Origin of the sequence: Kordiimonas aestuarii (assembly GCF_025574465.1) — a bacterium.
Classification (GTDB): Bacteria; Pseudomonadota; Alphaproteobacteria; order Sphingomonadales; family Kordiimonadaceae; genus Kordiimonas; species Kordiimonas aestuarii.
On sequence record NZ_JAOBPP010000020.1, the window covers coordinates 225,946 to 282,865 of the forward strand.

The following is a 56,920-nucleotide window of genomic DNA, read 5'->3' on the forward strand; positions in this document are numbered from 1 at the left end:
GGCGAAGCCAAAAGGAGGTGTCAGGAAACTTGTTTGCAGGTTTACGGCCATCAGGATAGCGAACCACGTCGTAGTCATCGCCGGGTCCGGCAGGTGTGAGCCAAAGTCAAGCTGAGTGATAATGGGTGCAAATACAGGCAGTATGATGAGGGTTATTTCGATCCAGTCAAAAAAGAAACCCAGTATAAATACGGCCAGCATCAGCATGGCAAGAACCGCCCAAGGGGAGATGCCGGTCGCTGACATCAGTTCGAGGATCAGATGATGGCCACCCAAAAGCGCAAACACATAAGAAAAAGCGGTTGCGCCGACGAAAAGTCCAAACAGCATGGTTGTCGTGAGGGCGGAACGCTCGACCACATCTTGCAGCGTGCGAAAATTTAACTTGCCGTTCAGGGCGGCAAGGATAACCGCGCCAATTGCGCCGACACCGCTGGCCTCTGTCGGCGTGGCGATGCCGCCAAAAATCGACCCAAGTACGGCAACAATCAATAAAACCGGTGGGACAAAACTGCGCAGGACCCTGCCGACACTCAGGTCGTCCGCCTTTGCGACCTCGGCAAGTGGCGGTGCCAAGCCCGGGTTGAGAGCGGTTCGGGTAAAGATGTATAGCATATATAGAAGGGCAAGAAACAAACTGGGCCCGATTGCTGCGAGGAATAAGCCGCCGGCGGAAGTGGACAGGAGGTCCGCCATGACGACCAGCATAATGGACGGCGGCAGGAGGATGCCAAGTGTGCCCGACGCAGCAATGGTGCCGGTTGCCAGTGCCTTGTCATAGCCGCGCTCCAGCATGACGGGCAGGGCGAGCAGGGTCATCATTACGACGCTTGCTCCGATGATCCCCGTTGTCGCCGCCAATATAACGCCGAGCACCGTTACAGAAAGTGCCAGTCCACCGGGGATACGCCTCGTCATCAATTGGAGCGTATAAAGTAATTCCTTCGCCACGCCGCTGCGTTCCAGCATGGTGCCCATGAATATGAACATGGGGATGGCGACAAGCACCAGCTTGCTGACGACACCGCCAAATATGCGGCTGACAACCAGGAAAAAGCTGTTGGGGTTTTCAATGCCAGTACCAACTGCCAGGAGCCAGAAGGCAAGCCCCACACCGCCGAGCACAAAGGCAACAGGATAGCCGGTGAACAGAAGCGGGGTAAGCACCAGAAACATCAGGAAAGGCAACAGATCGACGATCAGTTCCATCAACTTTCCCCTTCGTGCGCATGAGTGCGGCTGAAACTGCTCATGCGGGCGGCCTCTTCGTCACCAAACAAGAAAGCAATGGCGTTGATGCACCGGCTGACCGCTGTAATGCCAAGCAGCGCAAAGCCAATCGGGATAAATGCCTTGATGATCCAGCGGTTTGATAGGCCGGTAGGCGAGGCTGATGCCTCATTGTAGGCAAAACTGTAGGAGACATAGTCTGCGCCAAATATCAGGATAGCAGCGACATAAGGGGTCAGGAATAACAGGCAGCCAAGTAGTTCAATCCACGCTCGAGTGCGGTCAGACAGGCGTTCACTCACAAGTTCGATACGCACATGCGCATTTCGACCATAGGCCCAGCCGAGGCACAGTAGGAAGAGGGCCCCGTGCAGATGCCACTCTAGTTCCTGCAGCTTGGTGGAACCAATGACAAACCAGCGCCGCAGGGCGACATCGGTGATGATTACAAGCATCAGCGCGATGATCGCCCAGGCTCCAATGCGGCCCATGATGCTGGATAGCCGTTCAATCTGCTGCGAGAAGGACAGAAGGGTTCGCATCATGCTATTCCTTCAGGTAGCCGCGGTCGGCCCAGGCTTTGTATTTCCCCCTGAAGGCCTGAAGTGATGTCCATACGCGGGCAAACTCCGGGTCCTTCGCCACAAGGTCACGCGCAACTTCGTTCCAAGCGGTGCGCAGTTCCGCCAGCACCTCGGGCGACCATGTGTGGATCTGCACGCCCTTGGCTTCCAGTGCTACCATCGCGTCTGCCTGCAGGGCTTCTCCTTCCGATATGCCATACCGCACATTCGAAGAACATGCGGCCTCAACCTGCACCTTCTGCGTGTCGGTCAGTGCGTTCCAGGCGTCAAGGTTGATCATCAGTTCAAAGAAGGTGGATTGCTGGTGCCAGCCGGGGAAGTAGTAATGTTTGGCCACCTCATAAAAACCCATGCGGTAGTCGACGGCAGGCATGGCGTATTCGGTTGCGTCAATGGTGCCCAGTTCCAGCGCCTGGTATATCTCTCCACCTGCAATCAGTTGCGGTGCTGCACCAACTTTTTCCATTACTTTGGCGCCAAGGCCAAAGAAGCGAATTTTGAGACCTTTGAGGTCCTCGACCGAGTTGATTTCTTGTTTGAACCAGCCAGAAGCTTCGGGTGGGGTCATGCCGCAGATGATGCTGTGAATATTGTGTTTGTGATAAACCTCTTCAAACAATTCCTTGCCACCACCATAATCGAACCACGCAAGGTATTCGGGCGCAGAGGGGCCAAATGGCACACTGGAGAAAAGCTGGAGCGCTGCGTCCTTGCCAGCCCAATAACCCGGTGTCGACCAGCCTGCCTCAACGGCACCGTAGCTGACGGCGTCAAAGGTCTCGAAAGGGGGGGCCAGCACACCTGGCTCGTAGAATGTCAGGTTGATGGTGCCTGCGGATATTTTGCTGACCTCGGTCTCCAGTCGTTTACCCAAGGTACCAAGCTGGATCAGCGTTGAGGGGTAGGTACTTGTCAGCCGCCATTCTACCGGTTCGGCAATGGCGGCCGCATCGCTGCGCTCTTTGGTTTTCTCAGAAGAACATGCCGCCAGCAAACAGGATGTCGCCAGCATGGCAAATGTAAACGGTCGCATAGCTTCCCCCTCGCGTCCCTGATAATAGGAGCCTATTCTCAAAGGCTATATATTTTATAAGGTTAGCTGAATTTCTTCAGCGCTTGACCCAACAGGATATATAGTTTGCCCATGTCGGACGAAACAAGGGTCACTGAAAGCGCACTGCCGCGATCCCCCATCATTGCGCGTTCCATCATGCCTTCAAAGTCACGGCAGTAGCGGGTGACAGCTTCGCGGAATTCGCTGTCGGTCTGGAATTTATCGGCAATCGCCTTCCGGGTTTTCCTGTCAGCAATCTTGACTGTACGGCGCATGAAAACGGAGCGATCGCCCGACAGATAGGCTTCCCAAACATCATCAGGCAGATCTTGTGACAACGCCTTGTTGATATCAATCGAGGTGGATTGCAGGCTTTCCATCAGAAGTTGGGACGTGCGGGCAAAGTCGTTTTTTGTTGCCGCGGCAATGCGTGTTTCTATCTCGGCGGTCTTGTCGATAAACTGTGCCGCACGCTGCGCTACCTTGTCGGCTTCCGTGCCAATACGCATGGCGAGGAGGGCGCTCTCTTTTTCTGCCTGATCTGCGGTTTCCTGATACTCGGTCAGGACACGGGCAAGGGTCGCTTGCATTTCTTCGCGCAGATACGTAATTCGCTCGGCCGCCCGATCGGAGATTTGTTCCATGCTGGCGGCCAGTTCTGTGCGGGTTTCGTCGACGGTGCGCTTCATATCTTCCTGCACCCGGCCGGTCTGGTCCATCAGGGACTGACTAGCGGCATCAAGACGTGTCGCGGCCTCCATGGACCCAAGTGCGAAGCTTTCGACCTCCTTGGCCATGCTGTCAGAGGCTTGGTTCAGTTTTTTGATTACACCTTCAGTTTCCTCGCGGATACGGTCTCGTTCACCGGCAAAGGCGTCAGCTGCGGCCCCGAGCGATTCACGCGATTCCTTGATCTCATCCCGCATGGCAGTTGAGCGACCGGACAGCGTATCGGCAGCGCTTAAAAGTTCGCCGCTGGCATCTCTGCTTTTCGCCTGCATGTCTCCCATAATGCTGACAAGCTCTCCCGACTTTCCGGAAAGGTCGTCATGGGCGAGGGACGCCGTGTTTTGAAGCTCGCGGCTATGCTCACGAAAGCGCTCTGCGGCCTCAATAACGCGGTCCGCCGCTTCGCTTGATGCGTTATTTAGGGCGTCGCGCTGTGCTGTCAGGTCTTCCTCAAGGCTGGCCAGCTTCATGCGGGTTTCATTCAATACGCCGGAGAGGACGCCGCTCTGCATGCTCATTTGCTCGCGCACGTTTGTGAGCTCTGCGTTTGCGGCGGTGGCTTTTTCGTTGAGGGAGTCAGCCTGGGCGCCCATGTCGCTTGTCAGTTCGCTTGCTTTGGCTGACAATTTGTCAGCACTTTCACTAAGCGTGGTTGTGCTGGTTTCGCCTGCACGTGCAAGCTCTTCCATCTGTTCTTCGACGCTGGCTCGCAACTGGCGGATGTGTTGCAGGGTCCGTTCAGCGGCGTTTTCTGCCTTGCTAACGGCTTCGTCACTGTGGCCGGTAATCGCTGCCATGGTTTCCTCAAGGGCGCTACGGGCCCGGTTGAGGCCCTCCTCAAGCACTTTGTCTACATGCTCGGCCTGTTCCAGCACTGCCTTGCCTGTGGCTTCCGTTGTCTCAAGCGTGCGTTTGTTGACCTGTTCGCTGGTGGACAAGGCGGACGCACAGTGTTCTTCGAGCGATTGGCCAGCTTCGTCCAGCAGGGTTTTTGCCTTGTCGACGGTCTCGATCACCTGCTCAGACATGGCTTTGGCCCGGTCGGAGAACAGGTTGGAAACTTCGTTTGTGCGTTCCAGTGCTTCGGTCGCAGTGGTGCGTACTTCGCCAACATGGCTCCTGAGCGTTTCTTCAATCTTGGCTGACTCTTGAGCCGCAAGTTGTGCCAGTTCACCGAGCACGGTGGCTTGTGTTTTCATGTGTTCAGAAAGCTCGGCAGAACGCCCTTCAAGTCCCTCGACATCGTGGCGGAAGCGGTCCATGCCAGAAAGTACGTTATCCGTGACCGACTGAAGACGTAGTTCAACATCGACCACCATATCCTGCACTTCGGTAGCCTTCAGGCCCACATGTTTGCTGGCTTTGCCCAGACGGGCCTCCATGGCTTCGGTAGCGCCCGCAAGTGCATCAAGGCTGGTGTCAATCTTCTCTTTGGCGGCGCCAGCTGTGCCTGCGGCATGCTCCCCGGCACCTTCAAGGCGGGCAGCGATTGTGCTGACAATGGTTTCAAGCGAGTTGAACCGTCCCTCTATCTCTGTGGTGAGCTCGGTCATTGAAGAGCGTTCGCGCTCCAGAATGTCGCGGATAGACGACGTGCGTGCCTCGGTGTCGGCAGTGGCGGAAAAGAGATTGCTGATCTGCTCCTGAAAGCGTTTTTCAAGATTGCCGATGCGGTCACCCGCGAGGTCAGCCACGGCTTCGATATTCTGCAATTCTTTGGTCAGTGACTTGTTAAGCTGGTTCAGGCGCTGTTCCGCGACCTCGACGGGCGCAACCGCTTTGTGCAGGCTTTGTGCCATGGCAAGGCGACGTTCCAGCAGGGGGTCGGTGCGCTGAAATGCAAGGGCAATGAGCCAGAAAATGGCGACCGGCGTGGTAAGGCCGCCAACAAGGCTCGATAACGCCATATTACTTGCCAGAAATTCCGTAAGTGCATCAGTGGTATACAGATAATAAGCCGCACCCCCAAACCACAGCAGCGTGGAAGCCAAAGCAAGGATGAATGGTAACATGCGTCGGGTATTGCGCGCGGTAACCGCCTTCTTCTCAGCATCGTCTGCCGCAATAATATGTGCAGGCCCATCATCTGCCCGCTTTTCTTCAGTTTCCGGGAAATCCATTTCCGCCTTCGACATTCTGCCCCTCAACTTCCTCACCAGTGCCCGTCTTACAGTTTATGATTAAGCCCCGCCCGTCAATGCCTTGGGTGGCTCTTTTCTGATCGACGCTGGTATTTTGTTACGAACTTATGGCATCATTGCGGAAGGGGAAAGGTTTCTGGCTCAACGGAAGGGGCTGATATGGCCGAGCAGGCAACCATAGGGGCAACAAGGCCAAGTGCGGCGCAAAGACGGTATCTTGAGCGTGGCCTGAAGCAGCCGGGAGGCAAGCTACCGCTGTTTGACCATAATGGCCAGCGCATCAAGGACCAGACAATTAAATCTTGCCTGTCGCATGGTTGGTGTGAACCGTGGCACCGGAACCCGATCAAGCCAGATTGGCTGGTGTGCAAGCTGACAGAAGAAGGCCGGGCAGTGCTTGGCAAGCGTGCAGTATGCTGACAAGCGACTGGGACGAAAGCGTCATCCTCGACCCGCGGCACCTGACCGGTTTTACCGGTGGTGATACCGACCTTGAAATACAGGTGCTGGAGGTCTTTCAGGCCAGCGCCGCGAGTTACCTGACGGCCCTTGACGAGGCGACGGACGAGAACTGGAAGGGGTGTGCCCATAAGATAAAGGGCGCAGCGCGGGGCATTGGTGCATGGTCACTGGCGTGCGCGGCAGAACGCGCCGAACAGAGCATGCCTGCCGTGGCCGCAGGCACTGCTCGACAAGAATGCCTATCCGAGCTTCACAAGCGCTTGCAACAACTTAACACAGCGATAGTGTCGCGAATAAAAGCGATCAACGACGCTGAAATGATTGACCATGAATAAAAACAGGCGTTACAAAAGTGAAAAAGGTTTATAACCCAATATGGTACAGCTGTTTTTGTGCATGGGCGGGGGAATGTAAGGCGACTGTATGACCGATTATGATTTTGACCGGGTCAATATTCTACTAGCGGAAGATAGCCCGTTTATCCGCTCGTTGCTTGTAAACTCACTGAAGGTTCTGGGTGTTGGTAACGTATTTGCCGTCGAACATGGCGGTGATGCGATCCATTTTCTGCAACGCGTCAAAAACGAGCCCATGCGGGTTGGTGTACAGCAGATCGATATTGTTATCTCCAACTGGGATATGCATCCCATCGACGGGATGATGTTTCTGCGCTGGGTCAGGCGCCACAAGGACAGCCCGGACCGTTTTGTGCCGTTTATGCTGATCACCTCCTATACCGAGCCCGAGCGAGTGTTGCAGGCGCGTGAGATGGGGGTGACAGACATGCTTGCAAAGCCGTTTACCATTAAAAACATTGGTGAAAAGTTGATCTCGATCATCGAGCGGCCCCGCCAGTTTGTGCACACGAAGGACTTCTTTGGCCCCGACCGCAGGCGCCAGAAACTTGAACATGGTGGACCGGAACGTCGTGTGCTGACCGACAAGAGCGAAGGCGTGGAGATTATCCGTGGATAAAAAACCGGTCATCGTTCGTTTTTATCGGTTCAAAAACCGGTTGAAGGAAAAAACAGCAGGGCTTGCGCCTGGCAAGGTTGGCATATCTCAGGAAGCATTGGACGCTGCGGAACAAGCCCTGACCAAGATGGCAGAAGATTACCCCGATTGGGTATCCGGGCTGATTGTGAAGCTGCAGGAACAACACGGACGTTGTGTTGACACGCCAGAAAAGCGCAGAGATTGCTTTGAGGAAATTCACCATATTGCGCATGACATGAAGGGGCAGGGTGGCACCTTCGGCTACCCGCTTATCACCGTGTTTGCAGATTCACTATATGGCTTTACCTACCCGCGTGATGAAATTACCGATCATCAGGTGGAACTGGTCAAGTCACATCTTGACGCCATGCGCGCGGTCATCCGCGGCCGCGTAAGCGGCAATGGCGGCGAGATTGGTGAGAAGCTGACGGAAACCCTGAATAACGCGATTACCAAATACACGGCTTGAACTTGCCGCGCCGACGTCAATGAACGCGCCGACGCCAATAAAAAAGGGGCCGATCGGCCCCTTTATGTTTTGTTGCATACCGCCTTTTATTTGACGCCCGCGCGTTTCCGCAGGTCCAGAGCGTGGTCCATAATGTGAAACACGACATTCTGTTCCATCGTGCCGCGCACCAGATAGGAGCGCGGGCCGATAGCGAACAGGCCGACATCCTCACCGCCATGCGTTTCCGAATTTCGGGGAATGAGCGACTGTTGCAGGTGCGTGGGGGCGAGCACTTCCTCTTGGGTCAGCGCAGGGCGTTCCCCGGGCACTGCGCCCGGACCGTTGTGATAGCCAAGAGTGGTATAGGGTTTACCGTCGCCAGCCAGGGCAGGGGTATCGCTGTGCGCCTCAACCACAAGCCCGAGGATAGGGTTTCCGCGTTTGGCATAGCCGGCCATGGTGAAGACGTGGCTGTGGTCGGCGGTGACGAGGATGAGAGTTTCATCAAGGTCAACCATTTCGACCGCCTTTTTGACAGCAGCCGATAGTGCAACGGCGTCATTCAAAGCGTTATAGGCGCTTCCCGCATGGTGGCCGTGGTCGATGCGGCCCCCTTCAACCATCAGATAATAACCCTTTTTGTTTTGGGAAAGCATGTTGATGGCTGTTTCTGTCATCACGGAGAGGTCAGGCTGTTCCGCGCTGTGGCCTGCTGAAAACTGCATGTGCGAATTGTCGAAAAGGCCAAGCAGCTTGGAGGTCGTCGTGAGGTCGACAGCTTTCAGTTCGTCTGTGGTTTCAACATAGGCCGCGCCTTTGCCCTTTTCCATCCACTCTTTGGTGATGTCCCGGCCGTCCTCGCGTTTGCCTTTGCCGGTACCGGTTGGCTGGAAGTTGCGGCGGCCACCACCGAGCGCCACTTCAAGGCCGTCTCCCATCATTGGATCAAGGATTTGCTGTGCGATATCTCGGCATCCTGCGGCCTTGGCCTCGGCAGGTACGTCGCTATCTGCTTCCCAGTCACGCAGTGGCGCATGGGCATAGACAGCAGCAGGCGTGGCGTGTGTCAGGCGTGCAGTGCTGACGATGCCGGTGCCCATGCCGATTTTTTCGGCGTAATAGGCCAAAGGAGTAACTGCTGTCTCTGTATCGGCTGTACACTGCCCCTGCATCTGGGTGGGTGGCGTGTTGATGACCCCGATACGGGTTTTTGTGCCTGTATTCAGTGCTGAGGCGGTGCCAGCTGAATCTGCCACCTGTGAATCTACGTTGTAGGTTTTTACAAGCGCGGTATTGGGGAACTCTTCAAAGCTGAGATAGTTCTCTTCGCCACTTTCGCCGCGTAGTTGACCCTCCAGAATGCGCGCAGCGGTCAGTGTGGAGATGCCCATGCCATCACCTACAAAGAGTATGACGTTTTTGGCGCGCTTTTTATTGATCTTGTAGGCCAGCCGCTCAGCGATGGCTGCCTCACCATCTTTGGTCCAGCTTTCAGTGGTGCCCAAGATGTCTTCATTTGTATCGGCAGCCAGAGTGGCGGCGCTCATGGTTGCGGCTAGAATGAAGCCGCGAATGACCCCTCTTGTCATCATTTGTCCCCTTCGATGCAGTTGCGGGTTTATATTGGGCGCCTGTGCGCAATAGCTGTAGCAAAGATTAGCTTCTTAATAAAAGGCCAATTTGACGGATTGGAGTCGGTGCTGTTTTTTTTTGGCGCTTCTGCTGCGTAGTCGTTTGTCAGAGACGCGTAAACTTTTGTCGTAAGAGTTTATCAATAAAACGTATTTTTCCCTCACTTCGCCGCTTTGGGGGTGTAATTTTGCCCTTATTCCCCACATATACATACGTCAGCGGCAAAAAGTCGCGGCTTAAATAAGAACTGAACGACAGACGACACAAGCGAGGAGAAGTTTCATGAAAAAAGGTTTTTTCAAATCAGTAGCCATGGCAGCAACCCTGGGTGCTGCCACATTTATGGCGCCAGCGAATGCAGGCCAGGAAGACGGACTGGATGCGTGGGCCAAGTCGGCAGGCGTTTCTGTTGACGATGTTATGGTTTACCCGGCAATGGCGCTGCGTCGCGGTGAACAAGGTTTCACCAGCATTCGTGTCACGGTGAACCGGAACGGTGACATCGTCGCACAGGAAAACGTTTTGCGTGCGGACAGCTCGTCCATCAATTCAGCAGCCAAGCGGCTTCTGAAAAAGGTCGACTTTCCGGCGCTTCCCGCAGACTACCGGGCGGAAGAGCTGAGCTTTGCGCTTACGCTTAACTATGCGATTGCGAACTCGGGTGCTGAAGAAGCATCGCTCAAGCGTGAAGGTATGGTGTCGAGCCGTGAAATTGCGCGTGCTCGCGGGCCCGTTAGCGCCAGCATTCGTATCCTCGATGCTGACTAGGCGTTGCTGAAATGATCATGGAAAAGGGAGCCTTTTGGCTCCCTTTTTTACCTGAGCGCCTTGATCGCGTCCTCAAGCCCGGCGAGGGTGAGGGGAAACATGCGGTCTTCCATGATCGTTTTCATGATCTGGATAGAATGTGAATACTCCCAGTGTGTGTCCGGGATAGGATTGAGCCATACAGCCTTCTGGTAGATATCGGTCATGCGCTTCATCCAGACTTCCCCGGCTTCTTCATTCCAGTGTTCGACCGAACCACCGGGGTAGGTGATCTCATAAGGGCTCATGGAAGCGTCCCCGACAAAGATGACCTTATAGTCGTGCGGGAAGGTATGAAGTACATCCATCGTGGATGTCACATCATTGAAACGTCGCACGTTATCTTTCCAGACCCGTTCGTAGAGGCAATTGTGGAAATAGAAAAATTCCAGATGTTTGAATTCTGTTCGCGCGGCTGAAAATAGCTCCTCGCACACCTTTATGTGCGGGTCCATCGAGCCGCCAACATCCAGGAACAACAGTATTTTCACGGCGTTATGGCGTTCCGGCACCATTTTGATGTCAAGAAAGCCATTGTGGGCTGTGGCCTTGATTGTGCCGTCAAGGTCCAGCTCCGTGGCTTCGCCCTTGCGCGCGAACTGGCGCAATTTCCTGAGCGCTATCTTGATATTACGGGTGCCAAGCTCAATAGTGTCATCAAGGTTCTTGTATTCGCGCTTGTCCCACACCTTGACGGCACGGCCATGGCGTCCTTCCTTCTGGCCGATGCGCACACCTTCAGGGTTGTAACCGTAGGCGCCGAAAGGGCTTGTCCCTGCTGTGCCCACCCATTTGTTGCCCCCCTGGTGGCGTTCGTCTTGTTCTTCGAGGCGTTTTTTCAGCGTTTCCATGATCTCATCCCATGAACCAAGGGCCTCGATCTTCTCCATTTCTTCCTTGCTTAGATACAGCTCTGCCATCTTGCGCAGCCATTCTTCAGGGACCTCCACTTCTTCGTCGCCGATAAACTCGATGCCCTCGAACACCTTGCCAAAGATGCGATCAAACTTGTCGAGGTTCTTTTCGTCTTTGACAAAGGCGGAGCGAGAGAGGAAATAGAAGTCATCCACGCTATAGTTGGCGCAGCCGGCCTGCATGGCCTCCATCAACATCAGGTATTCCTTGATGCTGACGGGAACGCCGCCGTCCTTGAGGTCATAAAAGAAGTTGGTGAGCATTGTGGCTTCAACCCGACTGGCGCCGGCTCATGAAGGCGAGGCGTTCAAAGAGGTGAACATCCTGTTCGTTTTTGAGCAATGCACCGTGAAGCGGCGGAATGAGCTTGCTCGGGTCTTTCGACTTGAGCACATCAAGTGGCAGGTCCTCCGCCATCAACAGCTTGAGCCAGTCAAGCAGTTCACTGGTTGAAGGCTTTTTCTTCAGTCCGGGCACTTCGCGCATATCGAAGAAGATATTAAGGGCTTCACGCACCAGCATTTGCTGAATATCGGGGTAGTGGACAGCGATGATCTCTTTCATTGTCTCCTTGTCGGGGAACTTGATGAAATGGAAGAAGCAGCGCCGCAGGAAGGCGTCGGGCAGTTCTTTTTCATTGTTGGAGGTGATGATCACGATGGGGCGGTTCTTCGCCTTGATCGTTTCACCGGTCTCATAAACGTGAAATTCCATCCGGTCCAGCTCAAGAAGCAGATCGTTCGGGAACTCAATGTCTGCTTTGTCGATCTCATCAATTAGCAGCACCGGCGTCTTGTCACTCTCAAATGCGTCCCAAAGCTTGCCGCGTTTGATGTAATTCTTGATATCCTTGACTTTTTCGTCGCCTAACTGGCTATCACGCAGGCGGGAGACCGCGTCATACTCATACAGGCCCTGTTGTGCCTTGGTGGTGGACTTGATGTGCCATTCAATCAGTTCCATGCCAAACGCGTCGGCTACTTCCTGTGCCAGAACGGTTTTGCCTGTGCCAGGCTCCCCTTTGATAAGGAGCGGGCGACGGAGTGTTGCTGCGGCGTTGACGGCAACCTTCAGATCATCGGTTGCCACATAATTTTCAGTGCCGGCAAATTTCATAACTATAGTCTCCAACGTTACAAGCGGGCAGGGTTGTCCGGTAAATCAAGTTACCTGATAGCTAGCGCGCACAGGCGCATTGTCCAGTGTTATTTTTGTCAAGAGCGAGGTCCGGAAAGGCAAAAAGCCCGTTCCACACATCCCATGGGGAAGGCAGATACAGGGGCAAGGTAAGGCGCAGAGTTTGGTGCCGCGCGCCAGAGGCTACAGCAGCACCAAACTACGCTTCATCATCTACCGTCAGTCCTGCCACCTCGCGGTAATAGGACAGGAATTCGAGAATGCTTTCCGGCGGAAACTGTTTGATAATTTCGCCTGATTCATTGTCGATATTCAGATAAACGAAACGACCTGTTTCGTCATCACGGTCAATTCTCAACCGGGTATTGGGCGGCGTTTCGTTCTCGGGAATAAACTTCTCGAGCGCTTTTGCTGCTTTTTCAAGCGGCGAGTTCGACGGAGCCTCTTCCACCTGTCCTGGTTGTTGGTTCGAGATCACTGCGGGTTCTACGCCGCTTTTCTCTGATGAAACAGAGGATGAAAAGCGGTCGACCCCGGCTGACCCGGAACTACTGGCACGCGCAGGGCGCAGGTCCACGACCTGGGTACTGCCGTTTGTATTTCCAATCTCAGTCATCGGTCCACTCCGAGTGAAACGGTTGTGCTTCACTTCTCATCGTCCTAGCTGTTCTCTTCCAAGAGGATGGGTGAGCCAAGAAGGCTCACCCACATACCTATTAACGGAAGAGGCCAAGTACTGTCGAAGGCGCCTGGTTGGCGATCGACAAGGCCTGAAGGCCAAGCTGCTGCTTAACTTGCAGTGCTTGCAAGTTCGCAGATTCTTTGGCCAGATCAGCGTCAACGAGGTTACCGATACCGACTTCGATCGAGTCAGACAGCTTGTCAACGAAGCCACGCTGCAGTTCGATCCGTTTTGCGCCGGAACCGAGAGCAGACAGAGCGTCGTTCACATTCGCGATCGAGGATTCAATTGCGGTAACAACCGAACCCGCTGCCGTTGACGTGCCGATGGACTGCGAAGACGTCAGCGTTACATTTGTACCGCTTACAGACAGATCCTGAGCAGCGATCGAGATCACGTTTGTACCAGTGTCGTTCGTGATGGCGACAACCGAAGAACCGCCGGAATTCACAACGTTGGTGCCGTTGAATTCAGCGTTCTGTACGATCGACGTAATCTGCGAACGAAGCTGTGTGAAGTCGTTGTTGAGGGAAGTACGGCTCGCGGTGTCAAGACCGGAGTCTTTCGCAGCCACTGCCTTTTCTTTCAGCTCAACGAGAAGGTCAGACACAGCTTCACCAGCTGCGATAGCAACGTCTACTGTGGACGAAGCACGGTCAAGCGAAGACTTAACAGCGTTCAAACCAGCAACGTCACCACGCAGTTTTTGCGCGATAGCGAAGGTAGCAGCATCATCTTTTGCTGAGGAGACTTTCTCACCGGTGTTAATCCGGCTTTGAACAGTCTGGAGAGAGTTACTTGTTTTATTCAAGTTTTGCAGGGCAGCAAACGCGCCTGCATTAGTGTTTACCGAAAAAGCCATTTTGCTTCTCCTTTTTGGAGTTTTTATAGGGCATTTTGCCCACGGGACCTTTTGTCCCGAACAGTCACATGCAAATCACGGGCCATGTTTCAAGATAGTTCACTATTTATTAACTATTTGAAAAATATATGAAATTCATATTTCTTTGCCTGGCGACCTTGAAGATTAGCTAGGCAGAATATGCCGATGCGGCAAAATGTGTCGTGTTTTCATGGTGGGGGTAGGTAAAAAATACCGACCGAGCCGTAGCTCGATCGGTATGGTTTATTGAAACAGACTGGTAACCGCCTGAGGTGCCTGGTTTGCAATTGAAAGCGCTTGCAGGCCGAGCTGTTGCTTGACTTGAAGCGATTGCAAATTGGCGGAGGCTTTCGCCATGTCAGCGTCCACCAGATTACCAATACCCACTTCCACGGTGTCCTTGAGTTTGTTTACAAACTCCTTTTGAAGTTCCAGGCGACGCGCCCCTGCGCCAAGTGACGACAGGGAATCGTTTACGTTTGCGATCGAGGATTCGATTGCAGTGACGACGGAACCCGCAGCCGTGGCAGAGCCGATGGACTGCGAAGAAGTCAGTGTAACAACCGTGCCGGACAGCGACAGGTTTTGGGCTTGAATGGTAAAGGTGCTGGAGCCGGTGTCGTTGGTGATGGCGACAATGTCGTCACCGCCGGCGGCAACAGCGTTGGTGCCGTTGAACTCTGCATTGTCTACAATGGAGGAAATTTGTGAACGCAATTGCGTGAAGTCGTTGTTCAGTGAACTCCGGCTTGCAGTATCAAGGCCAGAATCCTTGGCGGCAACGGCTTTTTCCTTCATCTCGATGAGGAGATCAGACACAGCTTCACCCGCGGCAATGGCAACATCAATGGTCGACAACGCCCGGTCGATAGAACCGGTCGCAGCGCGAAACCCTGCAACATCCGCTCTGAGCGACTGTGCAATGGCAAAGACTGCAGCATTGTCTTTAGATGAAGCCACCTTGTACCCCGTGTTGATTTCAGTCTGCACTCTTTCCAGACCGGTAGCTGTTTTGTTCAGGTTTTGAAGTGCTGACAAAGCAGCAGCGTTAGTGTTTACGGAAAAAGTCATCGTTGTCTCCTTTTGAGATGTCTTTGAGCCCTTCTGCTCTTGATCTCATAAGGGCAAGCGCTGTGCCATTTGCATCCCTATGTTTTTAAATGACTTTTTCTGTCTGTGACGATTTCTCGCGGCGGAGGGGGGAAAGAAAGGTCGGCAGCTTTTTCCAACGTGGTCGGAATTGCCGGTAAAAAGGAGGGGGTTGCAATAAAAATGGGGCCCCAAAGGGCCCCAAAAGTCGTGATCCTCTAGGGAACCACTTACCGGAAGAGTGAAAGTACCGTACCGGGTGCCTGGTTGGCAATTGACAGAGCCTGAAGACCGAGCTGCTGTTTAACTTGCAGGCTTTGCAGGTTAGCGCTCGTCTTGGCGAGGTCGGCATCAACGAGGTTACCAACACCGACTTCGATCGAGTCAGACAGCTTGTCAACGAAGTTGCGCTGCAGTTCGATCCGTTTTGCACCGGAACCGAGGGCAGACAGGGCGTCGTTCACGTTGGCGATCGAGGATTCGATGGCGGTCACAACCGAACCGGCAGCGGTTGCCGTGCCGATGGACTGCGAAGACGTCAGCGTTACATTCGTGCCGCTTACCGACAGGTCTTGCGCTGCGATCGAGATCACGTTCGCACCAGTGTCGTTAGTGATCGCAACGATTGCCGTACCGCCGGAAGTCACAGCATTGGTGCCGTTGAATTCAGCGTTCTGAACGATCGAAGTGATCTGCGAACGAAGTTGGGTGAAGTCGTTGTTGAGGGACGCGCGGCTTGCAGTGTCAAGGCCGGAGTCTTTCGCCGCAACGGCTTTCTCTTTCAGCTCAATGAGAAGGTCGGATACAGCTTCACCAGCCGCAATAGCAACGTCGATGGTGGACGTGGCGCGGTCAAGAGAGCCCTTGACAGCGTTCAGACCAGCAACATCGGAACGCAGCTTTTGTGCGATAGCGAATGTTGCAGCATCGTCTTTTGCAGAGGAAACCTTCAGGCCCGTATTAATTTGGGTCTGAGTGGTTGAGAGTGCGGCAGTGGTTTTGTTGAGGTTTTGCAGGGCAGCGAACGCACCTGCGTTGGTGTTTACAGAAAACGCCATTTTGTTTCTCCATTCTGAGAGTCTATTTGAGCCTTTTGCTCATGAAAGCTTTTTGCTTTCGAAACCCATATTGCAGGGGGCGTGCCAATTGCTAAAAATTTACCGATTTCGGACTATGATTTTGAAATATAACGTATATTTTCGCATGGATTGCGACAAGGGCGCTCTGGGGCGCTGGGCAGAAAGTGCCGGGTGGGAAGTTTTTTCTCACCGGTGGGGAAGTTTTTTCCCCACTGGTAGGCAAAAATTACAGGCTTGAGTTCACGGAACCGGGCGAGACAGGGGCGCCGGTTGTCTCCGACGCTTTGCTCTGCAGTCGGGCCTGGTCTGCAAGGCCTTCCATGATCGTGCGGTTGATGCTGATGAGATCGTCTATCTTTTCGGCGCCGCGCACGACCGCCGAAGAATGTTTGGACACCCAAATGGACAGGGAGATGATGCCTGCCCGCAGGTTTTGCGGCAGGGAGTTTCCCTCGGTGCCGCAATCCGACGATAGCACGGACCACATGCGCCTGTTCCAGTCGAGGGCTTTTACCAGGTCTGCGCCGCGCATGTTTTTGTCTCGTGCCTCAATAAGGGCGTTGGTGACCTGCGCGAACAGGCGGTATTCAACCTGGCTGGGGCTTTCGGAAGATTGTTGGGCCTTTTGATACGCTTGGTATGACATACTCTTTCCCGGTTAGGTTCCTAAACTCTTATCCCCCAAGACGTTCTTCTTCAAATGCGATCAGCTTCTTGCAGGTTATCAGGGCACGGTAATAATTTTTGTCCATGACATCCCGGCTGATTTTAACGCAGTTTTCAACCGCCGCCGGTGTACTGATGACACCCATAAATTCTGTCATGCGCAGAACAAACTCTTCATAATATTTATTCGTATCGCCCTGATCCATGTACATGAGCATGATCGGGAAATAGATACGCTTGGCTGGCGTATCGATATTTTCCTCCTGCATGATGTCTTTTTCTCGCAGGATAGATGCCTTGTTATGTACGATCAAAGTCGTACGCCTGTCGGCATTTGCAATAACTGCGCCATTTATTACCAGCTTCTCATCCGGCTTCAGTGAAAGCTTGAGCGCCATACAGTCCTCCCTCAAAAGTCAGTTCTTTCCGCCCATCGCGACTGACTTTATATCTGAATCCTTTATATATCATAAGGACATCCCGGCGGATAGAACAAGATTAGGCGTTTGGCACCCCCCTTGCAAGCTTGTGTGTGTAGGTGCACACTCGCTTCATGCGGAGTGTGTCAATAGTTTATGAAGCTAGGAGAGGCTCGTGGCGGCGACAAAACGTCAAAACAGGAAAAAAGAGCCAACTGCTCGGAAAAGTAAAAAAGAGACCCTGGGGCTGGCGAAAACCAACCTGACCATCGGGGAAATCAAGCGCGCTTTGAAAAAAGGTCAGGAGCATGCCGAACGTGGGGAATGGGCGGAAGCCGTTACCCACCTGCTGAAGGCGTGGGAAGCCTTCCCTGAGGATCTCAATATCCTGACGGTGCTTGCGCATGCGCTGACCCAGCTCGGTGTGCGGGAACATGCGATATATGTGCTGGAGCGGGCGCTACAGTACCATGAGCCGACGCCGGACGTTTGTTCTGTGATCCAGCAGTTGGCTCTCGAGATGGGTTTTAACGAGATTGCTGAAAAGCTGGGGCACCAGCTGGTCGCGATGGAGCCGACCGTAGCCAAGCACTATATTAACCTGCTGACGGCGCTGAATCGCCAGGACAAATACACAGAATCAATCGACATAGCCCAGCAAATCCTCCCGATGTTTTCCGAAAACTCGGATCTATGGAACGTGTTGGCATCGGCTGTACGCTACCGTGATGGTAATGAGGCCTCTGTCGTCTTCTATGAAGAAGCGCTCCGGCTCGACCCGAAAAACTATAAGGTGCTTTCGAACCTGGCGAGCGCCATGCCCGGGACGGACCGGGCGTTTGAGCTGACAGCTACAGCGCTGCAACAACAGCCCGGAAACCCTGAGCTTCATATTAATATGGCGCTGGAAATGTTCCGCAAGGGACAGCTCAAGGAAGCGTGGGAGCATTACAGCCACCGCTTAAGCTCGCGCCGGATACAGGCGCAGAATATTACTTACACACACAAATTGCAGGAATGGGATGGCAGTTCGCTTGCAGGTAAGTCATTGTTCGTGACTGCTGAGCAGGGTATTGGTGATGAAGTGATGTTTGGCAATTACCTGCCCTATCTCTATGAGCAGGCCGAAAAGCTGTATATCGGTGTTGACAGGCGCCTTGTCTCCCTCGTGCAGCGCCGCTTCCCTGATGCTGTGGTCGATGGTTATACCGACCGTATGAGCGAGGGATATCGGTACAGGGTATTTTTGCAAATCCAGAGAGCGCTGGAGGACGGCGCCATAGATATCGACTATGCTATTCCACTTGGCTCCTGCGCACGGTACGCCTGGCATACGCCGGAGGACATCGTGGCGCACCCCGACGGATTCCTGACGCCAAACCCCGAAAGTGAAGCCGAGTTTGGCGAAAAAATCGCGCATCTGAAAGACAAGCCGATCATCGGGCTGGCTTGGCGTAGTGGGCTGTCTGGCGGTGTTCGGCGACACCGGTATTCCACTGTGGAGGACCTTGCGCCGCTCGCAGCCCTCAAGGACAAAGTGCATTTTGTCAATCTGATGTATACTGACGTCACTGATGACCTGAAGGCAATCAAGGATCAGCACGGAATTGATGTCATCCGCATTGGGGAGGTCGACCTGAAGCAGGATATCGAGGCAAATGTCGCGATTATGGCGCACTGTGACCTTGTTGTTGCGGCCTGTACGGCGCCCGGCATGTTTGCATTGTCGAGTGGGCGACCGACAATTCTCTTTGAATCAGACGCGGTATGGTGGGGTTTCGGGCATGATGACCATGTTGCTTTCGCCAAGGACGCAGATTTTATTTGCGGGCGCGGCCAGCAGACATTCAAACAGTTGATTGAACGCGTCGCACTACGCGCCGAAGAAAAGCTGGGCTTGTAGATGGCGTCCCGTACCTTTTTTATATCAGAAGCTTCCAGTAACCATGCGCGCAGCCTTGAGCGCTGCCTGAGCTTTGTCGACGTGTCTGCCGATATTGGCTGTGACGCCGTCAAGTTCCAGCTGTTTCGTGTTGCCGACCTGTTCGCACCCGAAATTCTGGAAAGAAGTGAGACGCACCGCGAGCGCGCGAAATGGGAGTTGCCCGAGGAATTTCTGGCCCCGATTGCGGCCCGGTGCCGTGAACGTGAGATCAAATTTTCCTGCACCCCGTTTTTCCTCGAAGCAGTGGATATACTCAATCCCCACGTCGATTTCTTTAAAATCGCGTCCTATGAACTGCCGTGGGCCGGGCTGATTGAAGCATGTGCAAAAACCGGTAAGCCGCTGGTGTTGTCAACTGGCATGGCGACATTGGCCGAAGTGATCCATGCCGCCGAGGTATTCAGGAAGGCTGGGGGACGGGAGCTGACCTTGCTGCACTGTGTCTCAGGTTACCCGGTGGCACCCGAGTTTTGTAATCTTGGCGCGATCGAGGCCATCCGCAATGCCACCGGCTATCCTGTCGGTTGGTCGGATCATTCACGTGACCCAGCCGTTGTTGGCCGCGCCATTGACCGCTGGCGCGCATCGACGGTGGAATTTCATCTCGACCTCGATGCCGAAGGTGCCGAATACCAGACTGGCCACTGCTGGCTGCCGGACGAAATTGCTCCGTTGATCGCAGGTCGCCGTCGCCTTGAGGTTGGCGTGGACGGCACCGGCATCAAGGAACCGACCGAGGCAGAGCGCGCGGACAGACCGTGGCGGGCAGACCCAAGCGATGGCCTGAGACCGACCCTGCAGGTGAGGGAAGAATGGCGGAAAAAATAGTCGCTATCGTCGGGGCTCGCCTGAACTCAAGCCGTTTGCCGGGCAAGCAGTTGTTGCCGCTTGCGGGCAAGCCGATGATCGCGCGAATCGTTGATCGTTTGCGGACAGTCCCGGAACTTGACCAGATTATCCTTGCCACGACCGCCGACGATTATAATCGCCCCCTGCGGGATTGGGCTGCATCCTACGGTGTTGAATGCCTGGCCTATGACGGTGACGTAAATGACCTCGTGGGGCGTGTGGATAAAGCGGCAGGCATGTCAGGTGCGTCACAGATTCTTTATATATGTGGTGATTGTCCGCTCATTGAGCCAGCAACCCTCAGCCGGATGATCGCTGCCATGGCGGCGACGCCCGGCGCAGGCCTGGTGAAGCTGCGTCCGCCGCAGGCTGGCAAACGTTTTATCCATGAAGGCTTTGACCTTTACGCACGCGCGTTCTGGCAAGCCATGGAACAGGTAGCCTTTGAACCTTTCGAGCGCGAGCACATCGGGGCTGTTTATCATCACCTCAACAAAGTGCAGCCAGCGGCGATCGCATGGGTTGATGAACCGGAAAAATACACCGAGGTTGACCACCGTATTTCTGTGGATACACCATCCGATTACCGCTTCATGCGTCGCTTGTATACCGAGTGGTACCACGATAATCCGGCTGACAGTTTGCTCAGCCTGGATTGGGTAATGGACCGGCTCATGCGCGAGCCGGAGCTTGCAAGCATGAATAAGCATGTGCACCAGAAGATGGTGGGCGAGAATTCGGCGTTGGTTGCCATCATCACGGAAGCAGGGCCGAGTGTGGGCATGGGGCACCTATCGCGCTGCCTCGCGGTGGCCGCCGCGTTGCAGGACTATCTTGGGGCCAGGGCTGAACTTTTTATTATGGGGGAACCGGTTGAGCGGGAGGAGCTCAAACTGATCCCGCATCAGTGGCTCAGTGCCGATGACCTTGTTGATGCGCTGGACAACAGGGTCCTGGACGGGTGTGTCGTTGACGTACAGGCCGTGATGCCTGAACTCGCGACGTTCCTGGGGGCGGCAAAAAATGATTTTCCCTGCGTCGGGATCGATACAGCGCGGGAGGATGAGGCACTCTTCGATCATATCTGGGTGCCTTCTTTTTATGGGTGCCCCGCGCGACAAAGCCGGCTGGGCGGGAAACTGTCGTTTGGCTGGGATCACTTTTTGCTGCCATCCGCGGTGGGTGCCAGTGGCCACGCTGACAATGGTCTGATCGTGTTGACAGGCGGCGGCGACGTCGCGGGACTCGGGCAGGTATGGCCCCCCCTAATTGAGGCGCGGGTCACCAAGCAGACACCTGTCAGTTGGGTGCAAGGCCCCTATGCAGCCGCGCCGGATATCGGGGATGTTAATGGGCGGTGGCATGTGCTCAAGGCACCTTCTGATCTTCCGGACCGTTTGTCATCCTACCGTGCGGCCTTGTGTGTGTTCGGCGTCTCGTTTTTCGAATGCCTGCAGGCGGATATCCCTGTTGTCACTTTCGACCCGGTCGGGGCGGCCAACCCTGACGAATGGCAGGAATTAAAGAGAGTGCTGCCTGACTTTATCGCCACTAACGCAGCGGAAGCGGTCAACATGGCGGCCTCTGTGCTGGCGAAGGGTAGCGATGAAAACATGGGGCAACCCTATTCCAGGGAAATGCGACAGGGGCCGAGAAATTTTGCGTTGTGCCTGGCTGACCTCATGCAGGGAAGGACCGGGTGACAATGTCTGATCGTGCAAGGATGGTCCATGAAGGCCCCACGTTGGGTAGCCGTGAGGGGTATTCGGTGATCGAATGCTCATCCTGCGGATACCGTCACTTGATGCCCATGCCGACGGACAAGGAAATAGAAAACTTCTACAAGGAAGAATTCTACCAGAACGAACGGGCCGATTACCTGAAAGAGGCTGATGAGGACTACCGCTGGAAGCGGGTGGAGATGATCCGCCGTCTGGCGAAGGCCGAGGAACTTCTGCCGGCGGTTTCGCGGTCCGCCCTTGATGTAGGGTGCGGCCCCGGTGATTTCCTCGCAGTTGCAAAGGAGCGCGGGTGGCTCGTAAAGGGTATCGAACCATCCGATATGGCGGCCGAGCATGCGCGCGGGCGCGGGCTTGACGTCGATACGGGTTTTTTCTCGGCGCAAACGGCTGACGCGCTCGGACAGTATGACCTCGTACATATGGGCGAGGTGCTGGAGCATGTGGCCCGCCCACGGGAAGTCTTGTCACTCGCACATAAATGTCTGAAGCCTGGGGGCATTCTTTGTGTCTCAACACCCAATGATTTCAATGGCTTCCAGAAAGTTGTCGCGAACGCGCTCGAGCGGCCCAAATGGTGGATATTGCCGCATCATCATTTGAACTATTTTTCCTGCACCAGCCTGGAGAAGCTGTTTGGCGAAGAGGGGTTTGAGCCCGTTCACCGCACAACAAACTTCCCCATGGAGCTGTTCCTGCTGATGGGGCAAAACTATGTTGGCAACGCGCCGCTGGGTCGCGAAATGCATGGATGGCGCAAAAATCTTGATATTACCCTCTATGAGGACGCGCCGGAACTTCTTGAAACCTTCTATGAGTGCCTTGCAAATGCTGACCTTGGTCGCCTTGCTATCGTTTTTGCCCGTAAGTCTGCATAGTTGGCGTGGCATTTGCTTTTGTTTTTCAATAAGCTGAGAGAAACGGAAGGGCGAACAGGTGCCGGATAAGGCTCAACCATTGTTCATTGTTGGATGCGGACGTTCGGGCACGCAGGCGCTTGGGCGGCTTTTTGATTCCTACGGCAATGTCACCATGCACCATGAATATATGGTCCACCATGTGCAGCCCCTTGGCGTAGAATATTGGCATGGTCGGGTTGGCCGCGATGAGGTAATGGCATCGCTTCGGTCGCTATATGGTGCGGCTATCAGTTTTTCTGAAACGCCGGTCTGGGGGGACTGTTCCAACAAGCTGTCGTGGTTTGTTGATATTCTCGCCGGGGCGTTCCCCGAAGCACGTTTTATCCATCTTGTGCGCGATGGCCGCAAGGCCGTGTCATCGCTTTATCACAAGCTGGGGCATGAATGCCTTGATGACCGCTCGGTAAACGCTCTACGTGCCTATCTTGAGGCGGATGGCCCAAAACCACCGCCTGAGAAGAAATACTGGTGGCCCATGGCGCGGAGATCAGACGAAATTTATCAGGACTATCAATCGTTTGATCATTTTTCACGCATTGCGTACCATTGGGCGCAGATCAATCGGGAAGTTCGGCAAAAGCTCGGGTTACTCGAGCAGTCCCGGTATATCCGAGTCCGGCTTGAAGACATCACGGCCAGCCGGGAAAACCTGGAAGACATGCTGTCGTTTGCCGGTTTACCACTCGGCGAAGAACAGGTTGAACTGATGGTCAGGCCCCATAATGTCATCAAACCGGTAAACTTCATGCTGGAAGACGACCAGCTTGAGACTTTCTGGACGTTGGCGGGAGCTGAGATGAAAGCCCTTGGCTATGACACGCAGGACGAATATGTGCTGGAATATAATCCGACGAGGGGGAATGCCTGAATGAGTGGCGTAACAGAGACAGAGCGTTGTGACCTGTGCGGCAGTTCTGGCCTTGCCATGGCCTATGATGTGCCGGGTACGGCGCGGGGCTTGAAAGCCTATGTGTGTGATGATTGCGGCCTGGTGCAAAGTTTGCCGCGTATTGACCATGTTGCCCGCCGGTCTGCCTTTCCAGACAGTGGCGCGGGTTTTGGCAATATTCGCTATGGCAAAGGCTTCCGCACGCAGTTCGCGCTGGATACCATTGCAAAATATCGCCCGCTTGAACGTTTCAAATACTGCATGGATGTTGGGGCCAACCGGGGCAGTTTCATCCTGGCCCTGCAAAAACAGGCGCCCGATATAAAGATTGATGCCGTTGAGCCTGATGAACGAGTGTTGGCTGAGTATCAGGGCCGCGAAAATATAGCGGTTATCAACAAGCGTATCGAAGCTGTCGCGTTGCCTAAAGCCAAATATGATCTGGTTTACCACTGCCACACACTGGAACACGAAGCCCACCCGCTCAGTTCACTGCGCGCCGTGTGTGAGGCCATGACGCCGGACGGTATCCTGTTTCTGGAAGTGCCGAATATTGCCTTTCTGGCGGGCACTGACCTCGTGGAAGAATGGTTTATCGATAAACATCTCTATCACTATAGCGCGCCAACCTTGTGCGCTACGCTGGAGGCTGCCGGGTTCAAGATATTGCAAGCGCCAAACCCCGATGATGTCACCAATCTGACGGTTATTGCCACGCCGGGGCAGGTCAAGCAGGCTGGCGCAATTGCGGGCGAAACCGTCGAGAAGAAAGCGCTGCTGGCGGCATATGCCAAAAACCTGCAGGAAAACCAGCAGAAGCTGAAAGCGGGCGCCCAGAACCTGATGACATTTGCGGGGCACCGCCGTGTTGTCATCTGGGGTGCCGGGCGTATTTTCACCAGCCTTGTTGATATTGGTGGCTTTGACGCCAGACGCCTGGCGGGTGTTGTTGATAAAAATATCCACAAATATGTGTCTGAAATGTTTGGCGTAGCCATCAAGGCGCCGGAGGCCATCACTGAAATGAAGCCGGACGTGGTGCTTGTCGCGTCCCGGCTTTACCTTGATGAGATCAAGGTCGAGTTGGACGCGCTGATGCCGGGAACGGATGTATTGACCCTCGATGATGTTTTGAAGGGTAGAGTAGGGGAAGACCATGAGAAATGACCTGAACGAGATGGCGCGGCAGATCCGCGTGACATCCCTGAAGGCGATCCACGCAGCGCGTTCGGGCCACCCGGGTGGCAGCCTGTCGATCGCCGATATGCTGGCGGTTTTATACTTTGACGTGATGAACGTTGATCCGGCAAAGCCCGACGATGTGACACGGGACAGGCTGGTGCTTTCCAAGGGACACGCATGCCCGGCGCTGTATGCCGCGCTGGCGCACAAAGGCTACTTCCCTGTTGCGGAGGCCGAGACCCTGCGTCGCATCGACAGTATTATGGAAGGCCATCCCGATTTTCGCATCCCGGGCGTGGATGCGCCGTCAGGCTCGCTCGGCATGGGCTTGAGCCAGGGCCTTGGTATGGCGATGGGCGCCAAACATCAGGGGCTTCCCTTCCGTACACATGTCATTGTGGGTGACGGTGACATGCAGGAAGGCAATACCTGGGAGGCCATTATGTCCGCGGGTTTCAAGGAGCTGGATAATCTGGTTGTTATCTATGACGGCAACAAACTGCAGGGCGATGCTCCCGTTGAAACCCAGCTCAGCCTCGGTGATGTGGCTCAGAAAGTCGCGGCATTCGGCTGGCATACCGTCGCCATCGACGGCCATGATACGGCTGCCATCCATAAGGCACTGATGGAAGCAAAAAACACCAAGGGCAAGCCAACCTTCATCGTGGCCGATACGGTCAAGGGGAAGGGCGTTTCCTTCATGGAGGGTGTTCTTTACTGGCACGGCAGCGTGACGATGAAGGACGCGGAACTGAGCGACGCGCTCAAAGAGCTGGAGGCGGCGTGATGACTGAGCTGAGCTATTGGAATAAAGGGGAACAGGTTTCCGTGCGGGAAGCATTTGGCCGCATTCTTGTGCATGAAGCCGGGCAGCGCGAAGACTGGGTATTGCTGGACGCCGATGTCGCGGGCGGTACCGGCGCCAAGCCGCTTGTCGGCGCGCACCCGGGCCGCGTGATGCAATTTGGTATTGCTGAGCAAAACATGATGGCCGCTGCTGCGGGCGTCGCGGACACGGGGCTTATCCCCGTGGTTTCCACCTTCGCGGCTTTTGGCTGCATGCGGGCGCACGAACAGTTCCGTACCGCCGTTGCGTATGCGGAACGCAATGTGAAGCTTTGCTGTTCCCACCATGGACTAGATGTCGGGCCGGACGGGGCAACGGCACAGATGCTTGAGGACTTCGCGACCATGCGAGCCATACCGGGGGTGACGGTCATCAGCCCGGCGGACGCAAACGAATTTATGAAGGCTTTCACCGCAGTACTGGACCACAAGGGCCCGGTGTACCTGCGTATTGGCCGTAGCGCGACGCGGGTAGTGTATGGCGCGGACCATGAATTCAAGATCGGCAAGGCTGATCGCCTGCGTGACGGTAAGGATGTGACCATTGTGGCGACGGGGGTGATGGTGGCCCGGGCACTTGATGCTGCCGAAACCCTCAAGGGTGAGGGCATTGACGCCCGCGTGGTCAACCTTGCCACCATCAAGCCGATCGATGTGGCGGAAATGGTGGCCGCGGCGAGGGAAACCGGCGGTATTGTGACCGCGGAAGACCATAACACCATGGCGGGTATGGGCAGCGCCGTGGCGGAGTGTCTGGCCGAGCATGCACCCGCGCGTATGCGTTTTGTCGGCGTGAAGGACCGGTTTGGTAAATCCGGCGAACACGACGAGCTGCCAGCCATGTTTGAAACCGACGCCGCGGCTATCGCAAACGCGTGCCGCAGCTTGTTGAAATAGGGGGGCTAGGTGGAGCTTGAAGGTAAAACCGCACTGGTAACCGGCGGCAGCCGGGGCATTGGCAAGGCCATCGTCGGCGCTTTTGCGCGCGAAGGCGCTGACGTGTATTTCTCCTTCGCCGCCAATGAGGAGGCCGCCAAGGCAACGTGCAAGGAATATGGTCTGCCGTCGGGGCGCGCTTTCCGCGCTGACGTACGGGACCGCAAGGCGCTTGGCCAGATGTTTGCGAAAATTGAGGCCGAGGCGGGCAAGCTGGATGTGCTTGTCAACAATGCAGGTATCAACAAGCCGGAAGATTTTGACAAGATTACCGATGACGACTGGGACGAAATTCTGGGTGTCAACCTGAAAGGGCCGTTTGTGGTTACGCAGGAAGCGCTGGGCCTGCTCCGCAAATCTGATGCGGGGAGCGTCATTCATATCGGGTCGGTTTCCGGGCAATATGGCGGGCCGCGCACCGCGCATTATGCCGCCAGCAAGGCCGGGCTTATCTCGCTCGCACAGGTGATTGCACGGTTCCTTGCCGCAGATGGCATCCGCAGCAACACGTTGGCGGCCGGGCTTGTGGCTTCCGAGATGGCGGCAAATGCACTGAATAACCCGGCTGTGAAGGCGGCGGCTGCCAGCGTGTTGATGAAGCGCTTCGCAACTACCGATGAAGTGGCGGAAACCGCTGTATTCCTGGCCAGTGATCGTTCCAGTTATGTCACAGCGCAAACCATCAATGTTAATGGCGGTTTGTACTTCTAATGGCCCGGCTGCTGGTTCTTGGCGGCAGCAGGCAGGCCGCAGCGGGGCTTGAACGGCTCAAGGCGCTTGGTCTTGAGCTTGTCGTTTGCGACATGGACCCGGATGCACCGGGTTTTGCTTATGCCGCGCACCGTGTGCTTGCCAGTGTGTACCATGCAGAGGAATGTATTCCCGCTGTACGCGCGTTTCATGCCCATACGCCGATTGACGGGGTGATGTGTCTGGCCTGCGATGTGCCCCATGTTGTGGCGCGCATCGCGGATGAGCTTGGTTTGCCCGGTATTCCCGTCGAAAGCGCGGACCTGACCGTCAACAAGCTTGCGATGAAAGACCGCTTTCAGTCGTTGGGCGTTGCGATACCGCCATACCGGGCGATCGCTGACGTTAAAGAACTGGCGGGCACGTTGGCCGAATGGGGGGCTGTTGTGGTCAAGCCAACAGACAGCCGCGGCTCCAAGGGGGTCAGTTTGATGCGCGCGGGTGGTGACGTCAACTGGGCATTCTCAAATGCGCAGGAGAACTCCCCCAGTGGCAAAGTGATGGCCGAAAAATACCTTTCCGGCCCGCAGGTTAGCACCGAAAGTATTGTGGTTGGCGGCGAGGCTGTGACACCAGCAATGTCTGACCGAAGTTATGAATTTCTTGACCGTTTTGCCCCTTTTATTGTCGAAAATGGTGGCGACATGCCGTCCGAGCTAGATGACGCGGTGAAGCATGATATTGCGGCGCTTGTCAGCAAGGGTGCGACGGCGCTGGGCATCAGCCAGGGGATCATCAAGGGTGACATCGTGGTGCACGCGGGCAAGCCCTATATCATAGAGCTCGCCGCGCGTCTCTCGGGTGGCTATTTCTGCACGCACCAGATACCGCTGTCGACCGGGGTCGATCTTGTGGCCGGGGCGGCGCGTACGGCGCTGGGCGAAACACTACAGCCCGCCGACTGGAACGCCAAGTTTGAACGGCATGTCAGCACCCGCTGGCTTATCCCTGAAAGCGGCAGGATCACTGGCTTTTCGCGGCCAGAGGCGGTGTTGTCATCCCCCGGCGTGCTGGCGTTTGAACACTGGGCCGAGATTGGCGCGCGCGTTGGCGGCGCGATGAACGCGGCGGCGTCGGTCGCCATGGTGCAAGCCACGGGAAACACGCGGGAAGAGGCGGTCCGTAATGCTGAAACAGCACTTGACGCTTTTGCCTTAACCGTAGAGGGTGACTGAAACAAAAGGGGCGCTTTTGTCGGGCACGCTTTCATATACCGCCTTCCATCTCAATCTGGCTTTTTCCTCAGTCGAGGAAGAGGATCACGGCGCTATTGTCAAGCGCTGCTACTGGCCATTGCTGGAGCTGGCCAGGGCTGGCTATCCCATTGGAATTGAAGCAACTTCTTATACCCTGCAAGCGATTGAACGTTGCGATGCAAGCTGGATAAGCACGCTCGGGAAGTTGATCGGCGAAGGCAAGGTGGAACTGATCGCCAGCGGCCATGTCCAGATGATCGCCCCCCTTGTACCGCCCGAGATGACAGAGTGGAACCTCAAGCTAGGGCTGGAGGGTTACGAGCGCATGCTGGGCGTCAGACCGACCGTGGCGCTGATTAACGAACAGGCTTATTCACCGGGCATTTTGCCGCTTTACAAGGCCGCAGGCTTCAGGGCCATCATGATGGACTGGGCCGAACCCGCCAGCCACCACCCGGAGTGGGGGCGAAAAAAATACCATACACCTCAAAGGGTTATCGGGTCCGGCGATTGTGTTTTACCCGTCATCTGGTCGGACGCCATCTCGTTCCAGAAGTTTCAGCGCTATGCCCACGGTGAAATTGATGCCGAGGAATATTTTGAGTTCCTGAGCCTGCAGATTGAGAACGGCGTCAAGGCGCTACCGATCTATACCAGCGATGCCGAGGTGTTCGATTATCGCCCGGGCCGCTTTTCAAGCGAAGCCGCGTCCGCTAGTGCAGGGGTGGAGGCAGAGCGTATCCGCCTTCTGTTTCAGGCACTTACCTCAAGCGGTGCGATAGAACTGGTGCTGCCAAGCGCAGCGCTGAGCCTTTTGGATGACGACGCGGAGCCTATCCGGCTGGAGAGCGCGGCGGCGCCGGTGCCGGTGAAAAAGCAGCGCAAATATAATGTGCTGCGTTGGGCCGTGACAGGCCGTGATGACCTCGGACTGAACACCTATTGCTGGCGCCAGTTTGAAAAACTACAATTTGAAGATGATAAAAACGCGAATAAGTGGCAAAAATTGTGCGAAATGTGGGCGAGTGATTTCAGGACCCACATCACTGAAAAACGTTGGAAATCCTTGGCTTCAGGCCTTTTTCCCGCCCGCACGGCTGTGCGGAAACTGGGCGGGGCAAGCGCCGCGCTGCCAGCGGGTATCAGGTTTGAGCGGGATAACCGCTTTTTAAGCGTTGAGACGGATGCGGGCCATCTGGTCCTGAACCTTTATCGTGGCATGGCGATCCACAGTTTTGGCTTTGGCCGGGGCGAGCCTTACACGGCGGGCGCACCGGCCCCAAATGGTCTTATCGGCACCATGGCGCATGGCTTTTATGACGATATCGCCTATGGCGCTGACTTCTACTCCGGCCATCTGGTTGCTGAACCGCTGAACGCTCACAAGATAACTGACCTCCAGCGCTGCGACCCGAAGGTTGCCTACGACGTGGCGGAGGGCGCGATTGAGATCTATGCCGACATCCCCAGCAGCATGGGGCCAATACAGAAACAGCTGCGCTTCTGGCCGGATGAACAGCGGCTGGAGGTCTGTTACCTCGGCCTTTCCGAGAAACCGATGTCGGGCCCCAAACGGCTGGCGCATGTCACGTTGAACCCGCGCGCGTTTAACCGAAAAAAACTGTATTTTGAAAGCCATAACGGCGGCCACGAGGCAGAGCGCCACAGCCTGTGGAAGCGCGGCTCAGTGCCGGTGGACCACGGCAAGCCGGTGTCGCGCCTTGTTTCGGCCACCACCGGGCTGGGCATGACCGGCGGTACCTTGGAGATTGGCGATGACAAACACGCGGTTAAGCTGACGATGAAACGCACCGATGCGGCGGGTGCGGGCCTCATCCAGTGTGAAGCGGTGGGCGACAGCTTCTTCGCCCGCGCCGCCATCACGCTGAGGGAGACAGATGAAACAGCGGCCCGCAGCGACGAAGGCCTGCGCGACCGCATCGGCACCCCGCTCTTGCGCTATTGCGTCCAACTGGTCAACAAAGGCTAGGCGCGGCAAGGGCGGCAGGCGCGGGGAGGGGAGGGCTTCCCTGTCAAGCGTTTGGAGCAATTAAGTATTGTGTCCCCGGAATTCCTCCTTTTTCCGAAATGAAGAGAGGGCTCCTGCTTTCACTCCGGAGACATGGAAACCACAGGAATGCCCAGCATACTCGTGGGCTAACAGGAACTAGGAAAGGTGCGAATGGAGAAACAGCATTTAACATCCTTTGATGCGGAGAAAGCTAAAGAAGGGAAGAAAATTCTCATCTGGCTCACAAAGGCAACTTTTATCATCGCAGGAGTTGTTGCGCTTGATTATTGGCTGGAGCGTACCTTGAGCTTTCGTGGTGCTGTTGGTGTACTATTTATGATGGTCGTGACTCGTCTCTTTATCTCCCGCTTCGACAAGGATTAGCAATGCTATTAAGCTGCTGCGGGGCGCGGAGAAGGCCGATGCGCTCTATCTGGCGTGAATGAATTCCGGGGACATAATACTTAATTGTTATACCGGGGGCGACAGGCCGGTATGATATCGAATATGTAATTTCGGGGACACAATACTTAACTCCCTTCCGGGTTACGCTTTGGCTTGCGGCCGGGGTTCTTCTTTGCCAAGGATCGGCCTGTTTCTTCTTCAAGCCGCTGTCTCCATCCGCCGCACCCCGCGCTGGGGTACGCGCATGCGGATGACCGGGAACAACCCGTCGTGCAAGCCGTGCCATGGCAAAACACTATCACCCGTTGCAGGCCTGAACAATTCAGTATTGTGTCCCCGGAATTCGCGCATCCGACACATCGCCGCGCATTCGCGGGCAGGGTGCCTCATTCCCCCACGCTGGGTTCCTGAATGCCAGCGATCAACCTTACGCTTGTTCACGCGCTATCTCGTCAAAATGGCTCATCTCTTCGGGGCGGCCGAGTGCGGTGGCAGCCCGTTCCGCCAGTTGCTTGAGATGGGGGCTAAACACCTGCCCGTCCGCGCATGCCCTGGCGTGGTCGAGCGCTTCTTGCCATTGGCCGAGGCGTACAAAGCCATAGACCAGCCTTTCATACAGGTGCACCGTGTGCTGGCCGCGCTGAAGGCAGGACTGGAACATGTCTGTCGCGGCCTCAAGCTGGTTGGCCGACTGCAAAATGCTCCCTATCGCCAACCAAAGCTCGTCGGCGAGCATCTGCCTCAGCCTCTCAGGGCTGGTATTGTCGGCCTCGGCGAGGGTGAAGCTCCCCTCCCGCAGCAGGATGTCTTCAAACACCCTCTCGCCACCGCGGTTGAATATATCCGTCAGTTCCGCGCAATATAGCTCGAACGCCTTCAGGGGTAATGCCAGTTTGCGCAAGACCTTGGCCCGCAGCCAGCTAGCACCGAAACGGCTGTCTGCGTGAAACGGCTGTGCCGCCACCTTGTCAAGCAGGGCCTCAAGTTCCGCGCGGGTTTCAGTAGTTTCGATGCATGCATTCATGGCCAGCAGGGTGCCGAGATCCCGCTCCGGTGTGTCGGGCTGCGGCGGGCATGCCGCAAGTTGCTCGCGCGCAAAGCCAAGGTCAAAATGCGGCGCAAGGCTGACAAGGGCCATGCGGGAACTGGTGGCGGTGAGGCGATCAACGACCGGCAGTCCTTTGATCTCCAGACCTTTCTCTCCGTGCAAAAACCGCCACAGCACATAATGCGCGTCGCTGCGCTCCTTGCGCAGATATCGTGGCAGCCGCCACTGGTGATAATAGCTGGTGCAGATATCCATGACATCGGGCCGCGCGATAAGCACCTGGTCACCAACCAGATACACGCGGTTGCCTTCAAACATATCGGACCAGAAGCTGTCGGTGTAGACGATGCCGTTTGCCAGGTCATCCGCGACGCGCTCCAGCACACTGTCCAGATTGCGCGCAAACAATGTATCCGCCCGCATGCGGATCACGACATCGAAAGCTTTACCGCTGTTTTCCTCAAGTTCCCGCCGTTTTTGGTCAGCCTTGTCGATCAGATACCACATCTTGATATTATTGTCGGTTTCTTCAATCGGTATCGGCTGGGGCGGCAGGTTGGCTTCCAGCTCGTCGAGGGTTTTGATGTCGACGTGGCTTTTGCCAGCGGGAAGAAAGGCGAATTCCTCGGGCCTGACGTGGGTATCGGCACCAGATTTGGCATGCCTTTCTTCCAGAAGAGCATAGACCCTTTCGATGGTGCCGGCCTCAATGGCATAGGGCCCCGCCAGCAACCCGATTTCATCAGCCATGCTGGTACGGCGGCGGCCAATCATGTTTTTGCTGGGCGCTATGCCGCGCTTGTTCCACACTTGTACGATATAGCTTACATCATGCGCCGACAGGGTCGGTACCAACTGCCGGATATTGTCGAGATTGCCTCTTACCTGCCCGGTAATGCAAAAACAGATGCGCATAATAAGCCTTTGATTGCGTTTCGTCTTTTTTAAGTGACGATTGCGCGATTGACAAGGAGGCATCCGGCCTTGCCTGACAACGACGCCATGGCCCGCGCCGGCGCAGGCGCGTGCAGCTCGGTTGCCAGATCAAGGGCTGGGCCCTCGCGGCCCCGCCGTAGTTCGTTCGGTCAGATCAGGATGGACATGGAATCAAGGGTGTCGCGGCTGAGCCCGGCCAGGAAAACCAGATTATCCGCCCGATACTGCTCGCGACGCCTAATCACCCTTCCGTCTTCTGTCACCTCATCAAAGGTCGCTGTTGATTTTCAATTTGCGGAAATCTTATGGGGTATTTGCATTGCTATTGGGCCAGCGCCCGTTCCGTGGATGCGCCATAAGGTGTTGCGGCCTCTTTGGGTTGCCTTCGGTGTATCTGGTGGTATCGTAGGGATTATTGAAACATGCAAACCAGTTATGCTGCCGCACGGCGGAAAGGGAAATGCTTGACAGTCGCATGTTAATTTTTTGTTCAGCATGTGGCCGTCAATAATTTGATGACCTAAGAAATGAAGTATGGGGGAAATTATGAACCGGTGGATGAAGTTTTCAAAGGCCTTCGTGGGCACTTTATTCATGGTTATGCTTGCAGCCTGTTCCGGCAGCAATGACCAGCCAAGTGAAGACGATATAAAAAATGCCATCGCCTTTAACCTGCCCAGCGGGCTTGAAGTTGAGGGTGTGGAAATTCTGGTAACCGAGAACGCAGGCTCGCAGGTTGAGCCGCTGATCAGGAACCGGGCCAATGTCACGCTTGAATTCGCCGATGACTTTGTCTCGGTCGTGGACCGGTTTGACGACAAGGTCGTGCTCAAGCAGCTTTACAGCAAAGGGCAGGAGCTGAGCGGCACCGTCATCACGTCCTCACGCCTGAAGGGCAACAGCTGGACGGTCAGCATTGACCGCTTTGACATTATCCGGGTCAATGGCACCGCACTTGGCCAGTTTGCCGAAGGTACATACGCCTTTGAAGGCACGGATGAAGCCGCCGAGTTCAAACAGGCGTATGAAGACAAACTCGCGAGGGAAGAGGCCGAGCGTCAGGCAGCCATCGCGGCCGCCGCCAAGGAAAAAGCGGACACGATCGCAGCCTTTCGTGCGGAAATTGCCGGCACATGGGTCGCCAAAGCCCCGATGATGCGCAATGGCGGCGTTTATACCGGGCGCGACAAAAAGAGCACAGCCGGAGTTGAGATTACCTTCCCCGAAGGGGACGAGGCATCCGGCATTGCGCCCTTTACCCTGTATGTCACCGACAACCCCAATGACAAGCTGACGGTTGACGCAGGTTTCACTGTCGCAGAGGACGGTAAATCAGTGAAAGTGCGTGCGCGCAGCAACACCCATAAAACCCTGAACATGTATCTGAATGAGGTGTGGACCCTCAGTGCCGACGGCATGCTGCAAACAGGTAGCCGCGACCGCTGGTATGTGCAGCTTGAAAAAGACGGCGCGGCGCTTGCTGAGAAAAACGCCCTGGCAGAACGCCTGACCAACAGGGACAAGGCGATCGAGGCTCTTGTTGTCAAGCATCAGGCCGGTCTTGCGCCCAATCGTTTTGAAAACATGCGCATGAAGCAGAACACCTACACCATGATGTTTGTGGACGCGACGCCGGGCGAAAACCAGAAGGTTTTCGGCGATGGCACCTATGACGGCAACAGCAGCATTGCCCTGACCGCCATTCATGCCGGTGTGCTTGACCGCGGTGAGGCCGGTGTGGTGAAAATCACCTACCGCTGGACCAAGTCGCGCAGTGACATCTTCGGCACGGTGAAAAACGGTGTGACGTCCGGCAAGTATAATGCGTATGGCCACTACACCATTGAGCTTGTTGAAAAGCTTGAGGAATAAAATTCCTCCGACTGGCGTCTGCCTGACGGGCGCCAGTCCTTAGGCTGGTTAAGTACCGGCCCTATTATAATTAGGCCGCGTCACCGTCCGCGCCCGAAGCTGCGTGTGCCTCAGAATATCGAGTTGCCGTGAACGGATGTCTTCGGGGTGGGCTGGCCAACACGCCAACGTTCGACAAATTTACCGTCCTGCAGGCGAAAAATGTGGATTACGGCATTGCCGCGTCCATCCGGGCTGGAATTCGAAGGGCATAATACTTAATTGTCCCACGCTTGCTGTGCCCCGGATGAATGCGTATGTGGGCGGCGGGCAATATTCACGCCCCCGGTCGCTCGCCTAACACGCTCTAAAATAAAGAAGTTCTTTGAAGCGCCCTTGCGGGGTGCTAGTCTCGCGCATGAATAAGGTTGAATGGGAGCAGCCCGTGGCTATCAGCAGTTTTGATACTTCGAAAACCGACCTCAAGGGGAAATCCATCCTCATCACAGGGGGCACGGGGTCGTTTGGTAAAACGCTTCTCAAGGCAATTCTCGAGCATCATGAACCCCGGCGGGTGATTATTTTCGCGCGCGGGGAGTATAACCACTTCCTGCTGCAGAACACGATCGCGGAGGAACACGTTAAAAAAGTGCGTTTCTTCATCGGTGACGTGCGCGACGTGGACCGGCTTACGATGGCGATGCGCGGCGTGGATGTTGTGGTGCACGCTGCGGCGCAGAAACAGGTGCCGCTGGCGGAATATAACCCGTTTGAATGTATCCGTACCAATGTGATCGGCGCCGAGAATGTGGTGCAGGCCTCCATCAAGGCGGGGGTGAAGCACGTGATCGCGTTGTCGACCGACAAGGCGGTGAACCCCATCAATCTTTATGGCGCCAGCAAGCTGGCGTCCGACAAGATTTTTGTGGCGGCTAACTCGCTCGCCTCCGGCACGGGCACACGTTTTGCCGTGGTACGCTACGGCAATGTGCTGGGTTCACGCGGTAGTGTGATCCCGTTTTTCCGCGACCTGATCAAAAAGGGTGCCGCCGAACTGCCAGTGACCGACATGCGCATGACCCGTTTCTGGATCACGCTGGATGAAGCGGTGAATTTCACGCTTTCCTGCATGCCGCAAATTCAGGGCGGCGAGATTTTTGTACCGAAAATCCCCAGCATGCGCATCCCTGACCTTGTGGAGGCCTTGTCGCCGGGCATGCCGGTCAGGCATGTGGGTATCCGCCCTGGCGAGAAGCTGCACGAGATCATGATCACCGAGCATAACGCCAGCCATACCGTTGATATGGGCGACCGTTATGTGATTGAGCCGGAATGGCATTTCTGGGACCGTGATGACCTGACGGAAAAAGGGTTCGAGACCATGCCGGAAGGCTTTGAATATTCGAGCGACATCAATGACGACTGGCTTGGCGTTGATGAACTGCAGGATATCCTCAAGAAAATCCCGGAAGGCGGGGAATAGGGTCCGGCATGAGCGAGGGTTTTCTGCCCTATGGGCGCCACTCCATCGATGAAGATGATATCGCCGCCGTTGTCGACGTGCTGCGCCACGGTGCGCTAACGTGCGGGCCTAAGGTGGAAGAGTTTGAAGCCGCTTTCGCACAGGCCATCGGCGCGAAGGAAGCCATTGTCTGCTCAAACGGCACCACGGCGCTGCATCTGGCGGTGATTGCCGCAGGCGTTGGCCCGGGTGATAAGGTGGTGGTGCCCGCGGTGACCTTCCTCTCGACCGCTAATGTAGTGCGCATGGCGGGCGCGGATGTGATTTTTGCCGATGTGGATGCCGACACCGGGCTGCTGACACACGAGACCCTCGCGGCAACGGCAAGGGCGGCGGAGGGGCCTATCAAAGCCGTGATGCCCGTGCATCTGAACGGCCAGTGTGTGGAAATGTTGGCGGTGACAGACTTCGCCCGCCAGCACGGTGCGCGCGTCATCACCGATTGTTGTCATGCGCTGGGCGCGGCCTACCATGAGGGGGGGCATCCCGGCGACGGAAAATATGAGGATTTTGCCTGTTTCTCATTGCATCCGGTCAAATCCATTGCGATGGGCGAGGGTGGTTTTGTCACCACGAATGATGGGGCAGCGGCGCGTCGTATCCGCCAGCTACGTGGCCACGACATGGAACGCGACAGCGCGCGTTGGCAGCTTGATGCCCAGGGTTTTGCTGCGGACGGGCAGCCAAACCCCTGGTATTATGAAATGCGTGAACTGGCCTATAATTACCGCGCGACGGATATGCAATGTGCGCTGGGACTGAGCCAGCTTAAGAAACTGCCCGCCTTTGTCGCGCGCCGGGCACAAATTGCCGACCAGTATGACACTGCATTTTCCAAGTTTTCCAATAGCTTGCGCCCGGTGAGGCGCACGAAGCTGGCCTCCTCGGCGTGGCATCTTTATCCGGTGCTGATTGATTTTGACGGGGTGGGCAAGGACCGCGCGGCGGTGATGCGTGAATTGCAGGCGCTGGGCGTGGGCACGCAGGTGCATTATCTGCCGGTGCCGTGGCAGCCCTACTATCGTGATCTCTATGGGGACCCGGATCTGCCGGGGGCAGCGACCTATTATGGCCGGGTGCTCAGCCTGCCCATCTATCCAGCCATGACGGACGGTGATGTCGCGCGTGTTGTCAGCGCGGTGAAAAGCGTTCTGGGCTGAACGGGTAAAACTCTAAACACAATTGATGACGTGGCTGATAACATGGCGCTGGCGCTGGCGCTGGCCGGGGCTGCTTGTGCACCCCCGGTTTGCGCTAGGCGGAAAATGTCATGAAGCGTTGCCATCAGGCTGCCTTTAACCCTGGAAGAGGGAAAGGATGGACTGTGGCGACTGGTTGGCGATCGAAAGCGCCTGCACACCGAGCTGCTGTTTCACTTGCAGCGCCTGCAGGTTTGCACTTTCCTTGGCCATGTCGGCATCAACAAGGTTACCGATACCTACCTCGATCACGTCGGCCAGTTTGCCGGCGAACGAACGGTTCTGCTCAAGTGCTGTCGAGCCGGAACCAAGCCGGGTCAGGGCGGCGTTCAGGTTGGTGATCGCGGTTGTAATGTCGGTCACAGCAGCCGAGGCGGTGGACTGGGTCGAAATTGCCTGGGTTGTGGTGATCGGAATATTGGCACTGCTGAGTGTCAGTGTCTGGTGGCTTACGGTCAGCGTTTGTGTCGCGTCGGCGTTTGTAATGGCCACAATCGCATCGGAACCGCTGTCGATCAGGTTTGTGCCGTTGAACGTTGCGTTTTCAACGATGGTGGTGATCTGGTCGCGAAGCGCTGTGAAATCCTGGCTCAGCGCACTACGGCTGATGGTGTCGAGGCCCTGGTCAGCAGCGGCGACGGCTTTCTCTTTCATTTCCAGCAGTAGATCAGAGATCGCGCCAGCGGCGGCGAGCGCCACGTCAACAGTGGAAATACCACGATCGAGCGACTGCTTCACAGCGTTGAGGCCTTTAAGGTCACCGCGCAACTTTTGCGCGATGGAGAAGACAGCAGCATTATCCTTGGCAGAGGAGATTTTCAGGCCCGTGTTGATGTGGGTCTGAGTCGTTTCAAGCTGCTTGCTTGTGTTGTTCAGATTCCGAAGTGCATCAAGTGCACTGGCATTCACATTAATTGAAAAGGTCATTTAACCTCTCCTTCTCATGACATTTTTTCCCGGCCGTCCATCGGCTTGCATACCTCAATGCAATAGGTGTGCCAAAAAATTATATGTATAACGTATTGAAATATAATGATTATTTTTAAATACGGAAGGGTGTAGCATTGCAGGGGGTAAAATTAGCCAAGGCAATCAGGGGCTTAAAGCGAAGGCGGCAGCAACATCTGCCGAGCGGCGTGGTATGTGGATCAGCGATAATGACAGATGAGGGGGCAGGCCAGGGGGCTAGCGCTTGCGCGGTGCCGGGGTGACGGCGTGGCCGCCGTTGCCGGGTTTGTCTTTTTTCTTCGGCTCGGAACGCTTTTGGGTTGTGCCTTGGGCACAGGCAGCCGAGGCATTCAGGTCTGGGATGAAAACCGATGGGCGCACCGTTGATACAAGCTGCGTGTTCATCTGCCCCGTAATGGTTTCGGCGCGCTGGAAGCTCAGAAGCTCGGCCTGAAAGCGCCCGCTGCCGGAGAAGTCCGGCAGGCGGGCTGCGTTCATGTTTGGTTGTTTGAGTAACGCCAGAAGGGCAGCCTGGGGTATGGGGGCAATGCCGCTCATATCACTTGGTTGAGGCTGAGCGATGTTGGCCGTGCGCGAGCCGCCGTCTGTGCGGCATTTTTGCCGTAACCAACCACGGAGCGGTTGCGCTTGGATACTTCTTCCCCGACGCTGCGGATCAGGCCTTCTGAAACAGATTTGAGCCGCAAGACCACACGCGCGTGATCGCGCAGCATTTCACGGAAGGCATCTGTCAGTTTCTTTAGATAGGTGCGTTCTTCAGAACCCTTGGGGCCAAGTGTATTTTCATTCACGCGCACTTTGTTCAGGGTTTCACGGTATTCAGCCATCAGGCGGCTTTTTTCGCCGTGCAGCTTTTGCGCTTCACGGGGCTGGCGCGCGCGCAGATAATCGGTTTCCCTGCCAATCAGTTCGGTCAGCGCAATGGTCAACCGCGCCAGGTGAGCGCCGTGGCCCGTGATGGGCGGGGCTTCTTTTGTCGCAGGGATTTGGGGAAGCGGATCTAGTGGCATATCAGACCTCCTGCATTTTCAACAGTTCACGATAAACATTGTCAGCGATGCCGATCCCGCCTTTGCTGGCGATGGATTTACTGGCTTCCTCGACCATCATGGAGCGGTAAACACCCTCGGCCGGGCCGCCACCCATCAGACTGTCGGTCTCGATCGTCTCGAACATCGGGTTGAGCATCTGCGCGATAAAGATGGCTTCAAACTGCTCGGCCGCGTCGCGGGCTTTCGCTTTCTGGGCGTCGCTCAGGTTGCTGCCAACCTTGCCGATGCCTTCGCGCGCCGCGGCGAGTTGGGCCTCGATGGCGTTTGTCTGCGCTGTATTGATCATCTGCGGCTGCATCACATCACCTGAATTTCGGCTTGCATCGCGCCAGAGGCTTTGATGGCTTGCAAAATGGAGATCATGTCGCGCGGGCCGACGCCAAGGGCATTCAGGCCGTCAACGAGATCCTGCAGGGTGACGGAAGGTGGCAGGACGGTCAGTTTTTCCGTGCCGGATTCTTCCACATTCACCGTGCTGCGCGGCACAACCTGTGTCTGGCCGCCCTGGGCAAAGGCACCGGGTTGTGAAACCTGTGGCTGCTCGGAGATGCTGATGGTCAGGTTGCCTTGCGCGATGGCGACCGAATTGATGCGAACCTCTGAACCCATCACGATAATGCCGGTGCGCTCGTCAATAATAACGCGAGCTTTCTGGTCAGGCGTGACGGTTAGCTGTTCGATATTGGTCAGGATATCTACCAGAGCGAGTTCATAACCGATCGGACGGTCCAGTTGGATCGTTGCCGGGTCCAGAAGGCGCGCCATGTTGGTGTTGAGGGATTCGTTGATGGTTTTGGTAATGCGCTGTGCCGTTGTCAGGTCGGGGTTGTGCAGTGACAGCTTTACCGATGTCAGGTCCGACAGTTCAAACGGGATCTCACGCTCGACGATGCCGCCGTTGGCGATGCGGCCGTTTGTCGGCACGCCCTGAACGATGGACGCCGCGTCACCCGACGCGCTGAAGCCCGCCACAGCCACGGCTCCTTGCGCCACGGCATAAACCTCGCCGTCCGCACCCAGGAGCGGCGTTGCGATAAGGGTACCGCCCTTGAGGTCCTCGGCGTCACCCATGGAGCTGACGTTCACGTCAATGCGGTTACCCTGACGTGAGAAAGAGGGCAGGGTGGCTGTTACCATCACCGCTGCAACGTTCTCGGGGCGCATGCTCTCGCCCTTGGCGTTGACACCAAGGCGTTCCAGCATCGAGGTCAGGCTTTGTTCAGTGTAGGGCGTGTTACGCAGCGTATCACCGGTGCCGTTCAGGCCGACAACCAGGCCGTAACCTATGAGCTGGTTTTCGCGGATGCCCTCCACAGACACAATATCCTTGATGCGTGAAGAGCCGGCAGCCTCGCTTGGGGCGGCAAGCCCGAAAGAGAGGAGAGCGGCGGTGATCAGCTTCAGAACTCGCGAATTTTTCAACATGCTTCGGCACCCTTGGTTAAACTGGCCCGGCCATATTTGCCGGACGTGGTATCTCATGCCAATTATATGCGAAGAACGTGCCAAAAAATAATGTCGGTTAATTATTTGAAAAGTAAGGTTTTTTTAAAGCAGGTGAGATATACATGGATAAATTTACCGGATCGGTGTAGCAAGGCTTGCTCATACCGCTTGCAAGGAATAAATTGATAGTCATGAAGATTACCGGCCCCGGGCAAGTACAATCCAAGACGATTAAAAAGACGTCTCGCAAAAAGGCGGGCGATGGCGTTGCCTTTGGCGGCGCGCTTGAAAGTTCAAGTCCTGCCCAAGCGGCTTCACGGCCCGCTTCGACAAGCCCGCTTGCCCCGGTCAATGCCCTTTTGTCACTTCAGGAAGTACCGGACTCGACCCAGAGCCGGTCCAAGGGCCTCAAACGCGCTGAAGAGATGCTGGATATCCTGGAAGAAGTCCGCAAGGGCCTGCTGTTGGGCTCGATCCCGATCGCGAACCTGAGGGGCCTTGCTGAGTTGGCAAGGAATCAGCGTGGCAAGACGGAAGATGGCAAACTGAACGATATCCTTGCTGACATCGAACTTCGGGCCGAAGTTGAGCTCGCCAAACTTGGCGTTTGATTCCAAAGACTTGAACAGTTTTTCTTTGTTGCTGTAATCCGCAGTTTCATTGCCTTTTTATTACGTCTTGTACTGCCGGGCGGAAATCATTATATAACGGCGCGGGTCTTCGGGGGAAATTAGGCGAAGACTGGCAAAGTGTATTTGTTAGGGAGTGACAATGACGGAAACCATGACAGCGACAGCAACCGTTTTGCCCGAAGGGTACCAGCCGTCGCCAGACGAAGAATTTATGAATGATCTCCAGCTGGAATATTTCCGGCGCAAGCTTGAAGGCTGGAAAAAGGACATTCAACGCGAGTCCGCGGAAACGCTTCAAAACCTGCAGCAAGACAACCTGCGTGAGCCTGATATCGCCGACCGCGCGTCATCGGAGACGGATTGGTCTGTGGAACTCAGGACCCGTGACCGCCAGCGCAAGCTGGTCTCCAAGATTGATGCGGCGCTGCGCCGGATCGAGAATGGCGAATACGGGTATTGCGAAGTGACTGGTGAGCCGATCAGCCTTCGCCGCCTTGATGCGCGGCCAATCGCAACCATGACGATCGAAGCACAGGAAGCGCATGAGCGTGCGGAAAAAGTCCACCGCGACGACTAGGCTTGATTTACAAGGCAGCATTTCAAGGGAGCTTCGGCTCCCTTTTTTATTGGCTAAATATATCTTTCTTGAAAACATAAAGACTTCTTTATATGTTTTTTCTGCCGTTGGTTTCCGCAGGGAAATAACAGGGAATTCGGTGCCGGATTACAACGTTCAGTGATCCCAGTCCGAAGCTGCCCCCGCAACTGTCGGCGGAGCAGGGTGTTCAATTATGCCACTGGCGCGTGTTGCGCTGGGAAGGCGGCCACCCCTTGTCCGCAAGCCAGGAGACCTACCAGCGGATTATTTTTAATCTTGATCCGGCCGGGGATTGTCGGAGGGGATGGACCAATGATGCTGCCGATGCCCATGCGCCACTAGGGCGCCGTTCATGAAATGATGGTATGAAACCTGCGCGTGATAGCTGCCAGGCGCCCATGACGTGCGTCTGCGGCCGAGATTGCGTGCCGGTCGGCACATATTGTCCGTCGTGAGACGAGGACTGAAGACCATGACACACTCTGCAAATCTGGGGTTCCCGCGCATTGGTGCGGACCGAGAGCTCAAGCGCGTGCTTGAGGCTTACTGGGCAGGCAAAATAGACCAGGCAGGCCTTGCGGCCACCGGCAGGGAACTGCGCGCCACACACTGGTACCGTCAGCAGCAAGCGGGGCTTGATATCATTCCGAGCGGGGATTTTTCGTTTTACGACCAGATGCTGGATATGATCATGACGCTGGGCGCGACGCCAACGCGGTACCGGCACGCGGAGCTGGCATCACCACTTGATACCTATTTTGCCATGGCGCGGGGTACCGGGGAACTGCCCGCGATGGAGATGACCAAATGGTTTGACACCAACTATCACTACATCGTGCCCGAATTGTCGCCAGACCTCGCCCTGGACGGGGAAGATAGACGCCTGATCAGCCAATATGCCGAGGCCAAGGCGCTGGGTATTGACACCCGCCCGGTTATCATTGGCCCGGTCACATTCCTGCGGCTTGCCAAAGTCAAGGCGGGAGACAAGGTGGCCCTTGACTATCTTGATGACTTTCTGCCGGTGTATGCGGAAATTCTTTCCGCCCTCGGGGTCGCGGGCGCTGACTGGGTTCAGGTTGACGAACCAGTCCTGTGCCTTGACCTTGAGCCGGAGTGGCTGAGTGCCGTTGTGCGGGCATATGGTTATCTTGCCCCCACTGCGCCCAAGCTGATGCTGGCGACCTATTTTGGCAGCGCGGCAGACAAATTCTCACGGCTGTTGCCGCTGCCTGTCGCGGGCCTGCATGTTGACCTTGTGCGCGCCCCCGAACAGCTTGACCATCTTCTGCCGCATTGGCCGGACGACAAGGTACTGTCCCTGGGACTTGTCGATGGACGGAACGTCTGGCGCAACGACTTGAGCGCCTCCCTTGCGTTGGCGCAAAATGCAGCAACCAGCGTCGGGCGGGATCGCCTGCAGGTGGCGCCCAGCTGTTCGCTTCTTCATGTGCCGGTTGACCTTGAGGGGGAGACGGCGCTGGACGTGGAAGTCGCGTCATGGCTTGCATTTGCTGTCCAGAAACTGGACGAACTTGTGGTGCTTGCGGGTGCCCTGAATGAAGGGCGGGAAGCCTTTGCCCCGGCCTTTCACGACAGTGACGACGCCGCCGCTGAACGCCGCATTTCACCCCGGGTGCATAATCCTGCCGTGGCCAGCCGCATTGCAGCCGCAGGGCAACTGCCCGCACGTCCCGCACGCGATGTGCGCGCCTTCAAACAGCAGGAACGCCTGAAGCTGGTGTCTTTCCCGACGACGACAATCGGGTCGTTTCCGCAGACGGACGCGGTCAGGCAGGCTCGGGCCACCTTCCGCAAAGGGGCGCTGAGCGCTGCTCAATATGATGAATTCCTCAAAAGCGAGACCGAAAAGGCCATTCGCTTTCAGGAAGCGGCGGGACTTGACGTGCTGGTGCATGGCGAGTTCGAGCGCAATGACATGGTGGAATATTTTGGCGAGCTGCTGGACGGTTTCCTGTTTACTAAAAAGGCGTGGGTCCAGTCCTATGGCTCCCGCTGTGTCAAGCCCCCCATCATCTTTGGTGACGTGGCTCGCCCGGAACCGATGACGGTAAAATGGTCGTCTTTTGCGCAGTCCCTGACCGACAAGCCGGTGAAGGGCATGCTGACCGGGCCTGTAACAATTTTGCAGTGGTCGTTTGCCCGCGATGACCAACCGCGGTCTGTTACCTGCCGGCAGATAGCCTGTGCCATCTACGACGAGGTCCGCGATCTTGAAGCCGCAGGGATTGCTATCGTACAGATTGATGAGCCCGCACTCAGGGAAGGCTTACCGCTCAGGCGGTCTGACTGGCAGGGCTATCTTGAGTGGGCTGTTGACTGCTTCCGGTTTTCTGCCAGTGCGGCGTCAGCCACGACCCAGATCCACACCCATATGTGCTACGCGGAGTTCGAAGACATCCTGCCGTCTATCGCGGCGCTTGATGCGGATGTCATATCGATCGAGGCATCGCGGTCGGACATGAGTCTTTTGCATGTTTTCAGGGACTTCCACTATGCCAATGAAATTGGGCTGGGCGTCTACGATATTCACTCGCCGCGCTGTCCGACAGTATCTGAACTGCGCGAAAAAATTGCCAGTGCCACATCGGTGCTGGAGCCTGGGCAAATATGGGTGAACCCCGACTGTGGCCTGAAGACCCGGCGCTGGGAAGAAGTGAAGCCAGCACTTGAGAATATGGTAAGTGCGGCAAAATCGCTGCGAATCGAATCGATTCGTTAGGATTCCTAATTGGCAAAAAAAGAGGCCGGGACAGGTGCCCGGCCTTTGTCAGTTGGCTTTATTTCGGTAAGTAACTTACTAGTCTCTCTCCATAGTCCTCCTTGGTTGATGTCATTAGAATGGGAAGATGATGTCATACAGCTGGGTCCCATAACGAGGCTGTTGCACATCTGTAATCTGTCCCTTGCCGCCGTATGAAATACGGGCTTCGGCAATCTGTGTGTGGGAAATCGTATTGCCGCTGGAGATATCCTCCGGCCGTACGATCCCGGCGAGCAGGAGCTCACGTTTCTCAAAATTCACACGTACTTCCTGGCGGCCCTGGATCACAAGATTGCCGTTTGGCAGCACCTCGGTCACGATGGCGGCAACCGTCATATTGATCGCTTCAGAGCGGTCGACAGAGCCTGCACCGGCATAGGACGAACCGGAATCAGCACCAATAAGCGTGCTGGACTCTACATTGGGGCGAGTGTCCTCCCCCTCTGCAGGAGCAGCACCGTGCAGGAGGCCGCGAATGCCTTGTTCATAACCTAGGAAGTTCGGCAGACCGGCACTTTCCGCCGTGGTGCGTGACCGTGCGGTCGAGTTGCCGATCTGGGCGCTGTCTGAAATGGCGATGTTGACCGTCAGGATGTCGCCGATATTGCTGGCGCGCTGATCCTTGAAGAAAGCACGGGCGCCTGTCCGCCACAGCGAGTTCGGCTGGTATTTGTCCGGTGTGTTGCTGGGCATGGGCAGGCTGATCGACCGTTGGGCTACCGGGGCCTTGATGTCCTTGATCGGGGTCAGGTCCGGCTCCTTGCCGATGTTGCTGATCCGGTCCGCGGCACCGCACGCAGCAAGCGATGTCAGCGCGGCAAGGAGGAATGTCTTCTGTGCAAATTGTTTCAACATGGTTGCCTCCTTTACATCGCGGCAAGCGTTAAGCTGTTGCTGGTGACGGCGACCTGGCCGGGGCTGATCACCCTCGCGTCAACTGTTTGTTTGGATTTTGTGTTCATCACGCGGATCATGTCGCCGTTTCCGCCGGCTTCGAGCGCACGGCCCGACGCGCTAAGCGACAACGACCCAACCTGAAGCACCATGGTGACCACGCTACCTTTCTCGACCACGACGGGCGGCGCCACATCGCTGGTGAAGAGGGCGCGGCCTGGCTGCAGGGTCCGCTTTACCGTCTGGCCCAACAGCTCGTTGCTGGACAAAATCACGCGAGAGTTGATCTGGCGCACCGGCATTTTGGTCCACTCGATATCACCCTGGCTGATAACCTCACCAGGGGTGAGCATACGTGCAAGTGTTGGTACCATGCGGACTTCCTGCACACGGCCTGAGATGGTCAGGCGTTGCGGCTGGTTGGTTCCGGTCGGCAGCAATGCAGTGGCGGTAAACCGGTCTTGACGGCTGTTCAGCTCAAAGTTTTCCAGTTCTATGTCGTTTACGGTTGCGTCGGCAGGCAGGTAAAGTCCGCTGCGGCGGCCATAGACCTGAATTTCCACCGTGCCAGTGAGGCCCTGCGCCTGTGCTTCTCTGAGGGCGATATCACCAAGGTCGTCAAGCGTGAAGGCGTTGCCTTCGCGATAAACACTTACCCGCTTGAGATAGGTTGGTCGCTCCCAATCGATGTTATATTGCTCGGCGATACGCTCAAGCTCATATGAACTGAGTTGTTTGCTGTCACCGGGCGCAGGGGCTTCGAGCACGATGGTTTCGGCGTCGGCACCAAGGTCGGTAAACAGGTCGCCAAGCTTGATAACTGGGTCGATCACAGAAAGTTGCTCGCGCAGGTCTGCGGCAATTGCTGCCGGGGTGGTTGCCCCGGCCAGCAGGGCAGCAATCAGGATGTGCCTATATGTTTTACCTGTGGTCTGCATCATGCCCTCCTATTAGCGCAGGTTATTAGCGGCTTGGAGCATCTCATCCGAGGTCTGGATAACTTTGGAATTGAGCTCATAAGCCCGCTGCGCGGAGATCATGGATGTGATTTCACCCACCGCGTTTACGTTGGATTGCTCAAGGTACCCTTGCACAATCTTGCCAAAACCGGGCAGGCCCGCCTGACTGACGTTCGGGGCACCCGAAGCCTGGCTTTCGAGGTACAAGTTCCCGCCCACGGCCTCAAGCCCCACTTCGTTCGGGAAGGTCACGAGGTCAAAGGTACCGATCACAGCCGGGTTGGTCTGGCCGTCCTGCTTGACGGCAACCTCGCCCTGTTCGTTGATCGACACGTCAATGGCATCCTGCGGGATGTTGATGACCGGCTGAACCGGATACCCTTCAGGGGTCACGAGGCGGCCGTCCTGGTCAACCTGGAATGAACCGGCGCGGGTGTACGCAGACTGACCATCTGGCAACTGGATGTGGAAAAAACCACGTCCGTTGATGGCGACATCATATTCGTTGCCGGTGTTCGAGAGGCTACCCTGGTCCGTGATGCGGTAAACACCAGCGGCACGGACACCCACACCCACCTGAATCCCACTCGGGACCGTGGTGCCAGCGTCGGACGAGTTGGCCCCTACGCGTTCGATATTCTGATAAAGAAGGTCCTGGAACTCCGCCCGTTGGCGTTTAAAGCCAGTTGTGTTCATGTTGGCGATGTTGTTCGAGATAACCTCGATATTGAGTTGCTGTGCGAGCATGCCGGTCGCTGCGGTGCTAAGTGCTTTCATCGTCTGATCCTTTCCTCAGTTACCCTTCAGGAATTACCTTTAGGGACGGCCGGTTATTGCACGCGGGCAAGCCGGTCGAGGGAGTCCTTGCGCATATCTTCGTAGCCGGATGAGTTTTTGGAGGCGCGCTCATAGGCCCGCATCACATCAATCATTTCGACCATGGATTCGATGGCGTTCACATTCGAGCCCTCAAAAGCTTTGGGGCGGAGCGAAACGTCCGTCATGTTCTCGGGTGGCTCAGGCGCCTGACCGGTCTCGTAAAGCGAGGAACCACGGCGTTTCATGTCTTGCTCATTGGCAAATGAAACGAGGCCAAGTTTGCCCTTTTCTCCGTTATTGGTGGAGATGGTGCCGTCCGTTGCGATATGGATATCGACATCTTCTTCATCGAACTGGATGGTCTGCCCGTTGTTATCCAGCACTTTTTCGCCGGACAAGAGGGACAGTTCGCTATCCTTGTCGACCATCATGCGGCCGTTGCGGGTATATACCGTCTGCCCGTCACTTGCGGTAACGGTAAGGTATCCGCGACCTTTGATGAAGACATCAAGCGGATTATTGGATGAAATCATGTTGCCTGTGTCTGTATTACGGGTCACACCCGCATCCATGACATAAGCGATCTTGCCACCGGTGGTGGCTGCGGCACCCGGCGCATCCATAAGATGCTGGCGGAAAACCACGCGTTCTTTATTGAAAGCCGTTGTCGACATGTTTGCAATATTGTGTGCAACCACGTCCATGCGCCGCTTCAGTGCGCTTCTATGTGCCAACCCGACAAAAAGTGCGGTATCCATTGTTTTTCTCCTGCTTGTGCAGATGCTGCGTTTTCGCAGTTATGGTTTGCTCAGATAAAAGCATGAAGCGTGCCAGTTTTTTATCTGTTTAAAAACAATGAGTTGTGTTCCTCTTCTCGTGAAGGGGGAAGAATTACCGGGTGTTTTACCGTCCCTTTTTTGCCGACCTGGGTAAGATTAGCCTCATTTTGCGTGCGTGATTTCTTTACGCCGGTTTCACGGCTTGTTAACTATGTATAAATAAAGATAAAGTTGATGCCGTAATATAGTACGGCAGGTTGCGCGCAGGCAGCAGGCAACCATCAGGCAAAAAAGGATCGTGGAAGTTTCATGGCCGACAATATGGATGACACCCTCGGGGAAGCAGAGCTTGTCGAAGGGCTCGAACGTAAGAAGGTAAGCGGCAAAAAAGTCGTCATTGGTGTGGGCGCTCTCCTGATCGGGGCGGCAGCCATCTTTGGGGTGATGTCCTTTATGGGGGGCGGTGAAGACCACGCTGAAGAAGACCAGATGGAACAGATGGCGCAGGCGGCCGCCGCCAAGCGCGAACAGGTCCAGCTTGAGGAAGATGCGCCGACCGAAAAGCTCAAGACGCTGTTTTATGAAATTCCGGCGCAGCAATACAACCTGAATACGGGCGGGCAGGGGGCCAGCTTCCTGCGGGTACAAATCCAGCTTGAGGTGGACCGCGAAAGCTATAAATCGGATCTCGACGCCAAGCTGCCGCGTATTCTGGATGAGTTTAACGTCTATATGCGGGAGTTGAGGCCCGAGGACCTTGATGGTGCTGCAGGGATCTTCCGTCTTAAGGAAGAACTGTTGATGCGCATCAACCAGGCGGTGGCACCCACCCGCGTGAAGGACGTATTGTTCCAGGAATTTCTGGTTCAAGGTTAATCTGACTGCTCGAGCTCGTGAGAAAACATGGCAGACGAAGAAGAAATTGATGACGAAGCTGTAGCCGCGGAATGGGAAGCCATGGCCGGTGGTGGTGGTGACGATGATGACGACACCGACCAGGATGCGATGGCGGCCGAATGGGAAGCCATGGCGGGCGGTGAGGAAGAGGAAGACAACGGCGGACCTTCGCCGGGTCGTGTGCTCGACCAGGACGAGATTGACAGCCTGCTGGGTTTCGATGGTGACGGTGACGCGGGTGAGATGACAGGCATTCACGCGCTGATCAACAGCGCACTGGTGTCCTATGAACGCCTGCCCATGCTCGATATCATTTTCGACCGCATGGTGCGCATGATGTCCACGAGCCTCAGGAATTTTACGTCGGATAATATCGAGGTATCGCTCGACAATATCACCTCGGTGCGCTTCGGCGACTATTTGAACTCGATCCCGCTGCCAGCCATGCTGGCGGTCTTCCGCGCCGAGGAGTGGGACAACTACGGCCTGATGACGATCGACAGCAGTCTGATCTATTCGATCGTGGACGTGCTCTTGGGCGGCAGGCGAGGCACCGCCGCGATGCGGATTGAAGGCCGGCCCTATACGACCATTGAGCAGACGCTGGTGGAGCGGATGATCTCGGTCGTGCTGAAGGATATGTGTGGTGCGTTTGAGCCGTTGAGCCCGGTAAACTTCACCTTTGACCGGCTTGAGACAAACCCGCGTTTTGCGACTATTGCGCGGCCCCCCAACGCCGCGATCCTGATCAAGCTTCGGGTTGACATGGAAGACCGGGGTGGCCGTCTGGAGGTCTTGTTCCCGTATGCGACACTTGAGCCTGTGCGCGAATTGCTGCTGCAGCGCTTCATGGGCGAAAAATTCGGCCGTGACAGCATATGGGAAACCCACCTGGCGACCGAACTTTGGCGCGCCGACGTAGACCTGCATGCCATCATGGATGAAACGACCATGTCACTGCGGGACGTAATGAACCTGCAGGTTGGCCAGACCATCATGTTTAACAAGACACCCAATGACGAAGTTGTGTTAAAATGTGGTGATGTCCCAATGGTCAGCGGTGCTATTGGCCGGGCTGGTCAACATGTGGCGGTGCAGGTGCGGCAGACTGCCGAGCGGCTCTCGCACGGTGAAGACAATCAATAGGGCGATGTGATGGATCTGGTCTCGGAAATGATTGTGGATGGTATACTGGCGGTGCTGCTGGTGTCGGCGATCACTGTCTCGATCATTGTATACCGGCGGCTTGGCACCATTCGGCAAGGCCAGGCCCAGTTGAGGGAACTGGTGGATGATCTGAACCGAGCGGTCCAGAATGCCCAAAACAGTGTGGCCGGGCTTAAAAAATCCGCCGTCGAGATTGAGGAAGTGCTCCAGGTTCGTGTGCAAAAAGCTAGCGCGTTGGCCGATGAACTGGGCATGATCACTGAAGCTGGCAATAATCTTGCAGACAGAATTGAGCGTGGTTTGACCGGCGCGGGTAGCGGCGGTCGGGCAGAAGCTGCGGCACCCAAGGGCGAAAAAGCCAGCAGCAAACAACAACAGGAAATTCTCGCGGCGCTCAGAGAAGCCCGCTAGCGTGGATGGTGGGATAGAGGCGTGAAACGCAAAATGTGTAAAGGACGGTTGAAATGAGTGGCGCGGTCATGAGCAGGGTTCGCATCTTCCCAATGCTGATACTCGTGGCGTTTGTTGCGCTCGGTATCAGGGGGATCAACCTCTATACCGGCTTCAACCTGCTTGCGCAGCCCGCAAGCGCGCAGGAACAACAGGGTGGTGATACGTCTGGCGATACGGCCGCACCCGCACCCATGACGGATGCGGAAGCGCAGCGCAAGGCAAGTGCCGCGAAGGGACAGCCGCTTGTTGTGGGCTTGCCGAGCAATGAAGAAATGGAGCTGATTACCCAGCTTCGCGAACGGCGGCAGGAACTGGAGGCACGGGAGACAAAACTCGACCTTCAGGAGCAACTGCTGGCAAGCACCGAAAAGCGCATCAATGATAAAATCGCCCAGCTTCAAGTACTTGAGACGCGAATTAAAGAGCATTTACGTATTTTTGAGCAAGCGGAAGATGAGAAGCTTGCCAGCATCGTGAAGGTTTACGAAACGATGAAACCAAAAGACGCCGCACCGAGATTTGAAGCGCTCGCCTTGCAGACGCAGATTGATCTGGTGACCCGGATGAAGCCGTCCAAGGTTGCGGCGCTGATGGGTGAGATGACACCGTCTAAGGCGTCGGTGCTGACAACTGAGCTTGCAACGTTGGCGCAACCGCCGAGCGTTCAGGAACTGGATTCACAGTAATATCTATTATGGCGCTCATATCTATTATGAGGATCGGGCGTCAAACAATTTAAGAGTACCTTTGGGGGCAGAGGAGTAGCGGGAATGGTGAAGCAGGCAGCAACAGTGAGCCTGGAAGACAGAGCGGCAACACTGCGCCAGAGCAGGGGCGACAATGTTGCAATTGACGATATCACCCATGTAGTGGGCAGCCTCGTCAAGGGTACGACCCATGATGATGAAGTGGATAAAATCGCAACCGAACTGCGCGAACTTCTGGCTTATATCGGCGCGGCGAAGGGCGAACTTATAGGCATGCAGCCCAAGTCTTTGTCCAACCGCGATATTCCGGATGCCGGCGAACAGCTTGATGCGATCGTGCTATCGACCGAAGAAGCCGCGGAAACCATTATGGATGCTGCGGAAACCGTTGGGCAGCTCTCTGAGGAAACAGAGGGCGAGATGGCGGAGAAACTGGAGAAAGTTTCGACTGAGTTGTTTCAGGCGTCAAGCTTCCAGGACCTGACCGGGCAACGGATCACCAAAGTGATGCGGACCCTGGGTCATCTTGAGGAACGCTTGAATGCACTGGCTGACGCGATCGGCGACGATTACATCAAGCCGGAGGAAGACATTGAGCGAGATGACGAGGGTATTGCCGCAGACGATACTGACCTTCTTCACGGCCCGCAGCTGGAGGGCGAGGGCAACAGCCAGGATGAAATTGACGCAATTCTTGCCAGTTTTGACTAGGCCTTCAGGCAACCACCGGATTGATCGGGTATCATGTTTATAGAGCAGGAACGAACGAGGCGCCTTTTTGGCAGTGACAACACCCTTGGTTTGTTTGTCGCGCTGTATCTCATTCTGCTTGCTTTTTTTATAGTTCTGACCTCGGTGTCCCAGCACGCGGCTTCACGGGCGGCCGTCGCGATGGAAAGCGTGAACAGCACTTTTGAACCCCAGACGGATAACCGCCGCCGCAACATCGACCCCCGGGCAACGGCTGACCCGTCGAATGATGTTGCCCTGCAGGCGGTTCAGCGCGCCTTCTATGCCGAGTTTTCGATCGAAGGCCGTTTTGCCAATCACGGTGGCAATGTTTTTGAGGTCGAATTCCCGCAGGAATATCTTTTTATGCCGGGCTCGTTCAATGTGCGCCCGGACATGCATGGCTTTCTTGACCAGCTTCTGGCGGCGCAGAGCCAGGGATTCAGTAACAAGCGCCAGGAAATTGCCTTCATGTTTGGCAGCGGGGTCGGCGCGGTAGCCGCCGAAATGACCCGGTCGCAGGAAATCGCTGTCCGCCGTGCGGGAGCACTTGCGCGATATTTGAAAAACAAGGGAGTGCCGGACGGCGCTTTTATCACCGGTTTTGTCGGCATTGAGGAAGGCAAGATACTGGCTGTATTCCGCAACACGTCAGAGATCGGCGTTGTTTCCTCTTTGGGCGAGAGAGGGAACTGATGTTAGCGACTGCGAAAAAACGGCAGGAAGATGCTTCGGCTTCATGGATCCTTACCTTTGCGGATCTGCTGGCGCTTCTCTTGACTTTTTTTGTGCTGGTTTTCTCAATGAATTCAGTCCAGTTCGAAAGCTGGAAGTCGGTTGTCAGAACCATGTCGGAAGAATTTAATCCCAACCGGCCAATGGTTGAGGTGCAGCAGCACGATACGCCAGCGTCAATCATGACCCGTCGAATTCCAGGGCTAAACCTTTCGTATCTTGAAGCATTGCTGGAGCGTCAGCTTGCCCAGGTGGCGCTTCTCAAAGACGCGGAAGTGCGCCTTGTTGGCGACAAGGTGGTTATTTCCCTGCCAGCTAGCCTGATGTTTGAGCGTAAAAAGGCAATCCTTGCGCCGGATGCATCCCGGGCGCTACGGCAGCTCGCTGGCGCGCTTGTGCAAATCAGGAACAAATTGCAGATCGCGGGCTACACCGACGCGACACCGGTGACGACCGGCCTGTTCCGCTCGAACTGGGAACTATCGCTCACACGGGCGCGGGTGGTTGCAGGCATGCTGGCAGATGCAGGCTACCGCCAGCCCATTACCGTTTTGGGCTATGCTGATACGCGGCTTCAGGACCTGAGTGAACAGCTCAGCGCGCAAAGCCGCTATGAATGGGCTGAACGTATTGATATTGTACTTATGAATGAAAGACGTGGGCAAAGCACCTATGACATTTTCTAAATGGCAGAATAGTATAGGTGCAGCCGTGTTTGCCGCCGCCGTGGCCGCGGTACCTGCGGCTTACGCACAGGTGCAAAGTGGTCCACTGGTCTCGGTTCAGGGCGCGCAGCAGTCCAATGCGGCGCGCCTTGTGTTCCCCGTGCCGCGCGATACATCATACCGGGTGTTCGGTCAGGCAGGGGCCCTTCGTATTGTCTTTCAGGGTAATTTCCAATTTAATTTCAGCGCGATCCTGTCATCGCCGCTCAGGCAGGCCACCAACCCGAGGGTAAGCCAGCGGGGCGGGCAAACCATCGTTGTGATGGATATTCCGTCAGATGCGCGCACGCAAGACTTCTGGTCCGGCCAGTTTCTGGTGGTTGATGTCTATTCGTCCCGGGCCGCGCGCAACCAGACTGCGGCCAATATGGCGGAGCCTGTAGAACCGTCATCCACCGAACCGCAACCTGACAGCGCTGCTGACGCCTCCGGCGATGCCAGCCCGCCGGTTGATGACCTTGCTGCGTTGCCGGGCGAGCTTCAGCAAAATGAGCCAGCGTCAGCCGATAACCCGGCGGGCGTGGGGGACGAGACAGCACAACGGCCGACATCGGGTGCGAGCGGCGGCCCAGCTCAGAGTGCGGCCAATGCTGGCTCGGGGATCGACATCAGAGGCGTGACCGCCTTTACCCCCGAAGACAAAGTGATCAGCGTTTCCGTGTCCGAGGTCGATGCGGGCATCCAGCTCCGGTTTCCGTGGCAGGAACAAGTCGGCTCCGCAGTATTTGCCCGGGGCGGCTTCCTCTGGGTGGTGTTTGACCAGCCCTACAAGCTTGATCCCGGTGGATTGCGTGAGGCGGCGGACGTTGTGGACGACCGCATCAGTGCCCTTGAGGTGCATGAAAACAAGGATGCACTCGTGATGCGGCTTAACGTGGCACCGCAGCAGTTTTATGTGGTTGAACGGGACGGCCCGGAGTGGCTGGTCAGCCTGAAGGACACGCCGGCGAAGCCGCGTTTCCCGCTTGAGCCAACCCGTCAGGCGGAAGGTGTTCAGGGGCAGCAGGTTTTCGTTCCGGCAACCGATATTGGTCGTAAGATCGAGATCGAAGACCCTGCCATTGGCGATTTTCTGGTGGTGTTGCCGATGATCGGCGAGGGCCGGGGCATGGCGCAGGAATATAGCTATGCATCGTCGCAACTGCTGGAAACAGCGCAGGGTGTTGTGGTTATGCCCAAGTCTGATTTTGTGGAAGTCCAGCGTTTCAGTGACGGCATTGCCATTCGGACGACCGGGAATAACATTCTGTCGGCCACCAGGCTGTCGCGCGATACAGGTGTGGGGGCCAGGCCCCAAAATGGCAATTTCAAGCGCCTGATAGATTTTGAAGCATGGCGCATTGGCAAGCCATGGGAATACCGCAAGAATAAAGCGTTACTGTTTTACGAGCTGTCACTTCAACCCATGACCGACCGTAATGCGGCACGCTGGAAGCTGGCACGGTTTTACCTGGCTCATGCACGTGCGGCTGAATCACTGGGCGTTCTGTCCCGTATGCTGGACGAAGATCCGTTGCTGGCACAGAACAGCGAATATCTCGCGGTGCGCGGCGTAGCAAACTTCAAGCAGGGACGGCTTGAGGCTGCCAGCGTTGACTTGGCCCACAAAGGCCTTGGCGCCGAACAAGACGCGGAGCTTTGGCGCGGATTGGTGGCCGAAGCACTTGGCCAGTATGACGCGGCGCTTGAACATTACCGGCGCGGCAAAGACGTCATGGGCACCTATGACGATTATGACCGTGCTGAAATCCAGTTGGCTGTGGTGCGTTCGGCGCTTGAGTTGGACCAGATCGAACTCGCCATTCGTGAGCTGGACCTGTTGAATGGCCTGAACCTCAATGATGAACAACTGGCTGAATCTGTGTTCCAAAGCGCGCGCATCGCCGCGATGCAGGGCCAAATGGATGTCGCGTTGGCCCAATATGATGATCTGGCAGACGCCCCCTACCGCTGGATTGCTGCGCGGGCGCGTTATGCGCGGACCAGGCAGAACCTGAAAAATGGCGACCTGAGCGAAGAACAGGCAATTGACCAGTTGGAAAGACTGCGCTTTGCGTGGCGGGGGGCACGGTTCGAAGCCGAATTGCTGGATGATCTGGCTGATCTCTACTTCTCAACCAAACAATATGAACTTGGGCTTGAAGTGCTGCGGCAAGGGGTTTCCTATTTCCCTGACTTGGCGCGCGAGAAGCGGATGATCAACCGGTCGGCCGATGTTTTCCGGGAATTGTTCCTGAACGGCAAGGCAGACGAACTGACGCCCATCGAAGCCATCAGCCTTTATTACAAGTTCCGCGACCTTACACCGCTTGGCACCGAAGGAGACCTGATGATCAGGCGCCTTGCCGACCGGCTGGTTTCGGTTGACCTGTTGGACCGGGCAGCCGAGCTTCTGGAGTATCAGGTGCGGGTGCGTACGGAAGGCGCGGCGCGCGCGCTTATCGCGGCAAACCTCGCTAAGATATACATCCTGAACGAACAGCCGCAAAAGGCGCTGGAGATCATGCGGGCCACCCGCGAGCCAAGGTTGCCGCAGGACATTGAAAAAACCCGCCGTCACGTTGAGACCCGCGCCCTTATTGAACTGGCGCGCTATGAGGAAGCCGAAGTATTGCTTGAGGGCGACCGTAGCGCTGATGCGGATTATCTCCGGGCAGATATCTTCTGGGGCTCAAAGGCTTGGTCACGTTTTGTCAGCACCGCCCGTCAGTTGCTTGGTGACGGTTGGCGGCGCAATGAAGCATTGCAGCCGCTGGAAAGGCTTAACCTCATCCGGTTGACGATTGCGATGACTTTCATGGAGGATCGTGCGGGCCTGATTGAAATGCGCCGCCGTTATGGACCGCAGATGCGCTCAGGGGATTTTGCACAGGCATTTGATCTCCTGACCAATGATCAGGAGCTGTCCGGGCGGGAATTGGGGGCTATCGCCAGTCAGATCGCCAGCGTCGAGAAGCTGCAGTCCTTCATGCGGGATTACCGTAGCGATTTCTCCGGTTCAGGTCGCTGACCCTCGGTAGGTTTTACTCGATGATGGCATAAGCCCGTGTGGGGAAAGTGCCGACGCCCGAAAACTTGACAGGTGCCGCAAAAAAGCGAAAGCCCATGTCGGGCAGGGCGCTCAGGTTACACATATGTTCAACAATCGGGATCTCGACACCGAGCAGGGTGGTATGCACCGGCCGGGAGTTGCCGCGTGTGTCGTCTATGTTATGGCTGTTAATGCCCACAAGCGCGACCCCCTTTTTGTGCAGAAGGTCAGCGGCGGGGCCTGTCAGGAAGGGATGATAGTCGAAATAGTCGGGCGTGCCGAAAAAGCGGCTCCATCCGGTATCAAACAATACGGCTTTTCCTTTTAGATCACGGTCTTCAAAAGGTTTTTCGTCGATGGCAT

55 protein-coding genes and 1 riboswitch (2 of these 56 running past the window's edge) are annotated in these 56,920 nt (G+C 55.9%); of the genes, 31 read left to right on the top strand and 24 right to left on the bottom strand.

Going from position 1 to position 56,920, the window contains the following annotated elements:
* The 4 genes from OEU85_RS10450 to OEU85_RS10465 form a co-directional block, all read right to left on the bottom strand.
* Positions 1-1,209 carry the 5' portion of a TRAP transporter large permease gene (locus OEU85_RS10450; protein ID WP_262691419.1) on the bottom strand. Its footprint begins 156 nt before the window's first position, so only the first 1,209 of its 1,365 coding nucleotides appear in the window; its start codon is at positions 1,207-1,209; the stop codon falls past the left edge of the window.
* Complete coding sequence (locus OEU85_RS10455) at positions 1,209-1,775, bottom strand: TRAP transporter small permease subunit (protein WP_262691420.1); 567 nt, start codon at positions 1,773-1,775, stop codon at positions 1,209-1,211. The genes OEU85_RS10450 and OEU85_RS10455 overlap by 1 nt, the downstream gene beginning before the upstream one ends.
* A 1-nt stretch (position 1,776) precedes the next feature.
* Positions 1,777-2,847, bottom strand: a complete 1,071-nt coding sequence (locus OEU85_RS10460; RefSeq protein ID WP_262691421.1) for a TRAP transporter substrate-binding protein — start codon at positions 2,845-2,847, stop codon at positions 1,777-1,779.
* A 62-nt stretch (positions 2,848-2,909) separates the two neighbouring features.
* On the bottom strand, positions 2,910-5,732 hold the full coding sequence (locus OEU85_RS10465) for a coiled-coil domain-containing protein (RefSeq protein ID WP_262691422.1): 2,823 nt from the start codon (positions 5,730-5,732) through the stop codon (positions 2,910-2,912).
* A 165-nt stretch (positions 5,733-5,897) separates the two neighbouring features.
* Here OEU85_RS10465 and OEU85_RS10470 point away from each other — a divergent pair, with 165 nt between their 5' ends.
* The 4 genes from OEU85_RS10470 to OEU85_RS10485 all read left to right on the top strand — a co-directional run bounded on the left by OEU85_RS10470 (position 5,898) and on the right by OEU85_RS10485 (position 7,665).
* A complete protein-coding gene (locus tag OEU85_RS10470; protein WP_262691423.1) occupies positions 5,898-6,158 on the top strand; it encodes a hypothetical protein in 261 nt (86 codons plus the stop codon).
* Entirely contained in the window at positions 6,152-6,535 is a 384-nt protein-coding gene (locus OEU85_RS10475) for an Hpt domain-containing protein (protein WP_262691424.1), read from the top strand. Before OEU85_RS10470 ends, OEU85_RS10475 begins: the two co-directional genes overlap by 7 nt.
* Positions 6,536-6,623: 88 nt before the next feature.
* Entirely contained in the window at positions 6,624-7,175 is a 552-nt protein-coding gene (locus OEU85_RS10480) for a response regulator (RefSeq protein ID WP_262691425.1), read from the top strand.
* Entirely contained in the window at positions 7,168-7,665 is a 498-nt protein-coding gene (locus OEU85_RS10485) for a hypothetical protein (RefSeq protein WP_262691426.1), read from the top strand. The genes OEU85_RS10480 and OEU85_RS10485 overlap by 8 nt, the downstream gene beginning before the upstream one ends.
* Before the next feature lie 86 nt (positions 7,666-7,751).
* Here OEU85_RS10485 and OEU85_RS10490 read toward each other — a convergent pair whose 3' ends face one another.
* On the bottom strand, positions 7,752-9,236 hold the full coding sequence (locus OEU85_RS10490) for an alkaline phosphatase (protein ID WP_394805413.1): 1,485 nt from the start codon (positions 9,234-9,236) through the stop codon (positions 7,752-7,754).
* A 325-nt stretch (positions 9,237-9,561) separates the two neighbouring features.
* Here OEU85_RS10490 and OEU85_RS10495 point away from each other — a divergent pair, with 325 nt between their 5' ends.
* The gene (locus tag OEU85_RS10495; RefSeq protein WP_262691428.1) at positions 9,562-10,047 is read left to right on the top strand and encodes an energy transducer TonB; all 486 of its coding nucleotides are present in this window, start codon (positions 9,562-9,564) and stop codon (positions 10,045-10,047) included.
* A gap of 47 nt (positions 10,048-10,094) precedes the next feature.
* Here the strand turns inward: OEU85_RS10495 and OEU85_RS10500 are convergent, their stop codons facing one another.
* The 8 genes from OEU85_RS10500 to flbT all read right to left on the bottom strand — a co-directional run bounded on the left by OEU85_RS10500 (position 10,095) and on the right by flbT (position 16,935).
* Positions 10,095-11,264, bottom strand: coding sequence for a vWA domain-containing protein (locus OEU85_RS10500; RefSeq protein WP_262691429.1), 1,170 nt, complete (start codon positions 11,262-11,264; stop codon positions 10,095-10,097).
* Positions 11,265-11,271: 7 nt separating this feature from the next.
* Positions 11,272-12,117: an AAA family ATPase gene (locus OEU85_RS10505; RefSeq protein ID WP_262691430.1), complete on the bottom strand. Its 846-nt coding sequence runs from the start codon at positions 12,115-12,117 to the stop codon at positions 11,272-11,274.
* Between the two features lie 220 nt (positions 12,118-12,337).
* Positions 12,338-12,754, bottom strand: coding sequence for a flagellar protein FlaG (locus tag OEU85_RS10510; RefSeq protein ID WP_262691431.1), 417 nt, complete (start codon positions 12,752-12,754; stop codon positions 12,338-12,340).
* Between the two features lie 100 nt (positions 12,755-12,854).
* A complete protein-coding gene (locus tag OEU85_RS10515; protein ID WP_262691432.1) occupies positions 12,855-13,682 on the bottom strand; it encodes a flagellin in 828 nt (275 codons plus the stop codon).
* Between the two features lie 264 nt (positions 13,683-13,946).
* Positions 13,947-14,774 (bottom strand): flagellin, encoded by an 828-nt coding sequence (locus tag OEU85_RS10520; RefSeq protein ID WP_262691433.1) that lies wholly within the window; start codon positions 14,772-14,774, stop codon positions 13,947-13,949.
* Positions 14,775-15,022: 248 nt separating this feature from the next.
* The gene (locus OEU85_RS10525) at positions 15,023-15,850 is read right to left on the bottom strand and encodes a flagellin (protein ID WP_262691434.1); all 828 of its coding nucleotides are present in this window, start codon (positions 15,848-15,850) and stop codon (positions 15,023-15,025) included.
* Positions 15,851-16,097: 247 nt separating this feature from the next.
* Positions 16,098-16,517 (bottom strand): flagellar biosynthesis regulator FlaF, encoded by a 420-nt coding sequence (flaF, locus tag OEU85_RS10530; protein WP_262691435.1) that lies wholly within the window; start codon positions 16,515-16,517, stop codon positions 16,098-16,100.
* Positions 16,518-16,545: 28 nt separating this feature from the next.
* The gene (gene flbT, locus OEU85_RS10535; protein ID WP_262691436.1) at positions 16,546-16,935 is read right to left on the bottom strand and encodes a flagellar biosynthesis repressor FlbT; all 390 of its coding nucleotides are present in this window, start codon (positions 16,933-16,935) and stop codon (positions 16,546-16,548) included.
* A gap of 196 nt (positions 16,936-17,131) precedes the next feature.
* Here flbT and OEU85_RS10540 point away from each other — a divergent pair, with 196 nt between their 5' ends.
* From OEU85_RS10540 to OEU85_RS10595, 12 genes are all read left to right on the top strand, one after another.
* Positions 17,132-18,859, top strand: coding sequence for a tetratricopeptide repeat protein (locus tag OEU85_RS10540; protein WP_262691437.1), 1,728 nt, complete (start codon positions 17,132-17,134; stop codon positions 18,857-18,859).
* On the top strand, positions 18,860-19,729 hold the full coding sequence (locus OEU85_RS10545) for an N-acetylneuraminate synthase family protein (protein ID WP_262691438.1): 870 nt from the start codon (positions 18,860-18,862) through the stop codon (positions 19,727-19,729).
* Positions 19,714-21,453, top strand: coding sequence for a cytidylyltransferase domain-containing protein (locus OEU85_RS10550; protein WP_262691439.1), 1,740 nt, complete (start codon positions 19,714-19,716; stop codon positions 21,451-21,453). The genes OEU85_RS10545 and OEU85_RS10550 overlap by 16 nt, the downstream gene beginning before the upstream one ends.
* A gap of 2 nt (positions 21,454-21,455) precedes the next feature.
* Positions 21,456-22,367: a class I SAM-dependent methyltransferase gene (locus OEU85_RS10555; protein ID WP_262691440.1), complete on the top strand. Its 912-nt coding sequence runs from the start codon at positions 21,456-21,458 to the stop codon at positions 22,365-22,367.
* Positions 22,368-22,425: 58 nt separating this feature from the next.
* On the top strand, positions 22,426-23,277 hold the full coding sequence (locus OEU85_RS10560; RefSeq protein ID WP_262691441.1) for a sulfotransferase family protein: 852 nt from the start codon (positions 22,426-22,428) through the stop codon (positions 23,275-23,277).
* Entirely contained in the window at positions 23,278-24,465 is a 1,188-nt protein-coding gene (locus OEU85_RS10565) for a methyltransferase domain-containing protein (protein WP_262691442.1), read from the top strand.
* Positions 24,455-25,267 (top strand): transketolase, encoded by an 813-nt coding sequence (locus OEU85_RS10570; protein WP_262691443.1) that lies wholly within the window; start codon positions 24,455-24,457, stop codon positions 25,265-25,267. Before OEU85_RS10565 ends, OEU85_RS10570 begins: the two co-directional genes overlap by 11 nt.
* On the top strand, positions 25,267-26,223 hold the full coding sequence (locus tag OEU85_RS10575) for a transketolase family protein (protein ID WP_262691444.1): 957 nt from the start codon (positions 25,267-25,269) through the stop codon (positions 26,221-26,223). Before OEU85_RS10570 ends, OEU85_RS10575 begins: the two co-directional genes overlap by 1 nt.
* A gap of 9 nt (positions 26,224-26,232) precedes the next feature.
* Entirely contained in the window at positions 26,233-26,973 is a 741-nt protein-coding gene (locus tag OEU85_RS10580) for an SDR family NAD(P)-dependent oxidoreductase (RefSeq protein WP_262691445.1), read from the top strand.
* Complete coding sequence (locus OEU85_RS10585; RefSeq protein WP_262691446.1) at positions 26,973-28,187, top strand: ATP-grasp domain-containing protein; 1,215 nt, start codon at positions 26,973-26,975, stop codon at positions 28,185-28,187. Before OEU85_RS10580 ends, OEU85_RS10585 begins: the two co-directional genes overlap by 1 nt.
* Positions 28,180-30,198 (top strand): hypothetical protein, encoded by a 2,019-nt coding sequence (locus tag OEU85_RS10590; protein WP_262691447.1) that lies wholly within the window; start codon positions 28,180-28,182, stop codon positions 30,196-30,198. Before OEU85_RS10585 ends, OEU85_RS10590 begins: the two co-directional genes overlap by 8 nt.
* 192 nt (positions 30,199-30,390) lie before the next feature.
* Positions 30,391-30,603 (top strand): hypothetical protein, encoded by a 213-nt coding sequence (locus OEU85_RS10595; protein ID WP_262691448.1) that lies wholly within the window; start codon positions 30,391-30,393, stop codon positions 30,601-30,603.
* A gap of 448 nt (positions 30,604-31,051) precedes the next feature.
* Here OEU85_RS10595 and OEU85_RS10600 read toward each other — a convergent pair whose 3' ends face one another.
* Positions 31,052-32,587 (bottom strand): tetratricopeptide repeat protein, encoded by a 1,536-nt coding sequence (locus OEU85_RS10600; protein WP_262691449.1) that lies wholly within the window; start codon positions 32,585-32,587, stop codon positions 31,052-31,054.
* A 567-nt stretch (positions 32,588-33,154) separates the two neighbouring features.
* Between OEU85_RS10600 and OEU85_RS10605 the strand changes: the two genes are divergently transcribed.
* The 3 genes from OEU85_RS10605 to pseC all read left to right on the top strand — a co-directional run bounded on the left by OEU85_RS10605 (position 33,155) and on the right by pseC (position 37,141).
* The gene (locus OEU85_RS10605) at positions 33,155-34,480 is read left to right on the top strand and encodes an LCCL domain-containing protein (protein ID WP_262691450.1); all 1,326 of its coding nucleotides are present in this window, start codon (positions 33,155-33,157) and stop codon (positions 34,478-34,480) included.
* Positions 34,481-34,904: 424 nt separating this feature from the next.
* Entirely contained in the window at positions 34,905-35,942 is a 1,038-nt protein-coding gene (gene pseB / locus OEU85_RS10610) for a UDP-N-acetylglucosamine 4,6-dehydratase (inverting) (RefSeq protein WP_262691451.1), read from the top strand.
* Positions 35,943-35,950: 8 nt separating this feature from the next.
* Complete coding sequence (gene pseC, locus OEU85_RS10615) at positions 35,951-37,141, top strand: UDP-4-amino-4,6-dideoxy-N-acetyl-beta-L-altrosamine transaminase (RefSeq protein ID WP_262691452.1); 1,191 nt, start codon at positions 35,951-35,953, stop codon at positions 37,139-37,141.
* 135 nt (positions 37,142-37,276) lie between these two features.
* On the opposite strand, the gene OEU85_RS10620 is transcribed toward pseC, so the two are convergent.
* The 5 genes from OEU85_RS10620 to OEU85_RS10640 all read right to left on the bottom strand — a co-directional run bounded on the left by OEU85_RS10620 (position 37,277) and on the right by OEU85_RS10640 (position 40,626).
* Positions 37,277-38,107: a flagellin gene (locus OEU85_RS10620; RefSeq protein WP_262691453.1), complete on the bottom strand. Its 831-nt coding sequence runs from the start codon at positions 38,105-38,107 to the stop codon at positions 37,277-37,279.
* 258 nt (positions 38,108-38,365) lie between these two features.
* Positions 38,366-38,686: a hypothetical protein gene (locus tag OEU85_RS10625; protein WP_262691454.1), complete on the bottom strand. Its 321-nt coding sequence runs from the start codon at positions 38,684-38,686 to the stop codon at positions 38,366-38,368.
* A complete protein-coding gene (locus OEU85_RS10630; RefSeq protein ID WP_262691455.1) occupies positions 38,683-39,159 on the bottom strand; it encodes a hypothetical protein in 477 nt (158 codons plus the stop codon). Before OEU85_RS10630 ends, OEU85_RS10625 begins: the two co-directional genes overlap by 4 nt.
* A 1-nt stretch (position 39,160) precedes the next feature.
* Entirely contained in the window at positions 39,161-39,499 is a 339-nt protein-coding gene (locus tag OEU85_RS10635) for a rod-binding protein (RefSeq protein WP_262691456.1), read from the bottom strand.
* Entirely contained in the window at positions 39,499-40,626 is a 1,128-nt protein-coding gene (locus OEU85_RS10640) for a flagellar basal body P-ring protein FlgI (protein ID WP_262691458.1), read from the bottom strand. The genes OEU85_RS10635 and OEU85_RS10640 overlap by 1 nt, the downstream gene beginning before the upstream one ends.
* A 212-nt stretch (positions 40,627-40,838) precedes the next feature.
* Between OEU85_RS10640 and OEU85_RS10645 the strand changes: the two genes are divergently transcribed.
* From OEU85_RS10645 to metE, 3 genes are all read left to right on the top strand, one after another.
* Positions 40,839-41,258 (top strand): flagellar assembly protein FliX, encoded by a 420-nt coding sequence (locus OEU85_RS10645; RefSeq protein ID WP_262691459.1) that lies wholly within the window; start codon positions 40,839-40,841, stop codon positions 41,256-41,258.
* A 160-nt stretch (positions 41,259-41,418) separates the two neighbouring features.
* Positions 41,419-41,856: an RNA polymerase-binding protein DksA gene (dksA, locus tag OEU85_RS10650; RefSeq protein ID WP_262691460.1), complete on the top strand. Its 438-nt coding sequence runs from the start codon at positions 41,419-41,421 to the stop codon at positions 41,854-41,856.
* Between the two features lie 91 nt (positions 41,857-41,947).
* Positions 41,948-42,152, top strand: a riboswitch (cobalamin riboswitch).
* A 197-nt stretch (positions 42,153-42,349) separates the two neighbouring features.
* Positions 42,350-44,620, top strand: a complete 2,271-nt coding sequence (metE, locus tag OEU85_RS10655; protein ID WP_262691461.1) for a 5-methyltetrahydropteroyltriglutamate--homocysteine S-methyltransferase — start codon at positions 42,350-42,352, stop codon at positions 44,618-44,620.
* A gap of 114 nt (positions 44,621-44,734) precedes the next feature.
* Here the strand turns inward: metE and flgH are convergent, their stop codons facing one another.
* Genes flgH through OEU85_RS10675 form a run of 4 tightly spaced genes read right to left on the bottom strand, consistent with a single transcriptional unit; the run spans position 44,735 to position 48,092 of the window.
* Positions 44,735-45,517, bottom strand: a complete 783-nt coding sequence (flgH, locus tag OEU85_RS10660) for a flagellar basal body L-ring protein FlgH (RefSeq protein ID WP_262691462.1) — start codon at positions 45,515-45,517, stop codon at positions 44,735-44,737.
* An 11-nt stretch (positions 45,518-45,528) separates the two neighbouring features.
* Complete coding sequence (gene flgA, locus OEU85_RS10665) at positions 45,529-46,497, bottom strand: flagellar basal body P-ring formation chaperone FlgA (protein ID WP_262691463.1); 969 nt, start codon at positions 46,495-46,497, stop codon at positions 45,529-45,531.
* Positions 46,498-46,506: 9 nt separating this feature from the next.
* Positions 46,507-47,292 carry a flagellar basal-body rod protein FlgG gene (gene flgG, locus OEU85_RS10670; protein ID WP_262691464.1) on the bottom strand — a complete coding sequence of 262 codons (786 nt, stop codon included), beginning with the start codon at positions 47,290-47,292 and terminating at the stop codon, positions 46,507-46,509.
* A gap of 53 nt (positions 47,293-47,345) precedes the next feature.
* Entirely contained in the window at positions 47,346-48,092 is a 747-nt protein-coding gene (locus OEU85_RS10675; protein WP_262691465.1) for a flagellar hook-basal body complex protein, read from the bottom strand.
* Positions 48,093-48,422: 330 nt separating this feature from the next.
* Here OEU85_RS10675 and OEU85_RS10680 point away from each other — a divergent pair, with 330 nt between their 5' ends.
* The 8 genes from OEU85_RS10680 (at position 48,423) to OEU85_RS10715 (ending at position 56,536) form a co-directional block, all read left to right on the top strand.
* Positions 48,423-48,989, top strand: a complete 567-nt coding sequence (locus tag OEU85_RS10680; RefSeq protein WP_262691466.1) for a flagellar basal body-associated FliL family protein — start codon at positions 48,423-48,425, stop codon at positions 48,987-48,989.
* A gap of 27 nt (positions 48,990-49,016) precedes the next feature.
* Positions 49,017-50,156 carry a flagellar motor switch protein FliM gene (gene fliM / locus OEU85_RS10685; RefSeq protein WP_262691467.1) on the top strand — a complete coding sequence of 380 codons (1,140 nt, stop codon included), beginning with the start codon at positions 49,017-49,019 and terminating at the stop codon, positions 50,154-50,156.
* A gap of 9 nt (positions 50,157-50,165) precedes the next feature.
* Complete coding sequence (locus OEU85_RS10690; RefSeq protein ID WP_262691468.1) at positions 50,166-50,588, top strand: DUF6468 domain-containing protein; 423 nt, start codon at positions 50,166-50,168, stop codon at positions 50,586-50,588.
* A gap of 53 nt (positions 50,589-50,641) precedes the next feature.
* Positions 50,642-51,316 carry a MotE family protein gene (locus OEU85_RS10695; protein WP_262691469.1) on the top strand — a complete coding sequence of 225 codons (675 nt, stop codon included), beginning with the start codon at positions 50,642-50,644 and terminating at the stop codon, positions 51,314-51,316.
* Between the two features lie 84 nt (positions 51,317-51,400).
* Positions 51,401-52,048 (top strand): protein phosphatase CheZ, encoded by a 648-nt coding sequence (locus OEU85_RS10700; protein ID WP_262691471.1) that lies wholly within the window; start codon positions 51,401-51,403, stop codon positions 52,046-52,048.
* Positions 52,049-52,081: 33 nt separating this feature from the next.
* Positions 52,082-52,762, top strand: a complete 681-nt coding sequence (locus OEU85_RS10705) for a hypothetical protein (RefSeq protein WP_262691472.1) — start codon at positions 52,082-52,084, stop codon at positions 52,760-52,762.
* Positions 52,762-53,487, top strand: a complete 726-nt coding sequence (locus tag OEU85_RS10710; RefSeq protein WP_262691473.1) for an OmpA/MotB family protein — start codon at positions 52,762-52,764, stop codon at positions 53,485-53,487. Before OEU85_RS10705 ends, OEU85_RS10710 begins: the two co-directional genes overlap by 1 nt.
* Positions 53,474-56,536 (top strand): tetratricopeptide repeat protein, encoded by a 3,063-nt coding sequence (locus OEU85_RS10715; RefSeq protein WP_262691474.1) that lies wholly within the window; start codon positions 53,474-53,476, stop codon positions 56,534-56,536. Before OEU85_RS10710 ends, OEU85_RS10715 begins: the two co-directional genes overlap by 14 nt.
* 13 nt (positions 56,537-56,549) lie before the next feature.
* Here the strand turns inward: OEU85_RS10715 and OEU85_RS10720 are convergent, their stop codons facing one another.
* Positions 56,550-56,920, bottom strand: the 3' portion of a protein-coding gene (locus OEU85_RS10720; RefSeq protein WP_262691475.1) for a cyclase family protein. The gene runs 289 nt beyond the window's last position; only the last 371 of its 660 coding nucleotides appear in the window; the start codon falls outside the window, past its right edge; the stop codon is at positions 56,550-56,552.

What these genes read in the sequence shown, in the direction of transcription:
- OEU85_RS10595 (WP_262691448.1), top strand. Translation starts at nt 30,391, where the DNA reads ATGGAGAAACAGCATTTAACATCCTTTGATGCGGAGAAAGCTAAAGAA.
- OEU85_RS10575 (WP_262691444.1), top strand. Translation starts at nt 25,267, where the DNA reads ATGACTGAGCTGAGCTATTGGAATAAAGGGGAACAGGTTTCCGTGCGG.
- OEU85_RS10550 (WP_262691439.1), top strand. Translation starts at nt 19,714, where the DNA reads ATGGCGGAAAAAATAGTCGCTATCGTCGGGGCTCGCCTGAACTCAAGC.
- OEU85_RS10700 (WP_262691471.1), top strand. Translation starts at nt 51,401, where the DNA reads ATGGTGAAGCAGGCAGCAACAGTGAGCCTGGAAGACAGAGCGGCAACA.
- flbT (WP_262691436.1), bottom strand. Translation starts at nt 16,935, where the DNA reads ATGGCGCTCAAGCTTTCACTGAAGCCGGATGAGAAGCTGGTAATAAAT.
- metE (WP_262691461.1), top strand. Translation starts at nt 42,350, where the DNA reads ATGACACACTCTGCAAATCTGGGGTTCCCGCGCATTGGTGCGGACCGA.
- fliM (WP_262691467.1), top strand. Translation starts at nt 49,017, where the DNA reads ATGGCAGACGAAGAAGAAATTGATGACGAAGCTGTAGCCGCGGAATGG.
- OEU85_RS10525 (WP_262691434.1), bottom strand. Translation starts at nt 15,850, where the DNA reads ATGGCGTTTTCTGTAAACACCAACGCAGGTGCGTTCGCTGCCCTGCAA.
- flgH (WP_262691462.1), bottom strand. Translation starts at nt 45,517, where the DNA reads ATGTTGAAACAATTTGCACAGAAGACATTCCTCCTTGCCGCGCTGACA.
- OEU85_RS10705 (WP_262691472.1), top strand. Translation starts at nt 52,082, where the DNA reads ATGTTTATAGAGCAGGAACGAACGAGGCGCCTTTTTGGCAGTGACAAC.
- OEU85_RS10555 (WP_262691440.1), top strand. Translation starts at nt 21,456, where the DNA reads ATGTCTGATCGTGCAAGGATGGTCCATGAAGGCCCCACGTTGGGTAGC.
- OEU85_RS10565 (WP_262691442.1), top strand. Translation starts at nt 23,278, where the DNA reads ATGAGTGGCGTAACAGAGACAGAGCGTTGTGACCTGTGCGGCAGTTCT.
- OEU85_RS10510 (WP_262691431.1), bottom strand. Translation starts at nt 12,754, where the DNA reads ATGACTGAGATTGGAAATACAAACGGCAGTACCCAGGTCGTGGACCTG.
- OEU85_RS10710 (WP_262691473.1), top strand. Translation starts at nt 52,762, where the DNA reads ATGTTAGCGACTGCGAAAAAACGGCAGGAAGATGCTTCGGCTTCATGG.
- OEU85_RS10505 (WP_262691430.1), bottom strand. Translation starts at nt 12,117, where the DNA reads ATGAAATTTGCCGGCACTGAAAATTATGTGGCAACCGATGATCTGAAG.
- OEU85_RS10640 (WP_262691458.1), bottom strand. Translation starts at nt 40,626, where the DNA reads ATGTTGAAAAATTCGCGAGTTCTGAAGCTGATCACCGCCGCTCTCCTC.
- OEU85_RS10515 (WP_262691432.1), bottom strand. Translation starts at nt 13,682, where the DNA reads ATGGCTTTTTCGGTAAACACTAATGCAGGCGCGTTTGCTGCCCTGCAA.
- OEU85_RS10460 (WP_262691421.1), bottom strand. Translation starts at nt 2,847, where the DNA reads ATGCGACCGTTTACATTTGCCATGCTGGCGACATCCTGTTTGCTGGCG.
- OEU85_RS10625 (WP_262691454.1), bottom strand. Translation starts at nt 38,686, where the DNA reads ATGAGCGGCATTGCCCCCATACCCCAGGCTGCCCTTCTGGCGTTACTC.
- flgA (WP_262691463.1), bottom strand. Translation starts at nt 46,497, where the DNA reads ATGATGCAGACCACAGGTAAAACATATAGGCACATCCTGATTGCTGCC.
- OEU85_RS10470 (WP_262691423.1), top strand. Translation starts at nt 5,898, where the DNA reads ATGGCCGAGCAGGCAACCATAGGGGCAACAAGGCCAAGTGCGGCGCAA.
- OEU85_RS10465 (WP_262691422.1), bottom strand. Translation starts at nt 5,732, where the DNA reads ATGTCGAAGGCGGAAATGGATTTCCCGGAAACTGAAGAAAAGCGGGCA.
- flaF (WP_262691435.1), bottom strand. Translation starts at nt 16,517, where the DNA reads ATGTCATACCAAGCGTATCAAAAGGCCCAACAATCTTCCGAAAGCCCC.
- OEU85_RS10695 (WP_262691469.1), top strand. Translation starts at nt 50,642, where the DNA reads ATGAGTGGCGCGGTCATGAGCAGGGTTCGCATCTTCCCAATGCTGATA.
- OEU85_RS10455 (WP_262691420.1), bottom strand. Translation starts at nt 1,775, where the DNA reads ATGATGCGAACCCTTCTGTCCTTCTCGCAGCAGATTGAACGGCTATCC.
- OEU85_RS10600 (WP_262691449.1), bottom strand. Translation starts at nt 32,587, where the DNA reads ATGCGCATCTGTTTTTGCATTACCGGGCAGGTAAGAGGCAATCTCGAC.
- OEU85_RS10480 (WP_262691425.1), top strand. Translation starts at nt 6,624, where the DNA reads ATGACCGATTATGATTTTGACCGGGTCAATATTCTACTAGCGGAAGAT.
- OEU85_RS10545 (WP_262691438.1), top strand. Translation starts at nt 18,860, where the DNA reads ATGGCGTCCCGTACCTTTTTTATATCAGAAGCTTCCAGTAACCATGCG.
- OEU85_RS10675 (WP_262691465.1), bottom strand. Translation starts at nt 48,092, where the DNA reads ATGGATACCGCACTTTTTGTCGGGTTGGCACATAGAAGCGCACTGAAG.
- OEU85_RS10605 (WP_262691450.1), top strand. Translation starts at nt 33,155, where the DNA reads ATGAACCGGTGGATGAAGTTTTCAAAGGCCTTCGTGGGCACTTTATTC.
- OEU85_RS10495 (WP_262691428.1), top strand. Translation starts at nt 9,562, where the DNA reads ATGAAAAAAGGTTTTTTCAAATCAGTAGCCATGGCAGCAACCCTGGGT.
- OEU85_RS10475 (WP_262691424.1), top strand. Translation starts at nt 6,152, where the DNA reads ATGCTGACAAGCGACTGGGACGAAAGCGTCATCCTCGACCCGCGGCAC.
- OEU85_RS10520 (WP_262691433.1), bottom strand. Translation starts at nt 14,774, where the DNA reads ATGACTTTTTCCGTAAACACTAACGCTGCTGCTTTGTCAGCACTTCAA.
- OEU85_RS10715 (WP_262691474.1), top strand. Translation starts at nt 53,474, where the DNA reads ATGACATTTTCTAAATGGCAGAATAGTATAGGTGCAGCCGTGTTTGCC.
- OEU85_RS10620 (WP_262691453.1), bottom strand. Translation starts at nt 38,107, where the DNA reads ATGACCTTTTCAATTAATGTGAATGCCAGTGCACTTGATGCACTTCGG.
- OEU85_RS10630 (WP_262691455.1), bottom strand. Translation starts at nt 39,159, where the DNA reads ATGCCACTAGATCCGCTTCCCCAAATCCCTGCGACAAAAGAAGCCCCG.
- flgG (WP_262691464.1), bottom strand. Translation starts at nt 47,292, where the DNA reads ATGAAAGCACTTAGCACCGCAGCGACCGGCATGCTCGCACAGCAACTC.
- dksA (WP_262691460.1), top strand. Translation starts at nt 41,419, where the DNA reads ATGACGGAAACCATGACAGCGACAGCAACCGTTTTGCCCGAAGGGTAC.
- pseC (WP_262691452.1), top strand. Translation starts at nt 35,951, where the DNA reads ATGAGCGAGGGTTTTCTGCCCTATGGGCGCCACTCCATCGATGAAGAT.
- OEU85_RS10570 (WP_262691443.1), top strand. Translation starts at nt 24,455, where the DNA reads ATGAGAAATGACCTGAACGAGATGGCGCGGCAGATCCGCGTGACATCC.
- OEU85_RS10690 (WP_262691468.1), top strand. Translation starts at nt 50,166, where the DNA reads ATGGATCTGGTCTCGGAAATGATTGTGGATGGTATACTGGCGGTGCTG.
- OEU85_RS10635 (WP_262691456.1), bottom strand. Translation starts at nt 39,499, where the DNA reads ATGCAGCCGCAGATGATCAATACAGCGCAGACAAACGCCATCGAGGCC.
- OEU85_RS10500 (WP_262691429.1), bottom strand. Translation starts at nt 11,264, where the DNA reads ATGCTCACCAACTTCTTTTATGACCTCAAGGACGGCGGCGTTCCCGTC.
- OEU85_RS10585 (WP_262691446.1), top strand. Translation starts at nt 26,973, where the DNA reads ATGGCCCGGCTGCTGGTTCTTGGCGGCAGCAGGCAGGCCGCAGCGGGG.
- OEU85_RS10490 (WP_394805413.1), bottom strand. Translation starts at nt 9,236, where the DNA reads ATGACAAGAGGGGTCATTCGCGGCTTCATTCTAGCCGCAACCATGAGC.
- OEU85_RS10680 (WP_262691466.1), top strand. Translation starts at nt 48,423, where the DNA reads ATGGCCGACAATATGGATGACACCCTCGGGGAAGCAGAGCTTGTCGAA.
- OEU85_RS10645 (WP_262691459.1), top strand. Translation starts at nt 40,839, where the DNA reads ATGAAGATTACCGGCCCCGGGCAAGTACAATCCAAGACGATTAAAAAG.